This window comes from Candidatus Eremiobacteraceae bacterium, from assembly GCA_035314825.1.
Classification (GTDB): domain Bacteria; phylum Vulcanimicrobiota; class Vulcanimicrobiia; order Eremiobacterales; family Eremiobacteraceae; genus JAFAHD01.
In genome coordinates, this window is record DATFYX010000071.1 from 1 (window position 1) to 57671 (window position 57671).

The following is a 57671-nucleotide window of genomic DNA, read 5'->3' on the forward strand; positions in this document are numbered from 1 at the left end:
CCCCAAACGCTTCATGTTACTCCTTACGCTAAAGTACGTCTACCATACAGCCATTCATAGGCTCTAAGCGATACCCCCATATGACCGTCCTTTTCGAGCCACTGCCGGGCGATTCCGTCGTTTTGCGGGCGCTCGGCAAGCGGTTAGCGCTCGCGGGCACCGTTCTGAACCGAGAGCTCCCAGCGATACCCGTCCGGATCTTGAAACCACAGGCCCATATGCGGCGAGCCCGGCGATGTAGGGCCGATCTCGTTGCCGGGATCTTCCAGTTCTACGCCGTTTTTTTTCAGCATCTCGAGCGCTTCGTGTAGCGCGCGCATACTGTCGAGGTAAAACGACATGTGGTCAATCGTGTCCGGATGTGGTGTGCCTTTGAAGAACCCGATGATAATTGCGTCGTTCGTCAGCGCGATGGCCTCATCGGACCGGAACATTTCGTGCAGATCGAAGTTGTTGGTCCAAAACTGCGCGCTCTTCTCCGGGTCTATGACGGCAAGGCTGAAATGCCAGACCGCGCCAAGTTGTACTTTCACGTCCATACCTCTTCGTAACGCATCAAGTCGCGGCCGGTACGCGCGGATGATGCGAGCTTTCTGCACATTCGTCAGGCCCCGTCATTCCACCATCGACACGGTAGTTCGCCCCGGTTATGAACTTCGCGCGATCCGACACGAGCAGCGCGAGGGCCTCAGCGATGGAATGTACGATTCGATTTTGCAATGACGTAGGGCTTGTGTCCCAAAACAGCCGGGCACGACTCTTTTTTTACGCGGCGTTAACGCCGTGGCACTTCTTATACTTCTTGCCTGAGCCGCACGGACACGGGTCGTTGCGTCCAACCTTGGCTTCAGCCTTGCGCACCGGAGCCGGGCCTCCCGCATCATCCCGGTTGGTGTGCAGCTGATCGAAGCGGCGCGCGGCGCGCGCGTCGAGCGGCACTGAGGGCCGGTTTTGCTGCGCGTGGCCGTTTGGCGCGGGCGCCTCGAACGGCGCGCCATCGGGGTGTGATTCCGTCAGCTGTTGCGTCGGCGGCGCTTGCGGCGGCTGCTGCACGACCAGGTGGAAGTCTTCGCCTTGGCACATCGCGCCGAGGAACTCTTCTTGGATGCTCGCCTTGAGGTCCTCGAACAGGTCAAACGCCTCGCGCTCGTACTCGACCCGTGGATCTTTTTGCCCCCAGCCGCGCAGTCCGATGCCCTGCTTGAGGCTGTCCATCGTGTACAGGTGGTCGATCCACAGACGGTCGATGATCTGCAGCATCGTGCCGCGCTCGAGCGTGCGCAAACCGTCGCGCAGGCCCTTCTCGTCCAATTGCCCCTTGTAGCGCTCGACGAAGCGCTCTTCTTTTTCGGTGTACATCTGGTCGGCCTGAGCCGCCAAGAACTCGACCATCTCATCCTTGGAGAACTTGTCGATCTGCGCGACGTCCACGCGCTTGGCGAAACCCCGCAGCACGGCGTCGAGTTCCTTGATGATCGCTTCGCGATCCCACTCGTGCGGGTGCACGCTGTCCGGGCAGTTGGCCTCGACGATCTGGCGCGCCTTGGCTTCGAACATCGAGGCGAGCGACGGCCGCAGGTCTTGGCCTTCGAGCACCGAGCGGCGCTCCGCGTAGATCACCGTGCGCTGCTTGTTCATGACGTCGTCATATTCAAGCACGTGCTTGCGCGCTTCGTAGTGGTGCGCTTCGACCTTCTTCTGCGCGCGCTCGATGCTCGCGGTGAGGATGCCGGCCTCGATCGGCGTGTCGTCGTCGATCTTGAAACGCTCCATGATGCCCCGGATGCGCTCGCCCCCGAAGATTCGCATCAGCTCGTCGTCGAGCGCGCTGTAGAAGCGCGACGAGCCCATGTCGCCCTGGCGGCCGGAGCGGCCGCGCAGCTGGTTGTCGATGCGCCGCGACTCGTGGCGCTCGGTGCCGATGATGTGCAGCCCGCCAAGGTCGGGCACGCCTTCGCCGAGCTTGATGTCGACGCCGCGCCCGGCCATGTTGGTCGCGATCGTCACCTTACCGTACAAGCCGGCGTCCTTGATGATCTCGGCTTCTTTTTCGTGGTACTTCGCGTTGAGCACATTGTGCTCGATGCCGCGCTTGGAGAGCATGCCCGACAGTCGCTCAGACTTCTCGATCGAGCGCGTGCCGACGAGCACCGGCCGCCCTGCCTCGTGCATCTCGATGATCTCGTTGATCACTGCGCGGTACTTGCCGTCTTCGTGGTTGTAGACGACGTCGTCGAAGTCTTTACGGCGCACGCCGACGTTGGTCGGGATCGAGATGACGTCCAGCCCGTAGATCTCGCGAAACTCGCGCTCCTCGGTCTTGGCAGTGCCAGTCATGCCCGCCAACTTCTTATAGAGGCGGAAATAGTTCTGGAAGGTGATCGTGGCGAGCGTCTGGTCTTCGCTCTTGACCTTGATGCCTTCTTTGGCCTCGATCGCCTGATGGATGCCGTCGGAGTAGCGGCGCCCGTACATCAACCGGCCGGTGAACTCGTCGACGATGATGATCTCGCCATCTTTGACGACGTACTGCTCGTCCTTGCGGAACAGCTCTTTGGCCTTGAGCGCGGCTTGCAGCTGATGGGCCGACTCCAAGTTCGCCGGATCGTAGAGGTTCTGAAGTGCGAGCAGCCGCTCGACTTTGGCCACGCCTTTTTCGGTGATGGGCACGGCGTGCATCTTCTCGTCGACGGTATAGTCTTCGTCCTTCACCAGCTGCGGCATGATCTGGCGCGCGAAACGCTCATACAGATGCGACGGATCGTGATAGCCGGGCCCGAGCACGGCTTCGGGCGATCCGCTGATGATCAAGGGCGTGCGCGCTTCGTCGATGAGGATCGAGTCGACTTCGTCCACGATAGCGTACCACAGCTCGCGCTGGACGCAGTAGTCGATGTGCGGCGCCATGTTGTCGCGCAGATAGTCGAAGCCGGCCTCGTTGTTGGTCACGTAGGTGACGTCACACGCGTACGCTTCGCGGCGTTCGGGCGGCGGCATGAAGTGCTGGATCACGCCGACGGTCAGTCCGAGCGCGCGATAGATCGGTCCCATCCATTCGGCGTCGCGCTTGGCGAGGTAATCGTTGACGGTGACGACGTGGACGCCTTTGCCCATCAGCGCGTTGAGATAGACGGCCAGCGTGGCGACCAGCGTCTTGCCCTCACCGGTGCGCATCTCGGCGACCTTGCCTTCGTGCAGCACCATGCCGCCGATCAGCTGGACGTCGAAGTGGCGCATGTTCAACGTGCGCCGGCCGGCCTCGCGCGCGAGCGCGAACGCCTCGGGCAGCAATTCGTCGAGCGTGGCGCCATTTGCCAAGCGCTCGCGCAGCTCGGGCGTCTTGGCCGCCAGCTGCTCGTCGCTGAGCACGACCAGGTCAGGTTCGAACGCGTTGATGCGGCCCACGTTGCGGCGCAACCGGGCGACTTCGCGGTCGTTTCCGTCGACCCACGACTTTACCGTTGAGAACAGTGACAATGGAGTGCGCTACCTTCGGGACTAGACGGCAGGCGCGGCGTGGCGTTTGTCGAGCTTGCGCGTCTTGACTTTTTGGATCTGATGCTCGAGCCGGTCGCGCACCAGGTCGATCGCTGCGTCGATGCCCTTGCTGCGCTCTTCGGCTTTGACCAGCCGATGCGGCAGATGGAGCGTCACGCCGACGATCCGCAGCTCGCGCTCCGCGCGCAGCGTCACGTGGGCCTCGAGGATGCGGTCGTAGTGGCGTGACAGGCGTTCGAGCTGCCGCTGGACATGCTCTCGAAGCTCACCTGTGACCCGTACGTTCCTGCCTCTGATGTAGATCTTCATCGCCGCCGGCTTCGAGGGTATGGTGTGTCATTTCGCATTTCGGTCAGTGAAAATGAAGTCCTGCCCGCAGCGCGAGCTCGTACAGCGCAAAGCCCGCAGCCGCGAGGGCCGCCACGATGAACGCGATCCGGGCGACGACGTACGGCCGCTGCGGACGCGTCTTGATGATCTGACGCTTCACAAGGACACCGCGACCGGGTCGTTGATCTGGTCGAGCGGCATGCGCTGCTGCAGCTGCGAGAGGGTGACGAACTCGAATCCCGCGCGCCGGTAGGCGGCGACGATCTGCGGCAGGGCGTCGATCGTCGCGGTCGAGCCGTTGTGCAGGAGAAAGACGGCGGGCGAGCGCGCGTGCGTGGTCACATTGTCGACGACGAACTGTGCCGTCACGTGTCTCCAATCGCCCGGATCGACATCCCAGAGCGCGACGGTCTCGCCCTGGCCGCGCGCTGCGCCGACCGTGGCGGCGTTGAAGTTGCCGTGCGGCGGGCGGAAGTACACGATGTGGCCGCCGGTCACCCGCTCGATCTGAGCTGCGCCGTCCGCCACTTCGCGCGACTGCGCATCAAACGCGAGCGTCGCCATTTCAGGGTGGGTCGAGGTGTGGTTGCCGATCTCGGTCCATCCTGCGGCGATGCGCTCCGCAAGCGCAGGCTGCTCGATCGTGTCACGGCCGATCAGGAAGAAGACTGCGGGCACATCCAACCTGTGCAACTGCGCGAGCAATGCCGGGGTCGCCACGGGATAGGGGCCGTCGTCAAACGTCAGCACCGCATACCGCGGCCGCCGCGGTGGCGAGAGCGATTCGCGCACGTCCAGCATCATGCGCTGCGCAATCGCGACGAGCGGCGGGTCGAGCACGGTCGCGCTCGGCATCGCGGGCGGCACGATGACAGGGATCAGTTCGAGTTGGGCGTGATGCGCCCAGCGGCGTAGGCCGATGACCGCGAGCAACACGAGGATGAGGCCCGCGATCGCGAACGCGATGCGGCGTCCTTGAGATTCTCCGGTGGTCACGCTATTGCGCGCGGAAGTCCCGCCCGATGACGATCTCGATGTCGCCGCCGTCGACCGTGCCGGTCGTGACGTCGGCGTCTTTGACCGGGAGGCGTTTCGCGACTTCCCCAGCGACGTTCTTGTCGACGCCGGTGACCCTGGTCTTCGGGTTGTCGAAGCTCGACGCGTTGCCGGTCGAGACGACGTTGAAGCCGCGTTGGCGCAGGTAATCGGCGAGCGCTGATGCTGCCCCGGGTTGGCCCGAGCCGTTGTGCACGATCACGTGCACCGTGGACGGATCGAATTCGTTGCCGAAGCCCGCGACGATATACTTCTGCACGACCGGGCGGCCGTTCGCGGCGTCGTAGAACAGCACGGACTCGCCGTCGGTGAAGCCCTCGAGCACCGGCAGTTGCGCGGTGTGCACCATCGCCGGCGTCTCATCGCGCAGCGCCAACGCGAGGTAGAACAGCTTGTCGTAGCTCAGATCGGTACGCACGTTCGCCTGCACCAGGCCGATGAGCGAGGGAAGCTTGGCGAAGATCGCCGGATCCTTCATGCGCTTGACGAGATCCCCGATGACCTGGCGCTGCCGCCGCATGCGGCCGAAATCGCCTTCGGGGTCGTGGCGGAAGCGGATGTAGCCGACGGTCTGCTCGCCGTTGAGATGCTGCGGGCCCTTCTTCAGATGGATGTGCAGGTGGCCCCAGCTGTCGTCGTAGTCCATGTCTTTCTCGACGTCGACGTCGAGACCGCCGATCGCGTCTACCAAATTCTTGGTCGCGTCGATCTTCAAGACCACGTAGTTGTCGAAGGGTGGGAAATTCAGGTTGTCGACGACCGTCTTCTCCGAGCGCAGCGGGCCCGCGTCGGCGATCGCCTCATTGATCTTGCCGTAACCGCTCTTGGGTATGTGGACCCACAAGTCGCGCGGGATCGAGACGATGCCGACCTGGTGCGAAGCGAGGTCGACGTTGACGGCCAGCATCGTGTCCGAGCGCGAGGAGCTGGTGTACATCTCGTCGCCTTGAGTCCAGTTCTCGTCGACGCCCATCACCAGCACGCGCAGCTTCGGCTTGCCGAAGATCTCAGTCAGATCGGGCTGGGCGAGATTGAGCTCGGCCAGCGCGTTTTGCAGGCCGTGCTTGTGCTTCACGTACACCCCGAAAGATATCGCGCCGGCCACTGCGATAAGAGCGAGCAGACTCCACAAGAACACCCTACCCGGGCGCGCAGGCGGCGGCGCGCTGACGGCCGACGGCGGCTGTTGACTCGGTGGACTGACGAACTGGTCGGACAACGGTGCTCCGGTTTCTTATGCGGGTGAGGGCACGGGACTGAGCTGGCGGGCGACGCGGTCGAAATCGGTGTGGCCGACGATGGTCGCCTCGACGAAGTCTCCTACCGTATGTTCGCCGGACAGGTAGACCAAGCCATCCACGCCCGGGGCCTCGCGCTGCGACCTTCCCACATGCGCGAGCCGCTCGCCGACGAGCCCGCGCAACGGCGACGACGCCGCTACCAGTCGCTTACCCTCGATCAAGACGTCCAAGCGTTCGCCTACCCGGCTCGAGTTGACGCGGGCGCTGATGCGCCGCTGCGTCTCCCGCGCGAGCGCGAGCCGGCGACGCTTGACGCGCTCGGCCACCTGGCCCTCGCGCTCGTACGCATCGGTGCCCTCTTCTCTCGAGTACGGGAAAAACCCGACGCGATCGAGGCGCGCGCTTTCGAGAAACGTGAGAAGATAATGAAAATGCGCTTCGGATTCGCTGGGAAAACCGACGATGAAGGTGCTGCGGATGGTCGCCGCCGGCAGCGCTTCGCGCAGCGCCGCGAACAGTTCGAGATACCGCTGCGGCTGCGGCGGCCGGTGCATCGCCTTGAGGATTTCGGGGTGCGCGTGCTGCAGCGGCATGTCGACGTATGGGACCACCTTCGACGACGCGCGCATGGCGGCGATGATCGCCGGCGTGACCGAAGTCGGATAGAGGTAGAGAATACGGATCCAGCAGATGCCGTCGACGTCTTCGAGCGCCTCGATGAGCCGCGCCAGTCCGTCGCGCAGCCCGATGTCGCGCCCGTAGTCCGACGAGTCTTGCGCCACGAGGATGAGCTCTTTGACGCCGCCCTCCGCGAGGGCACGCGCCTCTTCGACGAGCGACGGAATCGTGCGGCTCTTGCCCACACCGCGAAGCTGCGGGATGATGCAGAACGAGCAGGTGTGATTGCATCCCTCGGAGATCTTGAGATACGCGCTGGCGCGCGGCGTGGTGACGACCCTCGGCAAGAAGCCCAAGCGCTCGACGTAGGCGTCGCGGTCCTCGAGGTGCAACGGCCGCAGCCCCGCTTCCACTTCTGCGATGATCTCGGGGATTTTCGGAAAGGCTCCGGTACCGACGACGGCGTCGATCTCGGGAATCAGTTCGCGCAGTTGGGCGCCGTAGCGCTGTGCAAGACACCCCGCGACTATAAGCCGCTGGCCGTCGCGCTTGGCGGCCGCATATTCGAGGATCGTGTCGGTGGATTCGGCTTTCGCCGGGTCGATGAACGCGCACGTGTTGACGATGACCGCGTCCGCGTCGGCGGCGCGCGCGGTGATCTCCCAACCCTGGCCGGCCAGACGGCCGAGCATCACTTCGCTGTCGATGAGGTTCTTGGCGCAGCCCAGGCTTGCCAGGAACGCACGGCGAGGCACGGCGCGTCGCGGCGCGCCGGCGTCAACGCGTCGCATCAGCGATAGTTCACGAATTGGACGGCAAAGTCGAGCGGCATGGCCTTCACCAGCTCGATCACCTTCTGCAGATCGTCCTTGGACTTGCCGGTCACCCGGAGTTGTTCGTCTTGGATGCGCGTCGTCACTTTAAGTTTGGCTTGTTTGATCGCCTCGGTGAGCTGCTTGGCCCGCTCGGTCGCGATGCCTTGTTCGACCGTGATCGTCTGGCGCAGCGTCCCTTGCGATGCCGGTTCGGGCGTGCCGTACTTGAACGCCTTCAAAGACACGCCCCGTTTGACGCACTTGCCCTGCAAGATGTCCACGACGTTCTTGAGCTTGAGCTCGTCGTCGGCGATGATCGTGATCTTCATCTCACCCAGCTCGATGCTCGACTTCGAATTGCGAAAATCGAAGCGCGTCGCGATCTCGCGCTGCGCTTGGGCCACTGCATCGGCGAGGCTTTGCTTTTCCACCCGTGACACGATGTCGAAGGAGAATTCGCTACTCACGCGGCCCGGTCGTCAGCGTGGGATCCTCGGCCGCGAACTTGCGCTCTTCCACTTGTCCATGCTGTCCCAGCGTGCCGATCGGCTTGCCGTCGATGGTGGCGTTCACGCCGCCGGCGTTGCCTGCGCGCAGCGTGATCTCATGCACGCCGTGGAAATCGCGCACCGTGCCGGCCGGCAGCGTCTCGTAGACCACGCGCTTGCCGTCGACGGTGACCGACAGCCAGCTGTCCTGCGTGAGTTGCAGCTGCAGATTCACACCGGCTTGCTTCGCCCCATTGGCCGCACCCGCGTCGCCGCCGTTGAAGATCGCCTCGTCTTGCGGGGCCGGCGATGGCGATGTGTTGTCTTGCGCTGAGATCTGCGCGCTGTTCTGCGCGCCGCTTTGCGCTTGTTCGCGCGGCGCGGGTCCGAACGTGTAGTAGAGCACCGCGACCACGAGCAGCACCGCGAGCGCGCTCATAGCGCTTAGCAGCCAAGGGTACCATGCGGCTCGAGGCGTTTCCGCGCGTTGCGAGCGGAATGTCAGCGGCTCCGGTTCGATGAGCGCAGACACCTCGGGCGGCTGCTGTTGCTCCTGCGGCACGGATGGTGTCTGCACGGGAATGGCGGCGTCGATCTGATCGGCGATCGCAGCCGGGTCAAGCCCGACGAGCTTGGCGTAGTTGCGGATAAAGCCGCGCGCGTAGCTCGGCGGCCCGAGGCGCCGCCAATCTTCGGACTCGATCGCGTCGATGAACTCCGCGCGCAGGTGCAGCTGCCGGGCTGCTTGCACGGCCGTCATGCCGCGCTGTTCGCGCGCATCGGCTATTTGCTGACCTAAACCGGACATCGCACCCTTCCGGTCGCTAAGCGAGCGGAGTAGGAAAAGGACGAAATGGATGGGGACTGGCCCGTTGCAGAGAATTGGAGAGCAATCGCACCCCTCCCTCTGTGACGTAGATGACGATATCGACGCTTCCGGCATCTGAGCATTACCAAACCTTAACCGGCCGCTGGCCGGCCGGCTTTGCGCTTGCCGCGATGAGCGGCGGGGTGGATAGCGCGGTCGCGACCGCCCTCGCGGTCGGCGGCGGCGCACAGGCCGTCGGCGTGACGATGCGCCTGTGGAGCCCGGGGGCAGGGGAGTTGTCCGAAAAGGTCCGGCAGTGCTGCGGCCCGACCGCCTACGAGGACGCCCGCCGCGCGGCCGCGCGGGCCGGGATCTCCCATTACGTCGTCAATTTCGAGGCTGCTTTCGAAGCGGCCGTGCTGGACTATTTCACCCGCGAATACCTCGAGGGACGAACGCCCAATCCGTGCGTGGCCTGCAACAATCTGGTGAAGTTCGGCGCGCTGCTCGACTTCGCGCGCGCGCTCGGCGCGGCCACCATGATCACCGGCCACTACGTCCGCATCCGTCCGTCCGAAAGCGGCCCGCGCCTGCTGCGCGCGCTGGATCGTTCCAAGGATCAATCCTACATGCTGGCGGGTCTGCGCCCCGAGCAGCTGGGTGCTATCGTCGCTCCGCTGGGCGAGTATACAAAGGAAGCAACTCGCGCGCTGGCACGCGAGTTGGACCTCGGGGTAGGCGACAAGCCGGACTCGATGGATCTGTGCTTCGTGGACAGCGATTACCGCGGTTTCATCCTGCGCCGCTTCCCTGACGCGGCGCGACCCGGGCCGATCATGACGGTCGACGGGCGCACCGTCGGCCGACACGAGGGCTTGCTCGCCTATACGGTCGGACAGCGCAAGGGCATACCGACCGCTGGTCAGGGCGACGGGCCCTGGTACGTCGTGCGCACGCTCGTGGCCGAGAACGCGGTGGTCATCGGACGGCGCGAGGACCTCGCACGCCGCACGATCGTGTGCAGCGCAGCGAACGTGATCGCGCCGGATGCGTTTGCTTCGGGCGGCGCGCGCGGCGTGGCGGTGTGCCGCTACCGCAGCGCACCGGTGGGCGCCACGGCCCATCTGAGCGGCGGCGCCATGGTGGTTGAGCTCGACGAGCCAGTGAGCATCGTGTCCCCTGGCCAGCTGCTCGTGTTGTACGACCCCAGCGACGAAGAAGTGCTCGCCTCGGGCATCATCGAGCCGGACGACACAACCGTAACGGCCGCCGTCTCGTAACTCTATCATCATGATCGTCGGAGCGATGGTTGCGTTCGCGGCGGCGGCCTACGCGTCGCTGCTGCCTTTCGACGGCGCTAGCGGCTGGCTGAACTCGCCGCCGCTGACGCCGGCGACGCTCGCCGGCAAAGTCGTGCTCGTAGACTTTTGGGAATACACGTGCGTCAACTGTCTCAAGACCATCCCATACGAGCGCGCGTGGTACCAGCGTTACGCGAAGTACGGCTTCACCATCGTCGGCGTCCAGACGCCTGAGTTTGCGTTCTCGGGTGAGCCGAGCAATGTCGCTGCCGCCGTCAAGCGGCTTGGCATCACGTGGCCGGTCGCGATCGACGGCCGACACGAGATCTGGGACCGCTATGGCAACGATGCATGGCCGCACGAACTGCTCTACGATCAGCACGGCAAACTCGTCGCCGACCATGAAGGCGAAGGCGACTATCCGGTCATGGAATCGCACATCCAGCAGGCGCTGCGCGCGGAGCATCCGCGCGCGGATTTTCCCGCGCCGATGGATTACCTGGCGCAAGACCGCTACAGCAAACCCGGCGCCGTGTGCTACCGCCACACGCCCGAGATGTACGTCGGCGATTGGCGCGGCGACGGCGTGCTCGGCAACGCACAAGGCTATCCGGCACGCGGCACCGTCACCTATGTCGATTCACCACCGCACGAAGACGGACGTGCCTATCTTGCGGGGCCGTGGTTCCAATCGGGCGAGGCCATGGTCAACGCCCCGGGGGCGCCAGCGCCCTCGCATGTCGCGATCGGCTATCAGGCGATCCAAGTCGTCGCGGTTCTGGCGCCGAACGGACAAGGCCCGATTCCGTTGTTCGTGCTGCAAGACGGCGCGCCGCTGGCTCGGGCAGACGCCGGATCGGACGTCCGTTTCGACGCCGGCGGGCGAGCTTTCGTGCTGGTCGACCAAGCGCGGGAATATGACCTCGTGATGAACAAACACTTCGGCCACCATGACCTCGAACTGCGGCCCGCCCATCCGGGTCTCGGCGTCTATACGTTCGATTTCGAAGCGTGCGAGGTGGGCGCGGACCGCTAGCGCCGGTCTGCTCGCGCTGAGCCTGGCGGCTGCCGGCTGCACGTCCAAGCCGCCGTCGACGTACAAACCGGGCGTCGTGCCCGGCATCAGCCTCGGCCAGCTCGAGGCTTTGCTGGGAAAACCATCGAGCTCGCTGCCGTTCGCGCTGCCCGGCGGCATTCAGGCCGACATCCTCGCATTCCCCTTCGGGCAGGCGGCGCTCAAAGGCGATAAGGTCATCACGGTGACGATCGCGAGCGACCCGTCCTACGTCGGCGCCCATGGCGTGCATCTGGGCATGCCCGAGGACCAATTGTTGAAAGCGCTTCACGGCACCGGCGCGAAGGGGCACCGCGACGCGTATGACGTCATCGTCGGAGACATGGACACGCGCACCAAGGACTACTATGACGAGACCGGTCATGTGATGTACGAGCTTGCAGCTGCGAACGCCAACGATCCGGAGGCGCCTTTCAACGTCGTGAGCGTCAATCTCGCCGATGCGCAGGGATTGCAGTTCCTCGAAGCGGTGACCAACGCGAAAGTCTCTGGTTTGTATACCGGCCAGCATATCGACAACTTCGTGTCCGAGCCGTGGTCCCTATGAGCGACGTGCAGCCCCCCGAAGCCGAAGAGTTCGGCATCAAGCTCCCGCCCAACGCGCGCCTGGCGGGCCTTGTCTTCGATGACGCGGGCGGCACCATGCGCGTCCTGTTCTCCGATGGCGGCGAGCGCGTGGTGAAGCCCGATGACATCATCGCGCTGCACGGCGCGCGCATCCGCCACGAACAAGTCGTCAGCAGCCCGCGCAAGATCAGCGGCGGCCAGGTCTTCGTCGCGGAGACCGTCGCGGGCAGCACCGGGGCCGCGGTGAGCAGCGCGACCGGCGAGCTGATCGCGACCAAAGACGTCATGCACTTCGCGATCGCGCTGCGCGCGGCCGGCGTCGGCGAGCTGTGGTACCTGCTGGCGGATTCGTTCAATTTCCGCAAAGCGCTCGGGCCTGATGCCGGCTATGCGACCGAGATCAACTTACGGGCGCTCGTGCGCCGCCTCGCGGCTTTCGCGCCGCACGCCACGCAGGACGGGTTCTTCGCGGCGGTGCTCGGCGGCACGCAGTTGCCGCCGCCGATCAATTCGCTGATCGAGTTCTTCAAAACCGTAGGCAAGGATCTGATGTGAGCGACGAATCGCGTCAGCGCGAAAGCGGCGAGCTCAGCGTCGAGATGCCGCCGCACGCCCGGCTGGCAAGCGTCGAGATCCGCTCTGACGCCAAGGCGCTTTGCGTCTGGTTCTCCGACGGCGGTGAGCGCGAGATCCCTGCGGATCAGATCGTCGGACTGTGCGGCGCGAGCATCCGCACGGAGATGATCTCGCTGGATGCCGAGCGCCACAGCCTCGGCAGCCTCATCATGGGCGCGACGACGAACCCGCTTGGGCCGGCACGCCGTTTTCGCAATCCCGGTCCGCCGCTGTCGTCAGAAGGAGCGTCGCTGGTCTTCGCGCTGCGCACCGCCGGACCGGGCGAGCTGCTGTACATCATGGCGGATTCGTTCAACTTCCGCCAGTCGCTGGGGCCCGACGCCGGCTACTCGACCGAGATCAATCTGCGCGAATTGGCCCGGCGCGTCGCGGCGCTCGCACCGCACGCCAACCGCGACGACTTCGTCACCGCGGTCATCGGACGGGTGCCGCTGCCGGCGCCGCTTGCCTCGCTGGTGGAATTCTTCAAAGCAAACGCCGCCCTGCGATAGCGGGCGCTTGCGTCAGGCGGTCGCGAGCGCGAAGTCGCGCTTGTTGAAGTACGTGTCGCGCACGACGGGCTTGTAGCCCAGCTGGCGGATCGCGCGCTCCAGTTCCGCCCGATTGGCGGTATTGGTGCTGCCAGCCAGCGTCACGACCTTCTCCTCGAGGATCGTTCCGCCCATGTCGTCGCAGCCGAACATCAACCCGAGCTGCCCGAGCTTGAGTCCTGGCGTGAGCCATGACGACTGCAGGTGCGGCACGTTGTCCAGGTACAGGCGGCTGATCGCGAGCACGCGCAGGTACTCGAGCCCCGTGGCCTCTTTGCCTTTGAGCGGCGTCTTGAACGGCACGTAGTACCATGGAATGAAGGCGGTGAAGCCGCCCATCTCGTCCTGCAGACGGCGGATGACGTCGAGATGCTGGATGCGCTCGGCGTCGGTCTCGACCGAGCCGAACATCATGGTGGCGGTCGTCGGCATGCCGAGGCGCTGGGCGACGCGCATGACCTCGATCCAGCGGTCGTCGTCGATCTTGCGCGCAGAAATGCGTTTGCGCACGCGGTCGACCAGGATCTCCGCGCCGGCGCCCGGCAGCGACTTCAAGCCCGCCGCGCGCAGCATGACCAGCACGTCTTCGATCGACATCTGTTCGCGCTTGGCGATGCCGCAGATCTCGCTGGTCGAGAGCGAGTGGATGTCCGCCCCTGGAAAGCGCTGTCCGACCGCGCGGAACAGATCGACGTAGTACGCGATCGGCAGTTCCGGATTGACGCCGCCCTGGATCATGATCTGAGTGGCGCCTTGATCGACGGCCCAGCGCACGCGCTCAAGCACCTGCTCGCGCGTCATCGTGTAGCCTTCAGCGTGGCCCTCTGGGCGGAAGAACGCGCAGAACGTGCAGTGCACGTCGCAGATGTTCGTGTAGTTGATCGTCGTGTCGATCACGTACGAGACTTCGTCGCCCGGATGCAGCTGGGTGCGCCGGCGGTGGGCTGCCGCGCCGAGATCGTGCAGAGGCGCCTCGCGATAGAGCGCGATGCCTTCGTCGAGCGAGAGGCGGCCGCCGTTCGCGGCGCGCTCGAGCAGGACGTCGACGTCAGACATGGTAGAGCACCTGGCGGGCCGCCGGAGCGCGAAGTTCCATCGATTCGATATCGAGCACGCCGAGCGCGGCCGCCAGCGAGACGAACGTCTTCAGACCGTTCCACGCGTCGTCGTCAAACGAATAGTTCAGCGTCTTATAGTACGATTCGTAAAATCCGGGCGGCCGTGCATGCGACGCCTGCGCCATTCGGACGACTTGCCCCATATGATCCGCACTCCAGCTGAGCGAGCCGCGCAGCGCGCTCAACACCTTCGACACGTCGCGCGGATGCTTCCTGATGAACTCCGCGGGGGCCGCCCACACCGCGTACACCATGTCGGCGCCCGTCATCTCATGCCACAGCAGACCGAGGTCATACACGTGCTCGGGCGGCGCCGTCAGAGAAGCGTCGATCGCAGCATCGCCGATCAGCAAGCATGCGCCGCCTTCTCGATAGTGCGCGAGCGGGTCGTCCGACTCGACGTACTGCACGGCGAAACCGTGCGCGCCACGGCAGATGATATCGAGCAGGGCCCGGCCGGTGGCAGAGTCCTTGGTGACGGCGACGGCAGTGCCGTCGAGCCGACGGATGGGCTGCGCGCTGATGCAGCAGATGCTCACGACCTCGCGCCGCGAGCCGATGCAGACGTCGGGCAGCATCTGCAGCTCGCGCGGGTGCTGCGCATAGAAGAATGAAGAGATCGGGCTGATGTCGAGCGAGCCGTCCAGCAGCGAGCGGTTCAGCTCGGTCGGCACGCCTGCGCGCAGCGTACCCGGGAACGCGAGCGCGCCGGCATCGAAGGCTGCGTAGACCGGCAGATCGTTGGTGTAACTGATGCGCCCGCAGCGCACGAGGCGTTCGTCGGACATCGCTCAGGCAGGCTCGAGCACGCGGTAGAGCAGGTTGCGCCGCGTGGGCTCGAAGCCGGCCTCTTCGATCGCGCGCTTGAGGTCCGACAACGGCGTGCCCTGATCGGTCTTGCTGCCCGCGTCGCGATAGATGCGCTGCTCGTTGTTGACCGGCCCGTCGATGTCGTCCGCGCCGAAGTTCAAGCCGAGCTGGGCCATCTTGATGCCGTAGGATATCCAATACGCCTTGATGTGGTCGATATTGTCGAGCATGAGGCGCGAGACGGCGATGGTGCGCAAATCGTCGACGCCGCCGGTCCAACCGTACTCGTGCAGCTCGTTCTCCTCTGGATGGAACGCGAGCGGCACGAAGCATTTGAAACCGCCGGTCTCGTCTTGCAGCTCGCGCAAGCGCGCGAGATGCTCGACGCGCTCCTCGAGCGTCTCGACGTGGCCGTACAGCATCGTGCAATTCGTCTTCATGCCGATGCGGTGCGCGACGCGATGCACCTCCAGCCACTCTTCGGCCGTCGCCTTGCGCGGGCAGACCAGGTCGCGCACGCGCTTGACGAGGATCTCCGCGCCGCCGCCGTTGAGCGAGGTGACGCCCGCGTCGCGCAGGCGCGTCAGGCCTTCCTCGTAGGAGCACTTCGCGCGCTTGCACATGTAGTCGATCTCAGCTGCGGTGAACAGCGCCAACTGGACCTGCGGGATGCGCTCGTGCATCGCCTCGATGACGGGCAACCAGAATTCGAGGCTGGTCTGCTTGGGGTCGTGGCCGCCGACGATATGCAGCTCGTCGTAATCCGCCGGTTCGGCGCACGCTTTATCGAGGATCTCCTCGGCGGTCCAGCGATACGCGCGCGGATCTTTCTCCCACGCCGCGAACGAGCAGAACTTGCAGTCCGCGTAGCAGACATTGGTCGTGTTGAGATAGCGCTTGAAGACGTAGTACGCGCGCCGCCCGTTCTTGGCGGTCCGGACCTCGTGGGCGAGCTTGCCGACCTCGTGGAACGGCGCACGCGTGAATAGGTACATGCCGTCGGCGCGGTCGAGCGGCTGGTGCGCGCGCACTTTGTCCGCGATCGCACAGAGACGAGTGTCGGGCATCGTGGCGGGCAGTTCGGCGCTGCGCGCGAGGCCGCCTGTGACCGGCGCGCGGGTTACAACAGCGTCTGCGCGCGGTTCCGCGGTGCGAGAATTGTCGCAAGATTTTCCAAGTCCGCATCGCCGACCAAGATGCGGCGCGGCTTGGTCCCTTCCGCCGGCCCGACGACGCGGAATTGCTCGAGTATCTTCATCAGCCGGACCGCGCGCGGGTGTCCGATCTTCAATTCGGCCTGCAGCAATGCGACCGACGCCATCTGGCGCTCCACGATGATCCGCGCGGCGTCGAGCGCGAGCTCGTCAGCCGGTCCGCCGCCGTCGTCTTCAAGCTCTGACGGCGAGATGGCGATGCGGTTGGCCGGGTCGGCCTGCTCGCGCCAGAACTCGCACAAGCGCTCGATCTCCGGACCGGTGACCAGCGCGCCCTGGACGCGCAGCGGCTTGGGCGCGTCGATCGGCAGGAACAGCATGTCGCCTCTGCCCAGCAGGCGTTCGGCGCCTGCCATGTCCAGGATCGTGCGCGAATCGACTTGCGAGGACACCGCGAACGCGATGCGCGACGGGATATTCGCTTTGATCAAACCGGTGATGACGTCGACCGACGGGCGCTGAGTCGCGATGACGAGGTGGATGCCGGTCGCGCGCGCGAGCTGCGCGATGCGGCAGATCGACGTCTCGACGCGCGTCGGCGCGACCAGCATGAGGTCGGCGAGCTCGTCGATCGCCACCACGATGTACGGCAGGCGCTCGGCCGGACGCGCCAGGTTGAACTCTTCGATCTTGCGCACGCCGGCCTGCGCGAAGCGCTCGTAGCGCGCGTCCATCTCCTTGGTGAGCTCGTAGAGCGCGCCCGCGGCCAGCTTCGGATCGGTGATGCAATCGGCGATCAGATGCGGGATGCCGTTGTACTCGGCCAGCTCGACGCGCTTGGGATCGACGAGCAGCATCTGCACCTGGTCGGGCGTGCACGTCGCCAGCAACGAAGCGAGGATCACGTTGAGGCAGACGCTCTTGCCCGCGCCGGTCGCGCCGGCGACGAGCAGATGCGGCATGCGCGTGAGATCGGCGACGATCGGACGGCCCGTGATGTCTTTGCCGAGGCCGAAGTAGAGCGTGCCTTCGCCCTTGGGCACGTGGTCGAGGATCTCGCGGATCGCGACGGTCGAGACGGCGCTGTTGGGCACCTCGATGCCGACCGCGGCTTTGCCGGGGATCGGGGCCTCGATGCGCACGCTGTGCGCGGCGAGCGCGAGCTGGATGTTGTCGGAGAGCGACTTGATGGCGCTGACCTTCACGCCGCGCCCCGGCGTGATCTCGTAACGCGTGACGCTCGGCCCCCGTTCGATGTGCGTCACCTTGCCTGCGATGCCGAACGACGCGAGCGTCTCCTCGAGCAGCATGGCGGCGCTGGCTTCGCTCTGCACGCGCTTCTCGGGAGGATTGAAGAGCGCGAAGTCGGGCAGGCGGTAGCCGCCCTCGGACCGCTGAACGCCTCGGGGTGTCTTCGCGCGCGCTTCGGCCCGGACAGGCGGCGCGGGCTCGGCGGCCTCGAGCGTCTCGCTCGGTGGCGCCTGCGTGTCGACTGCTGACGACTGGACGGCGGCCGGCTCGATCACCACCAGTGGCTCGATGGCGTCAGCCGGCGCGGCCGCTTCTGCGGCGACCTCCGCCGATGGTTCGGTCGGCAGCGGCGCCGGCGCGTCTGGCGTCCGCGCGATTTGGCGTGATTCTTCCTCCAAGCGTCGCTCGTGTGCCGCGTCGTTGGCGTCTTTCGATCTGCGCAGCGCCTCGCGCGTCGTGTCGGCAAGCCCGCTCGCGGCGGTTGCAAGCGACGACCCGACCGAGCCGAGCACGCGCTTGAGCGAGATGCCCGTCGGCGTGACGATGCACGCGACGACGACGAAACCCAGGACGATGTTCGCACCGGCGATGCCGAACAGCGCACTGAGCCCATGCGCGATCGCATCGCCGACCAGACCGCCTGCGCCTGCCATGCCGAAGAAACCGGCAAGGGCAAGGAACGCTCCCGCTGCACACGCGGCGAAGGCCGCCATGATCTTGGGCACGTGGATCTCGAGAAAGATGATCGATGCGATGACCGTGAGCGCGAGCACGGCCAGCCACGCCGCACCCCCGAACCATGCATGCATGGTCGCGTTGGCCAACGCGCCGAAGACGCCGGCGCGCGGAGCGTTGATAAGCGCGATAGCGAGCAGGCCCGCCATCACGTAGAGCGCGACGCCGAGGATCTCGAAGTTCAGGGTGAGGCCCGGAAGCGGGTCCACCCGCCGCGAGCGCGCCGCCTTCGTGCGCTTCATAAGCGTGGTCTTAGCCACCGCACAGGCGTTCGAGAGCCAATCCGGGCCTTCCCCCGGCACACAGCGACTGAAGGCGGCTTACGCGGTCTTCGGGTCGAGCGCGTCTCGCAGCCCGTCCCCCAGCAGATTGAAGCCCAGCACGGTGATCGAGATGGCAAGTCCGGGGAAGAGCAACGCCCAGGGCGCGTTGAGCCAGTAGTCGCGCGCGTCGTTGAGCATCGAGCCCCATTCCGCCGTCGGCGGCTGGATGCCAAGGCCGAGATACGACAACCCCGCCGAATCCAATTCGGCCGTGCCGACGCCGAGCGTCGCCTGCACGACGAGCGGCACGGCGATGTTGGGCAGCAGATAGCGGAACAGCAGCATAGGCGTGCTGTTGCCGACCGCGCGCGCCGCCTCGACATATTCCATCTCTTTGATCTGCAACACCGACGCGCGCGCGATGCGCGCATAGACGGGAATGCCGACGATGCCGACCGCCAGGAAGATCTTGACGACATCGCTGACGCGCTGGTCCAGGACGGCCGAGATCGCGATCGCCAGCAAGATGCTGGGAAACGCCAGCATCACGTCCATGCCGCCCATGAGCACGGTGTCGAGCATCTTGCCCCAGTAGCCGGCGATCAACCCGACAAGCGTGCCGATGGCCAGGCCGATGCCGACGCTGATAAAGCCGATCTCGACCGACAGCCGTGCGCCGTACAGCAGCCGCGTGTAGATGTCGCGGCCGAGCTTATCGGTACCGGCTGGATGAGCGAACGACGGCGGCAGTGTCGTGGCCGCCAGGTTCTGCGCAAGCGGATCGCGGTGCTCCGAGAGCCACGGCGCGAAGATCGCGCAGGCCGCAAGCACGACGATGATCGTCAATCCGATGAGCGCTGAGGGGCTCTTGCGGAAACGCCGCCAGGCGTCTTCGGCCACGCCGACGTGCGGCGTCTCGATCCGGGCCTCGTCGGCCGTGAGGATCGCCTGGGACAACGCCCTCTAGACTTCCATGACGACCGGCACGATCATCGGCCGGCGTTTCGTGCGATCGTAGATGAACTTCTGCAGGCCCTTGTGCACGTGCTCACGGATCGCGGTCCACTCGGTGAGGCCTGCGCGCGCTCCGCTCTCCATGATGTCGACCGCCGCGCGGCGGACTTCCTCGAGCACGCCGTCGCGTTCGCCCGCCTGGCCGAACGTGAAGCCGCGCGACGTGATGTACGGACCGGCAAGCACCTTGCCGTCCGAGCTGTCCACCGAGACGGTCACGACGATCATGCCGTCGACCGATAGATGCTTGCGGTCCCGCAGCACGACCTCGCCGACGTCGCCGACGCCCAATCCGTCGACGTAGACCGGGCCGCCGTAGATCCGTCCGACCTTCTCGGCACCACCGGTCGTATATTGGACGACTTCACCGTTGTCCACGACGAAGATGTGTGAAGCTTCGACGCCGGTCTGCTGCGCGAGGCGCGCGTGCTGCACGAGCATACGGTACTCGCCGTGCACGGGCATGAAGTATTTCGGCTTGGTGAGGTTGAGCATCATGAGCAGCTCTTCTTGGCAGCCGTGGCCCGATACGTGCGCCATGCGCTGGCGGCCGTAGATGACGTCCACGCCCAACTTGAAGAGGTTGTTGATCGTGCGCCCGATGCTGCGTTCGTTGCCGGGGATGGGCGTCGCCGACAGGATCACCGTGTCGCCGCTGACGAGCTTGACGCGACGATGATCGCGAGCGGCCATGCGCACCAACGCCGAGGTCGGTTCGCCTTGGCTGCCGGTCGTGCAGATGACCAATTTGTTCGGCGGATAGTCGTCTATCTCGTGTTCGCGGATCTGCTGGCCGGGCGCGAGCGTCAAGTAGCCGTGTTCGATCGCGATGTTCGAGACGTTGAGCATGCTGCGCCCGACGAAGCACACTTTGCGGTCGTACTTGGCGGCGGCGTCCACGGTCTGTTGGAGGCGCGGCACGTTGGAAGCGAACATGGTGACGATGATGCGCCCGTCGCAGTGCGCGAAGATGTCGTTGAAGGTCTCGCCGACGACGCGCTCCGACGGCGTGTGGCCCGGCGTCTCGGCATTGGTCGAGTCGGAGCACAGCAGCAGCACGCCTTCTTCGCCGTACTGCGCGAGCGTGGCGATATCGGACGGATGGCCGTCGATCGGCGTCTGGTCGAACTTGAAGTCGCCGGTGTGGACGACCGTGCCGACCGGCGTCTGCAGCGCGATCGAACACGACCCGGCGACGCTGTGCGTGATCGAGATGAAATCCGCGGTGAACGATCCGAGATGGATCTCTTCGCCTGGCTCGACGACGTGCAGATCCGCGCGATCCAGCAGCTTGTGCTCTTTGAGCTTGCCGCGCAGCAGCGCGATGGTGACGTCGGTGCCGAACACCGGCACGTTGAGCTGGGCGAGGAAGTAGGCGACACCGCCGATGTGGTCCTCATGCGCGTGGGTCAGCAGCAGGCCGCGCACTTTGGACTTGCGTTCGAGCAAGTACGAGATGTCGTTGATGACGAGATCGACGCCGAGCATCTCTTCTTCTGGGAACTGGACGCCGGCGTCGATGACGACGATGTCGTCGTTAATCTCGTAGACGGACATGTTGCGGCCGATCTCGCCGCAGCCGCCCAGCGGAACGACCCGCAGATACGGGCCGGTGGGGGTCTTGGTTACGCCTTCTTCGCCTTGGCGCGGCGAGAGCGCGAAATATTCATGTTGCATGCCTTATCAGAGTTAAGGCGCGAGCGGCGCGAGGCCTGCAGTGACGGGCCTGCGCGCCCCGTTTGCCGCGACTTGTATCCTAAGGCGTCGCGCTCCATGTCACCGAGCTCGGTCTCCCGCGTGACGGGCTCAGCAGTTCAATCCGGCGCGACGCGCCTGGTTCGAGCGGCTCAAGTGCGACGCTGACCCGTAGCACCTCGCCATCGCTCGTTCGCAGGCGCGCGGTGAGCACCCGTGACACCTGCGCCTTCGACGCGTTGCGCACGGTCGCGCGGATGATCGGACTGCCCAAGAAATCCAACGTCACCGTCGTCGGCCCGACGAGCACCCCGCCGCCGACGTCCACCGCTGACGCGTCGGCGAACAACGGCGTTTCGGTGTGCGACTTGGCGAGGAACGCGAAGAGCATCGCTTGGCGCCGTTCGAGCATCTTGATGCGCGCCAGCCGGATGACTCGGCGCCGCAAGGCGCGCTCCTGCGCGACGGATGGACCGATCGAGAACGCCGCCAGCGGCGGCGGACGATGCGGTTTCTTCCTATAGATAGCGGGCGGCTGTGCAGCCAGCGCGCCCGCGGCCACGAGTGCGACGATGAACATGCCCTGCTCATCCCCCACCTGCCGCGCGTCGTCAAGACTCGGCGCCGCCCCCTCAAATGCTCCACCGAAGCGGGCAAGCGCGACGTTTAGGTCACGCCGCGGGATGTGCTGCGTCCGGTTGGCGAAATCGCTCCGCCAGGACAGGCACGGAGCGGACAAATGACGCAATTATGGATGTCGGCGCCTAAGACGACGCCCGAAGGGGAGACGCACGTGAGCACTCGGATATTCGTTTCTGCCGCCGCGGGCTTCGCGGCCATCGCGGCCGCCGCCGCGACGGCGCAGGCGGCGCTTCCGCCAGACGGCACCTACGATTATTCGCTGCGCCAGGGCGACTCGGTCATCGCCACCAGCACGGTGACGGTGAGGCGCTCGGGCAGCGTCACCAGCATCCGCGAGACCCAGACGGTCAATCAAACCGCCGTGGGCACGGTGCAGCTCACCGCCGACCTGACCGTCATCGCGGACTCGCTGACGCCGCTGTCGTTTGACGGCTCGACCATGTCGTCGGGCAAGACGCAAGAGGTCAAATTCGCGTACTCCGGCGGCAGCGGTTATTTCATCCAGAATGGCGAGCGCTTGAGCGTGCCCGTCAAGATGATCTTTGGAACGCAGGCGATGATCGTGCAGGACCAATCGCTTGTGCTCAGCTTCCTCACCCTGCCGGCCGTGCTGCAAGCGACCAAGGCGAACAGTCTCACGGTGGCGGTGCCGACTGCCTCGCGCATCTTCGCAATCACGGTCGACCCGGCGCCGCAGAACAAACCGTCGGGCCTGCCGGCGGCCGATGTGGCGGTCGCCATAGCTTCCCCGATCGCATATTCGGTCTGGTTCGATCCGAATACGGGCGTCGTCGACGAGATCGACGTGCCCTCGCAATCGCTCGTCATCAGTTTGACCAAACATCCTTGAACATGTCTAAGGAGGGGCAATGAGCAGCGCACCGGAGACGATCGCACAACCGCCTGCAGAGCAAGCCAATGGCTTCGTGACGTACCTGAAGGTCCTGTACGCGCCGGGCGAAGCGTTCGCCACGCTGGCCCGGGTGCCGACATGGGGTTGGGCTGCGGTCATCGGCATCATCTTGACGGTGCTGGGCACCATCATCGTCATGCCGGCGACGCTGCACTTCATCCACATCACCCAGGAGGCGCAGCTCGCGCAGATGAGCGCCGACAAAGCCGCGACCGCGCGCGAAGCGATGTCGAAGATCCCGGAGGCGGTCTATTCCGTGTCCGGCGTCGTCGGCGCCGTGATCGGACCGTGGATCTACTGGCTGGTCGGTGCGCTGATCTATATGATCGGCGCTGCGCTGGGCGGCGGTGAAGCGCGCTTCAAGAGCGCCTGGGTCATAGCGGTCAATCTGTACATCATCCCCGCCCTCGGCACCATCGTGGCGGGCGTCATCGTCATGCTGCGCGGCGTGGAGAACGTCAACTCATCCGCCGATCTGTACGGACTGCCGTCGCTCGCCATGTTCGTGCACGGCTCGCCCAAGCTCGCGGGGTTCTTGTATGGGTTCAACGTCGTCAGCATCTGGTTCTTCATCGTCGCCGTGATCGCGCTGGAGCAGGTCATGAAGATGGGTCGCGTTCCCGCCATCATCACGGTCGCCGTCATCGCGCTGCTCGGGGCCGGTGTGTTGGCACTCACAGCGAAATGACCGCACGCGCGCTGTTCGCTGCCGCCGCACTCGCGGCGTGGGCTGGTCCAGCTCTCGCTGCGCCGGCGCCGGCACCTGCGCCGTCCGGCTCGCCGACGCAGCCGATGACGCTGGCGCAAGCCGTCGACTTCGGCTTGGCGCACAACTCCTCAGTGCTCAAAGCCGTCGCGTCGGCCGCCGAGGCAGGCGCAACCTTGGCTACCGCGCGAGCCCTTACGCTGCCGACCGTCGCCGGCGAGCTGCAGAATCAGATGGACAAGAGCACCGGCCTTGGCCAATACGCGGTGATCGGCGTGGCGCCGGCGCCCAACTTCTCGCAGAACACCGCGGCGGTCACCGGCACCTTCAACGGCATCAACCTCACGAACATCTACCAAGCGCGCGCTGACAAACAAGCGTACGACCAAGCCAACGAGCAGCTCTATCTGGCCCGCGAGCAGTCGATCTCGGACACCGAAACCTCGTTCTACAAACTCGTGCAGGACCGCCAGCTCACCGAGGTCGCGGACGAGAACGTCAACTACAACCGTGCGCTGACCCAGATCGCCGAAGCCAACTACAAAGCCGGCAAGGTCGCGGGTCTGGACGAGCTCAAGGCCCAAGTCGCATACACCACCGCGCTTGAGCAGCTCGCGTCCGCCAGCGCGGACGAAGAGGATGCGCGCGAGAATCTCGCCCAGCTCATCAACGCGCCGATCGGCCAGCAGTTCGCGCTGCCGCAGGCGCCGCCCGAGCCGCCTCTCCCGAATCTCGACCAAAAAGTGCTCGACCAGGTCGCGCTGGCGAACCGCCCGGAGATCGCGGTCGCGCAAGCGCAACTCACCAGCGCCGTGATCGCGAACTACCAAGTCGACGCGCCCAATCGCCCGAATCTCGCGCTCAACGGGGCGTGGGGCAACCAAGTGTCTCCCACCAACAACGCGCAGTTCTACAACCAATGCGTCAGCGAAGGTTTTCCGCCGTCGTCGTGCGGACCGGGCGGTTCGCATTTCTACGAGATCTCGATCGTCTCGCAATGGACCTTGCCGTTGATCGACTACGGCACCGTCCATGCCGGTCACGCGAGCGCGCACCGGCAGATCGACGCGCAGACCACCAACCTGCTCAGCGCCAAGCAGCAGGCGATCATCGACGTCGACCAGGCCGTGCGCCGGATACTCGTCGAGCGCCAGAACCTGACGTTGGCCACGAGCAACGTCGGAGTCGCGCGCCAAGCAGCGTTGATCTCTGCCGTGCAATACAAGGTAGGCCTCGCGACGCAGACCGATGTGGCCGCTGCGCAGCAGTCATACTTGACGGCGGCGCGCGATCTGCTCACGGCGCAAGTGGAATACGTGCTCGGCATCGTGCGCTTGAAGCTCGCGACCGGCACGCTGACAGGGGCGGTATGAAGAAGATCTGGGCCAACACGCGCTGGCGCATCGCCATCATCGTGGCGGCGGTGCTGCTGATCATCGGCATCGGAGTCGCCGGACGGCACGGACCCGAGGCCGTCGAGACCACGACGGTCGTGATGAAGCCGACGACGCTGACGGTGAAGCTACCGGAGAACGGCGTGCTCTCGCGACCGCAGACGACCACCATCTCCGCCGCCTCGACCGGCAATATCCAGCAGATCGGCGTGCGCGAGGGTCAACGCGTGCGCAAAGGCGACCTGCTCATGAAGCTCGACGACCGGGAGATCGCCAGCACGGTCGCCGCCGATCAAGCTTCCGTCGCCCAAGCGCAGGCCACGCTCTCTGGCGCGCAAGCCAGGCTGGAAGCCGACATCAACGCCAAGAGCGAAGGGCAGATCTCGGGCGGCCTTGGCGCTTCATCGATCGGTCTGTCCGGCGCGTCGCAGTTGGTCCAGGCTCAGCAAACGCTGACCTCGGCGAAGCTGAGCCTGCAGACCGCGAAGGAGACGTACGACGCCGACCAAGAGCTGTACAAGATCAACGGCTTGCCGCGCCAGCAGCTCGACAAGGACAAGGCCGCCTACGATGAGGCGGTGGCCAACCAGCAGGCGGCGCAGCGGCAGTACGATCTGCTCAAGGTCCAGCTGCGCGAGACCGGCGGTCAGCTCGATTCGCAGATCTCGGCCGACCGCATCTCGCTGGCCAGCGCGCAGGCTCAGGTCGCGTCGGCCCAGGCGACGCTGGCTCTGCACTCGTCCAATCTCTCAGACACCGAGGTGCGCGCTCCGTTCGACGGCGTCATCCAGCAATTGGGCAGCGCGCCCACCACGGGTTCGACGGCGCCGCTCGCCGTCGGCGACGCGATCACGCCCGGCGAAGTGCTTTTCACCATCGCCGGCGCGGGGCCGATGGTCGTCAAGGCGCAAGTCGACGAACAGGACATCATCAACGTGAAAGTCGGCCAGCACGCGATCGTCACCGGCGAAGATTTCCCGGGCCACTCGCTGCCCGGCGCGGTCACGAACATCGCGGCGGTCGTGCTGCAAGTCAATCAAGCGGGCAACAGCGCGAAGAACGTCGAGACGACGATTTCGCTGGATCGCGATTATGCGTTCCTGCGCGCCGGCATGTCGTGCGATGTCGACATCATCACCGGCAAGGCCGACGGGGCGCTGGTCGCCCCGCTGGCCGCGATCCTTGACGACGGCGGCAAGCACTACGTGTTCGTCGTGAAAGACGGCAAAGCCGGCAAGGTCGAGGTCAGCAAGGGCCTTGCAAGCGACACGGACGTGGTGATCACCAAGGGGCTCAAGAGCGGCGACGCCGTCGCGACGACCAACGTCAAGCTGCTCAAGGATGGCGCCAAGGTGAAGGCGACGCCGGCCGCGTCGCCGTCGCCGAGCGCATCGCCGGGCTCGTGAAGCTCTGGGAGTTCTTCGGTGCGGCGTTCGAGACGCTGTGGGCCAACCGCGCGCGCTCGATCCTCACGATGATCGGCATCGTCATCGGCACCGCGGCGGTCATCGCGATCTTCGCGCTCGGACAAAGCGCCTCGTCTGCGATGGGTGTGACCTTGGGGATGTTCGGCGATCAAGGCATCATCATTCTTCCCGATACCGGCGCGCGCCGTCTCAAGACCGTGCAGCTGCAATGGCAGGACGTCGCGATCGTGCGAGATGCCTGCTCCCGCTGCCTCAAAGTGTTCCCGTTCTACGATGAGTTCGTCACGATCCGCTCCGGCCACACCAACGACGCCTACGAGCTGCAGTCCGACACCGACTACATCGTCGACAAGCTGCCCATGGCGGAAGGGCGGCGCTTCACCAGCGACGACATCGATGGCGCCCGTCAGGTGGCCGATCTCTTCATGCCGGCCAAACAGCGGCTGTTCGGCGACGGACCGGCGGTCGGAAAATACGTGCGCGTCGCGGAGCGACGGTTCTTGGTCGTCGGCGTGTACGCGCCGATCAGCGCCGGCATCCTCAGCGGCGCGGCCGGCAGCGACTACACGATCAACATCCCGTACACCGCATACCACCATCTGGCGAACTCGCAGATCACGTACCTTCAAGTCTACCCCAAACCGGGGGAATCCTCGGGCGCCGTCATCGATGACGTCGTGGGCATCCTCAAACGCGTGCACGGCTCGCGCGCCGCGTTCGAAGGCCAAGATTTCTCGCAGCAGGCGTCGATATTCCTCAGCGTTATCGCCTACGTCGCGATCGGCATCTCGGCCATCGGCTTCATCGCATTGGTCGTCGGCGGCATCGGCGTCATGAACATCATGCTCGTGTCGGTCATCGAGCGCACGCGCGAGATCGGTATCCGCAAGGCGATCGGCGCCTCGCGCCGCGACATCATGTGGCAGTTCCTCGCTGAGGCGATCGCCATCACGCTGATCGGCGGACTCATCGGCACCCTCGTCGGCGTCGCGGTGGCGCTGGCGGCGAACTCGTACATCGCGGGCGGCTTCGCAGGCCACGCCGGCTCGATCAACTGGTTCCCGATCCTGACGGCATCGGTCGGTTTCTCGGTGCTCATCGGTATCTTCTTCGGCACCTACCCCGCGGCGCGCGCGGCCGGCCTCTCGCCGATCGAATGCCTGCGCCATGAGTAAGATCGCCGAGTTCATCGGTCAAGCGCTCGACGTGCTGTGGCACAACCCGATGCGCTCGCTGCTCACCATGCTCGGACTCATCATCGGCGTCGGCTCGGTGATCGCGATCCTGGCGGTGGGCGACTCGACCACCAAGACGGTGCTCAACATCCTGTCGCCGTACTCGCTCGCGTCAGCGATCGTCTTCCCGAAGCAGCAGCAGCCCGACCCGCTGCTGGCCCAGATCCGCTACGACGACGCGCTGCGCTTGAAGCGCGAGCTGACCGACGCCAAGGACGTGCTGCCGGTCATGCTGCTGCCGATGGAGACGCGCGTCAACCATCAGGACAAGACGATCCGCGTGGTGACGGCCGGCGCGGGCCAAGGGACCGACACGACACCGCTTGCGGAAGGGCGCCTTTTCGACGATCAGGATCTTTCCGCGCATCGCCGGGTGGCGATCCTATCGGCGCAGGCCCGTCACGAGCTGCTGGGCGACGAGGGCAGCGCGATCGGGCAGCTCATACGCCTCAACGGCAGCGATTTCGAGGTGGTCGGCGTTCAAGCCCCGCCGGTCGGAGGGGGGCTGCTCAGCACTGGCCAGGCCGGGCTGATCACCGTGACGATTCCCTACACGCTGATCCCGCAGCTCGGCTACACCTATGTCTTCGGGCTCACCATCGTCGCCCCGGACAGCTCGCAGCTCACGCACGTGGCGGACGAGGCGATCGCCGCGCTCAAGCGGATCCACGGTGAGCGCGCGCAGTACGAAGAGCGCGACATCAAGCAGCTCAACGACGGCATCCAACGGGTGTTCGGCATCCTCACAGGCGTCATCGGCGTGGTCGCGGGCATCTCGCTGATCGTGGGCGGAGTCGGCATCATGAACATCATGTTGGTGTCGGTCACCGAGCGCACGCGCGAGATCGGCATCCGCAAGGCTATCGGCGCGACGCGCGGCGACATCATCTTGCAATTCTTCGTCGAGGCGCTGCTGTTGTGCCTCATCGGAGGGCTGATCGGCATGCTCATCGGGGTGGGCCTGGCCGAACTCGTCATCCACGTGTGGGTCAAGCAGCTCACGCCGAACCTCGTGTCGTTCGCATGGGGTCCTATCATCGCGGTGTCGATCCTGTTCTCGGCCGGCGTGGGCGTGCTCTTCGGCACGTACCCGGCTGTGCGCGCATCGTACCTCAACCCGATCGAGGCGCTGCGCTATGAGTGAACCGGTCGTGCTGATGGAGCAGGTCTCAAAGATCTATCATATCGGCGACATCGAGGTTCCTGCGCTGCGCGGCGTCTCGTTCACGATCGAGCCGGGCGAGTACGTCGCCATCATGGGTCCATCCGGCTCGGGCAAGTCCACCTTGATGAACCTCATCGGCTGCCTGGACAAGCCGACGACCGGCGTGTACCGTCTCGACGGCGTCGACGTCGCCGCACAGAGCGATCAAGAGCTCGCCGCCGTCCGTTTGAAGAAACTGGGTTTCGTCTTCCAGGGCTTCAATCTGCTCGCGCGCACGTCAGCGGTGCGCAATGTCGCGTTACCACTCTTCTATGTGGGCGACAAAGACCGCGAAGCTAAAGCGATGGAGGTGCTCGAGAAGGTCGGTCTTGCCGATCGCGCCTATCACCGGCCCAACGAGCTCTCAGGCGGCCAGCAGCAACGGGTGGCGATCGCGCGCGCGCTCGTCAACAACCCTGCGCTCGTCCTCGCCGACGAGCCGACCGGCAACCTCGATTCGGTCACCGCCGGGGGCATCATGGCGCTCTTCGCCCAGCTCAACGACGAGGGACACACGATCATCATGGTGACGCATGACGAGGACATCGCCAGGTACGCGAAACGCATCATCCGCCTGCGCGACGGCTTGGTGATCGAGGACGAGGCGGTCGCGAACCGGACGCTGGCGACGGTCGAGTAAACTCGACGGTCGAATAAATTCGACCGCTACGGCGCTTTAGTAGGCGATCACCAGGGCTTGGTGCACGTAGTCTTTACGCGGCAGCTCGCGCACGATGAAATCCGCCACGTCGGCGCGCGACACGCGCCAGCCGCCTTTCGGGGCCTCGCCGATCGCCAGCCGGTAGGCGCCGGTGCGCGGCCCGTCGCGCATGATCGGCGGGCGCACGATCGTCCAGTCGAGACCGCTCTTGAAGATCGCCATCTCCTGGCGCTCTTTGTCCTCGTAGACCTCGCGCAGAAATAACGGTCGGACCACCTTATCGAAGAGGAAGCCGCCTTCGATGTCGGTCGCGGCGGTGATCACGATCAAGCGCTGCACTGCGTGGCGCTTCATCGCGTCTATGATGCGCGCGATGGATTCCGAGCAGACGGGATCGCGCTGGCCCGGCCCTGGCCCGACAGCAGAGACCACCGCCTCCTGACCGGCGACTGCGGCGTCCACTGCGCCGGCATCCAACACGTCGCCGACGACTACCCGCAACTTGGGGTGGTCGGGAGCCTCCGGAAAGCGCTCCCGGACAAAGGCGGTCACTGAGTGGCCTTTCTCAAGCGCCAGCTCGACCACCAGCCGGCCCGTCCTGCCTGACGCGCCGAAAACGACTACGTTCATAGTTTCACCGATGCGGGTGCGCGACTGTTCGCTACGTCTCCTTGACCGGTTAGCACTCTCAATGCTATAGTGCTAATGCCCCAAACATAGGATTTTCGGACCACGATATGGGACATTCAAAACCCCAGAATCGTCCCAGGAACATCCATCGGAATTTTAGGTAAAGTAATGCATGGGCGGTCCCATGCGCAGGCGCGGTGACCCGCCATTTTTTCGCATTTTCGGCCTAGCGCAGGGCTAGGTTCAGGAGTAAGAACGACGTAAAATGAGTTCCCCCACACGCAACGCGCTGGTCGTCGGCCTGGTCGGCGTTCTCGTCGGAGCCGCCCTTGTGACGAACTGGCAGAGCCTCGTCGCGCGCCATCAAACGACGGCGATCGAGCCCGTTCCAACCGTCGCATACGCGGCACCCATGCATTCCGACGATCTCGAGCAGCGCATCATCGAGGCGGTCAAGCGCGCCGAACCATCGGTCGTCCTGATCCGCTCGACGCTGCACGGCCAGCAGATCGACCCCTTCAGCCAGTTCTTCGGCGACCAAGGGCAGGGCGGCGGCGCGCCGGGCGAGCCGTTCATCGCGCACGCCTCCGGCAGCGGCTTCATCATCCGCAAGGACGGTGACACCGCGTACGTCGCCACCAACGCGCACGTCGTGTACAGCGCGGACAAGATCGAAGTGCTGCTCGCCAACGGCCGCAAAGTGCAGGCCGAAAAGGTCGGCTCGGATATCCGCTCCGATCTCGCGGTGCTGAAAATCACCGGCTCCAATCTGCCGCCGGCGCTGCCGCTGGGCGACGCCAACGCGCTGCAGCAAGGCCAGTTCGTGCTGGCGATCGGCGAGCCCGAATCGTTCCAGAACTCGGTGAGCTTAGGCATCGTCTCGGCGCTGCATCGCACTGACATCACGGCGGGCGGCGACGGCACGTTCAACATCCCGTCGATCAAGTACAGCGACCTGTTGCAGACCACGGCGCCCATCAACCCCGGCAACTCGGGCGGGCCGCTGGTCACGATCTCGGGTCAAGTCGTCGGTATCGCGGCCGTCGTCGATCCGCGCGCGCAGAACATCGGTTTCGCGATCCCGATCAACACGGCACAGCCGATCTTGGCGCAGCTCGAGACGCACAAGACGATCAGCCACCCGTACATCGGCATCGTGATGACCTCGATGAACGATCGCATCAGCAACTACCTCGGCTATACCGGCGGAAGCGGCGTCGTGGTCACGAATGTGGTCAGCGGCAGTCCGGCCGATAAGGTCGGTCTGGCGCAAGGCGATGTGATCGTCGAGCTCAACCACGAAAAGGTGAAGGATCCGTCGGACGTCGCCAACGCGGTGGCCAAGCTCAAGACCGGCGATAAGGTCTCGCTGCTGGTCTGGCGCAAGGGTTCGCTGACGCCGTTCGACATCACGCTGGCCGATATGCCCGAGCAGCTCCCGCAGAGCTAACACATCATCATAAGGAAGCAAGAGGAACTCAATGGCTAAAGTCGTCGGCATCGACCTCGGCACCACCAACTCGGTGGTGGCCGTCATGGAAGGTTCGAAGCCCACGGTGATCCCCAATGCTGAAGGCAGCTACCTGACGCCGTCCGTGGTCGCGTTCACCAAGAACGGCGAGCGGCTCGTCGGCCAGCTGGCCAAACGCCAGGCGATCACCAACCCCGAGCGCACGATCTCCTCGATCAAGCGCTACATGGGTACCGATCACAAGACCGACATCGACGGCAAAGCGTACACGCCGCAAGAGATCTCGGCGATGATCCTGCAAAAGCTGGCCACCGACGCGAGCACGTATCTCGGCGAGAAGGTGACCCAAGCCGTCATCACCGTCCCCGCGTACTTCAACGACGCGCAACGCCAGGCGACCAAGGACTCCGGGCGCATCGCGGGCCTTGAGGTGCTGCGCATCATCAACGAGCCGACCGCGGCCGCGCTCGCCTATGGCCTGGACAAGAAGGGCAACGAGACGATCTTGGTCTGGGACCTCGGCGGCGGCACGTTCGACGTCTCCGTCTTGGAAGTCGGCGACGGCGTGTTCGAAGTCAAATCCACCAATGGCGACACGCACCTGGGCGGCGACGACTATGACAAGCGCATCGTCGACTGGCTCATCGCCGAGTTCAAGAAGGACCAGGGCATCGATCTTTCCGGCGACCGGCAGGCCGTGCAACGCTTGACCGACGCCGCCGAGAAGGCGAAGGTCGAGCTGTCGACGCTGCAGCAGACGAGCATCAATCTGCCGTTCGTCACGGCCGACCAGAGCGGTCCCAAGCACCTCGACTACACGCTCACGCGCGCGAAGTTCGAGCAGCTCACGTCTGACCTCACCGAGCGCACGAAAGCGCCGTTCGAGAACGCGCTGCGCGACGCCAAGCTGACCGTCGATCAGCTCAACGAAGTGATCCTGGTGGGCGGCGCGACGCGCATGCCCAAGATCCAAGAGCTGGTCAAAGAGCTGACCAACAAGGATCCGCACCAAGGCGTCAATCCGGATGAGGTCGTCGCCATCGGCGCGGCCATCCAGGCGGGCGTGCTGTCGGGCGAGGTCCGCGACGTCGTGCTGCTCGACGTGACCCCGCTCTCGCTGGGTCTTGAGACACTCGGCGGCGTGATGACCAAGCTCATCGATCGCAACACGACGATCCCGACGCGCAAGTCGCAGACGTTCACCACGGCCGAGGACGGCCAGACGTCGGTCGACATCCACGTGCTCCAAGGCGAGCGCGAGATGGCGGGCGACAACAAGACGATGGGCAAGTTCCGGCTCGAGGGTATCCCGCCGGCGCCGCGCGGCGTGCCGCAGGTCGAAGTGACCTTCGACATCGACGCCAACGGCATCACGCACGTCAACGCGAAGGATCTCGGCACGGGCAAGGAACAGCGCATCACCATCACCGCGTCGAGCAACCTGAGCAAGGACGACGTCGATCGCATGGTGCGCGACGCCACGGCGCACGCCGAAGAGGACAAGCGCAAGAAGGAAGAGGTCGAGACGCGCAACCGCGCGGACAACCTCGCCTATGCGACGGAGAAGATGCTCAAAGAGGTCGGCGACAAAGCCTCCGACTCCGACAAGGCCGACGTCCAAAAGGCCCTCGACAACGTGCGCTCGCTGCTCAAGTCGGGCTCGTCCGACGATCTCAAGCGCGCGACCGAACAGCTCGAAGCCGCCTCGATGAAGCTCGGCCAGGCCATCTATCAGAAGACGGCCCAGGCACCTGGTGGCGACGGGGCGGGCCCGACCGGCAACGGTTCGAGCGGTCCTGGTCCGGACGCGGGGCCGACGGCCGGTGCATCCGCCGGCGCGCCAGATAGCGCGCAAGGCGACGTCATCGACGCCGAGTTCAAGGAGCACTAAGAGCGACGCATGCCTGAGCTCAACCCGACCGACGAGTTCGATTCGCTCTCGAGCGGGCCGCTGCCGGGCGTCGATCCGGCCGCGGCCGACGGGCGCGCGGACGGCGAGGCGCGGGCGCAAAGCTCGCTTTCCGATCAACTCGAACAAGCGCGTGCGCAAATAGAGGAGCTACGCAGCCTCTACATGCGCGCGCTGGCCGATTTCGATAACTACCGCAAACGCGCCGAGCGCGACATCCGGGACCTGTCCGAACGCGGACGGCGCGATCTGCTCAAACGGATCTTGCCCGTGTTGGACAACCTGGCGCGCGCGGAAGAGTACCGCGCCGCCGGAACGCCGGCAGACAAGATCGTCGACGGCGTGGTGCAGACCTCTAAGCAGATGCTGTCGGCGCTGGCGGCCGAAAAGGTCCGCCCGATCGACGTGATCGGCAAGCCGTTTGATCCTGCGGTGGCCGAGGCCGTCGCGACGCAGCCCGCCGCGGACGGCGTCGCGGACAACACCGTGGTGGCCGAGGCTGCGAAAGGCTATTATATCGGCGACGAGGTCCTGCGCCCGGCACAAGTCGTCGTCGCCAAGAGAGACATGTAGTCCCGGGCTCTCGAGCCCGGGACCGTCTATTCATGCCGCTACAATACAAAGACTATTACGAGATCCTCGGGGTTCCCAAGACCGCCACGACCAAAGAGATCAAAGCGGCCTATCGCAAGCTGGCCCGCAAGTGGCACCCGGACGTCAACCCGACCAAGAAAAAAGAGTCCGAGGAGAAGTTCAAGGAGATCTCCGAGGCCAACGAGGTCCTGAGCGACCCCGACAAGCGCAAGCGGTACGACACGCTCGGCCCGAACTGGCAGCAGCAGGCGCAGGACTACGGGTACGCAGGCCAGGGCTATCAGCCCGGCGGCGACGGCGTGCATTACGAATTCCACGATATCGGCGCCGAGGGCGAGGGCGGCGACTTCTCCGACTTCTTCCGCACCTTCTTCAGCGACTTCAGCCCGCGCGGCGGCGGCTCTTCGTCTCGCACGTCGTCGCGCGCGTCCTCGCGCCGCGGCATTCGCGGCAACGATGCCGAGTACGGCATCGAGCTGACCCTGCGCGACGCGTACGGCGGCGGCGCGCGTCAGCTCACCGTCCAAACCCAAGCCCGCTGTCCGCGCTGCAACGGCACGGGGACGCTCAACGGCAAGCTGTGCCATGAATGCCGCGGCACGGGCACGATCAACGTCACCAAGACGCTCGACGTCACCATTCCGCGCGGGGTGCGCGACGGACAACGCATCAGGCTCGCGGGGCAAGGCGGCCTCGGATTCGGCGGCGGGCCGAACGGCGATCTCTACTTGGTCGTGCACATCGCGCACGACCCGATCTTCGAACGTCGCGGCGACGATCTGTACGAGGAGCATCCGGTCAGCGTCTATAGCCTCGTGCTCGGCGGCGAGACGACCGTGCCCACGATAGGCGGCAAGATCGACATGAAGGTTCCGGCCCTTTCGCAGAACGGCCGCGTCTTGCGCATCCCCGGCAAGGGAATGCCGAAGCTGGGCGCCGGCGGCAACGGTGATCTGTACGTGAAGCTCATGGCGGAGCTGCCCGCCAAACCCACCGAGAAGGAACGCGAGCTTTGGCAGCAGCTCGCAGAGATGGCCAAGGCACGCTGATGGAGACAGGTGTGAACGCCGAGCTCTACGCGATCACCGCGGTCGTCGCGCAGTTCGAAGTCGCGCCCGAGACGCTCATCAGGTACGAACGCGCGGGGCTGCTGCGGCCGCTGCTCGTGAACGAGGTGCGCTTCTACTCAGAAGCCGACGTCGACCGGCTCAACACCATCCGCCGCATGACCGACATCATGGGCATCAATCTCGCGGGCGTGGACGTCGTGCTGCGCCTGCTCGAGGAGATCCGGCTGCTCCAGCGCCAGCTCGAATAGCATCCGTCATCGGCGGATCGTCGTAGCGCTTCTACCGCTGAAGTGCGCCATGCGGTTCAGTTCGACGGGACGATGAATTCGACCACGGCCTGGTCCAGCGGCACATGGATCGCATTCGCCAGTTGGATCTTCACTTTGTGCGGGCCGGGCGTAAAGCCATTGATGACGATCGGCTCGTTGCTCCCATCCAACCAATGCCATGAAGCGTCATCAACGGTGACGTGGAGGTGACCGATTCGCGGAGAAACCTGGAGCGCGGCAGGGCCATACACCGGCACGATGTGCACATTCTCTGCGTAGTATTGGATAACGACCCGGCCGCCCTTGAGAGATTCTGCCAGCGGCGGATCGACGTAGATCTTGGCCGGCGCTTCGTCTTTGACCGGCTGTACGGCGGCGGCGCCGCGCACTTCTCGAACGCTCAACATGGCGGCTATAATCCTTTCGCGGTCGCGATGAAGGTCAGTCGAATTATGCTACGCCTCTATCCGCCGACGCGCAAGGGCACGCGTGTTCGCATCACGAGTCGCTTGAAAGAAATTGCAAATATCTAGTACTTATTGAGTCGCAGGTGTTCCGTATTGTGAAAAGAGAAAAACGCGACAGGTTTTCGATGCCAGCGCTGAAATACGCGACTTTCTGTGGATACTCGCAAGGCACCACGTTCCGAAAGGGGCGCACCATGGATGGGGACTTCAACCTCGACCGCCGCGGATTCTTTGGCACAGCTGCGATGACGATCGTTGCCGCCGAGCTCGGCATGCTCAAGCCCGCGAGCGCGCAGCCAGGCAGCGCTGTCGCTGCAGCTTCGGCAGGTGACGGAGGGGATCAAACCTTGCACCTCACGCCGTCTGCTCCAAAGAACACGTCGTTCGCGTCGATGAAGCAAGTCAACGCGGGCGTTTTGAACATCGGCTACGCAGACGTCGGCCCGGCCAACGGTCAGCCGGTGATCCTGCTGCACGGCTGGCCGTTCGACATCCACGCCTACGTCGATGTCGCGCCGCTGCTGGCTCGGGCCGGCTATCGCGTGATCGTTCCGTTCCAGCGCGGCTACGGCTCGACGACATTCCTTTCGGCCGACACATTCCGCACCGCGCAGCAATCGGTCTGCGGCGAAGACGTCGTCAACCTGATGGACGCCCTCAACATCAAGCAGGCGATCCTCGGCGGGTTCGACATCGGATCGCGGACGGCGGCCGTCGTCGCGATCCTTTGGCCCGAGCGTGTCAAGGCGCTCGTGCTCGTGAGCGGCTACTTGATCGCCAACGTCCCAGCGAACAAGCAGCCGGCACCGCCGAGGGCCGAATATGCCTTTTGGTATCAGTGGTATTTTTCGACGCAACGCGGCGTGCTCGGCTATACGCAGTACACCTACGATTTCAACAAGCTCGTCTGGTCGCTCCAGTCGCCGAAATGGCAGTTCACCGATGCGACCTATGACAACACAGCAGCGTCGTTCAAGAATCCCGATCATGTCGCGATGGTGATCCACAATTACCGCTGGCGGATCGGCCTCGCGCCGGGCGATCCGAAATACGAGAGCTACGAGAACACATTGTACGCTGGTCCACCCATCACTCAACCCACGATCACGATCGCGAGCGATTTCGATGGCGCGAATGCTCCTGGCACCGCGTACCGGAGCAAGTTCACCGGCAAGTACTCGCACCAGATCCTCAACGGCATCGGTCACGACGTGCCGCAGGAGGCGCCGCAAGCGTTTTCGGACGCGATCGTCACGGTGGCCGGCTATTAAAGAGACTCATTGCGTCGGCTGCGCGTGCCAGAGCGTGATGCCCTGTGCGCCGAAACCGATGTAGTCGTAGGTGTGCGGCGACGTCCACAGTGCGATGCCGGGACGAGTGCTGATGAAGTAGCCGACCAAGGCGTCGGGCGCACGTGCCAGCATCTTGGCGTACGTGTGTCCGTGCTCGTCAGTCACCATGATCTGCGGCGTACCGTGCACCATCTGCAGCTCGGCATCGCGGATCGAGCTCTTGCGGAAATGCACGCGCAGCGGATGCGTACGATCGTTCCAGAAATACCAGAAGCGGATGAGATTGCATGCGGCGTGACCGTAGTCCAACCGCAGTATGCCGGCCGGTAGCTTGGTGCCGTTGAGCTCGGCGTCCCCGATCGGCAGGTCTGCGAAACGAATGCCGGTCAGCGACGCGATGTCGACGGCCGCGTTCGGACAGCTGCGCAGCCGCCATGACAGCCAGTTCACGGCCTCGTTGAAATTGCTGACCGGGATGACGCGGACGCCGGGCGTATCACGGATATCGTCGTAGTTCTGCATCGGCACGAGGAAAATCGTCGCGCCTTTGCGTTTGGCGGCGATGATCTTCTGCCGCGCGCCGACGATCGGCAACACGTTGCCGTCGTCGTCGATCACGCCGGTGCCGGCGACGCCTTCGCCGTGCGTGAGATCCGCATGCGTGAGCGTGCGATAGATCTGCAGCGCGAACATGAGACCGCTCGACCCGCCGCTTTGATACCACGGCAGCGTATAGGTCACGCCGATCGGGAGCTGGCCGATCTTCTCGAATTCGCCCAGCCTGATGCCGAATCGCGCGCGGCCGTCGATCGGCGCCGTCGTGCACCGCAACCGGAGCGCTTTGCCGCCGCGCACGACGTGGATATCAAAGGGCGATCCCAGCGGTTTCGCCTGCGCCGCGAGCGCGAGCGTGCCGGCCGCATCGATCGGCTCGCCATCCACGCTTACGAGTTGATCTCCCGGTTTGAAGCACTGAGGCTCATGTCGCTGTGGCGAGAGCGCGCCCACCGTGAAGACGTGTTTGAATTCGAAGGGCAGGCCGGCCGCGCGCGCCGCGACGATCTCCGCGCTGTGCTTGCCTTCTTCTTGCGACACGTAGCTGGAACGGATGACGTCGAAATCGCTCATGGTGGGCGGCGCCAGCAGCGCACGCGGAACCACCTCGACGCCGGGCAAGAGCTTCGCGGCGATCACCGTCGCCGGACGCCCTGGCAATGGGATGATGGTCGTGTCGTACATCGTGCCCGGCGGCGGGCTTGCGCCGGCGACGTGCACCACGCGGTTGAGGTCTTCCGCCGCCCACGGGCCGATCACGTAATACGGGAGCGGCCAGAATCCGAGGATGCCGGCGACAAGCGCGATCGGCACGGCTCGAACGAGGAAGCGCGCCAGCTTCTTGCGACGTTCGTCGTCCACACCACGCGGTTTTGCGCCGCGCGGAAGGCGACCTTCACGCGGCCCAGAACTTGACCTGACCCGCTTTCACCGGAGGCTCACGCACCCATGCTGGCACCCGAACGCAGCGCCGAAATGCTCGAAGCCGAGCAGATGATCCTCGACACCGTGCGCAAGCTCGTCAAAGAGAAGGTCGAGCCGCGCGCCGCCGAGATCGACGCCAAAGGCGAATATCCCAAAGATCTGCGCGATCTGTTCGCCAAGAACGACCTGCTCGGCGTCGCATTGCCCGAGGAATACGGCGGTTTGGGCAGTTTCCTCACCTATGTGAAGGTCGTGGAAGAGATCTCCAAGGCCTGCGCTTCGTCGGGGCTGATCGTCGCCGTGCAGGAGCTGGGCGCGCTGCCGATCATGATCGCCGGCAATGACGCTCAGAAGAAGAAATACCTTCCCAAGCTGGCCACCGGCGAGTGGATGACGTCGTACGCGCTGACCGAGCCGACTTCGGGCTCGGATGCGGCCAACATGCGCTCCACCGCGGTGCGCGACGGCGACCATTACGTGCTCAACGGCACGAAGGTGTTCATCACCAACGTCGCAGTGGCGGACATCTGCATCTATTTCGCGATGACGAACAAGGAGCTCGGTCCCAAAGGCGCTTCTGCGTTCATCTGCCACACCGACGATCCCGGCTTCAAGCTCGGCAAGGTCGAGCACAAGATGGGCATCCGCGGCTCACCGACCAATGAGGTGGTCTTGGAGAACTGCCGCATCCCCGCCGATCGGCTGCTCGGCGAAGAGGGCCAAGGCTTCGGCATCGCGATGAAGACGCTCGACAAGTCCCGGCCGGGCGTCGCGGCGCAGGCGCTGGGTCTGGCGCAAGGCGCGCTTGATTTCGCCGCCAAGTACTTGAAGGAACGCGTCGCGTTCGGGAAACCGCTGTCCAAGCAGCAAGGCCTGCAGTGGATGGTGGCCGACATGGAGCTCGAGACGCAAGCCGCGCGCTTGCTGCTGTACGAAGCCGCGCGCAAGTGCGACGAAGGCGCGCCTGACGTCACCCACTGGGGCGCGCTGTGCAAGCTCAAGTGCGGCGATGTCGCGATGAGTGTGACGACCGACGCCGTTCAGTTGCTCGGCGGCTACGGCTATATGACCGAATACCCGGTCGAGCGCATGATGCGCGATGCCAAGATCACGCAGATCTACGAAGGCACGCAGCAGATCCAGCGTATCGTGATCTCGCGAGCATTGCTGGGCAAGTAGCAACTTTTTGGCTGAGCGCGTTCAAGAGAACGCGCTACTACAAGGGGTCGTGATCAATGGCGATCGCCCATAACTTAGGTTTTCCCCGCATCGGCCACAAGCGGGAGCTCAAACGGGCGCTCGAGCATTTCTGGTCGGGCCAAGCCGATGCCACCGCGCTGGCGGAGACCGCGTGGCTGCTGCGCAAGCGGCACTGGGAGCTGCAGCGCGACGCGGGTCTCGACCTGATCCCCGCCGGCGACTTCTCGCTGTACGACCATATGCTGGACACGGCGGCGATGTTGGGCGCGGTACCCGAGCGCTACGGCTGGCACGGTGGCGATGTCGACCTCGCCACCTACTTCGCGATGGCGCGCGGCACGAACACCCAACCCGCGATGGAGATGACCAAGTGGTTCGACACCAACTATCATTATATCGTTCCCGAATTCACGCCGCGCTCTGCGTTTGCGCTCTCGAGCACGAAGCTCATCGATGAGACAAAAGAGGCGCTCGCGCTCGGCATCGTCGCCAAGCCGGTGCTCGTGGGGCCCTTCACATTCTGGCGGCTAGGGAAATGGCGCGCGGAGAACGATCGAGTAAACTCGACCGCTCCAGGGGCCGCACATCTTGCGCCGCTCGAACTCATCGATCAGATGATCCCCGTCTACGCACAGGTGCTCGGGCAGCTCAAGCGCCTCGGCGTCACATGGGTTCAGATGGACGAGCCGGCGCTTGCGCTCGATCTCCGGCCGGAGTGGTTGAAGGCCGTGCGCCACGCCTATGCGACGCTCGTCGCCGAAGGCGCGCCCAATCTGCTGCTCACGACATATTTCGACGCGGTCGACGATGTGGCGGCCGAGCTGCTCGATCTGCCGGTCGGCGGCTTGCACCTCGACCTTGTGCGCGCGCCAAAGCAGCTCGCGGCGTTCGCCAAAGCATATCCCAAGGACAAGACGCTGTCCCTTGGCGTCATCGACGGCCGCAACGTGTGGCGCGCGGATCTCGACGCCGCGCTCAAGCTGGTCCAGCCGCTGGCGGATATGGGCGACCGGCTCTGGGTAGCCCCATCATGCAGCCTCTTGCACACGCCGATCGACCTCGATCAGGAGACCAAGCTCGACGCCGAGCTCAAGTCTTGGCTGGCCTTCTCAGCGCAGAAGCTGGGTGAAGTGGTGGCGCTCAAACGGGCGCTCGGCCCGCAGGCCGCAGAGGTCGCAGAGATCTTTACGGGAGCTCGCGGCGCGCGCCAGAGCCGGGCGACCTCCGCGCGCATCCACGATCCCGCCGTCGAGCGCCGCGAAGCCGCGCTGGGAGACCGCGATACGCGCCGCGCGTCGGCATTTCCGACACGGCGGCTCGCGCAACGAGCGCGGCTGGACCTGCCGATGTTCCCGACGACGACCATCGGCAGCTTCCCGCAGACCAGCGCCATCCGCGAGGCGCGCGCGAAGTTCAAGAAAGGCGAGATCGACGCGGCCGAATACGACCGCCGGATCAATTCCGAGATCGCGCACGCGGTGAGCGAACAAGAGAATATCGGACTCGACGTGCTCGTGCACGGTGAGGCCGAGCGCAACGATATGGTCGAGTATTTCGGCGAGCAGCTCAACGGCTTCGCATTCACGCAACACGGCTGGGTGCAGAGCTACGGCTCGCGCTACGTCAAACCGCCGATCATCTTCGGCGACGTCTCGCGGCCGCATCCGATGACCGTGGCCTGGAGCTCGTACGCCCAATCGTTGACGGTCAAACCGATGAAGGGCATGCTGACGGGTCCGGTCACGATCTTGCAGTGGTCGTTCGTGCGCGACGACCAGCCGCGCTCCGACACCGCGCTGCAGATCGCCCTGGCGATCCGCGACGAGGTCGTCGACCTCGAGCGCGCAGGCATCAAGGTCATCCAGATCGACGAGCCGGCTATTCGCGAAGGATTGCCGCTCAAGCGCGCGCAGTGGGCCGCATATCTGCGCTGGGCTGTCAAGGCGTTCCGTGTGGCGTCGGCCGGCGTGCGCGACGAGACGCAGATCCACACGCACATGTGCTACTCGGAGTTCAACGACATCATCGACTCCATCGCCGCGATGGATGCCGACGTGATCACCATCGAGTCGTCGCGTTCCGACATGGAGATCCTCGAGGCGTTCCGCGATTTCAAGTACCCGAACGAGATCGGCCCCGGCGTGTACGACATCCACTCACCGCGCGTGCCCAGCGCCGACGAGATGACGTCGCTGCTCGAGAAGGCGGCAGCCGTCGTGCCCGCCGATCAGCTCTGGGTCAATCCGGACTGCGGCTTGAAGACCCGGCGCTGGGAAGAGGTGGTGCCGGCGCTGACCCGCATGGTCGAAGCCGCCCAGCGCTTGCGCATGAGGTTCTCAGTCAAGGTGTGATGTTAAGCGTGCGTGGCCAGCTGAGGTGCGAGGTGCACTCCGCTTAGATCGAGACCGCGGGCCTCTGCGATCTTCAGGAAGACGGCGAAGTCGTGTGCGTCGCCTGAGAGCAGCTCTGCTCCGACGACCTTGCCGTCGCTGTCAACGTCTATGTTGACTTCACCGGCCGCGAACTCTTGAGTCGCCGCCACGAGCGAATCCGAGAATCGGAAGTACATCGGATCACCGACGACGCCGCTCCATTCAATCGCCTTGAGCGTTTGTGTCATGGGACCACCTCGGTTGCGGTTACCGTCCGCACGTAATAGATGTCCGGTGATTTGTGCCAGAACGTGACGCGTATCCTGCGGGTACCGATGACCTTGTACCTGTTGCGGCGCCCTTCCCGGGCTGGCAACTCCACGTCAGGAAATCTCAGGGCTTCGAGGACCTCGGCCTCGGATACCTCGCGTTGGCCCATGCGCTTGCGCGCGTGCGGATGATATACGATTTCCACGTGAGATCATGATATTTCTCACACGTGTGCCGCTATTTTCCGATTCGTAAACGATTTGCGATGTCTAGAAGGCGCGGTCGATGGCATCGAGCGAGGCGGGGTTCTCGAGCGCCGATAAGTCGCCCAGATCACCGAGCTTGAGATAGCGGGCGCGCGCCACGCGGCGCATCATCTTGCCGTTGCGCGTGTGCGGCAAGTCGTCGACGAACTTCACCGCCTTGGGCGCAAGCGCTTTGCCGAGATCCTCGACCACGCGTCCGTTGAGCTCGGCGCGCAGCCCCTCGCTTTCGGTGATGTTCGGCCGCAGCACGACCAGGCACACGACCGTCTCGCCCTTCAGCTCGTCCGGCACGGAGACTGCTGCCACTTCCCGTACACCTTTGTGCGCCACGATCGCGCTCTCGTACTCAGCCGGCCCGACGCGCTTGCCCGCTACGTTGATCGTGTCATCCGAGCGGCCGTGGATGTACCAAAAACCGTCGGCATCCACGCTTGCCCAATCGCCGTGCACCCATACGTCCGGGAAGCGCGACCAGTACGTCTTCAGGTAGCGCTCATCGTCGCGCCAAAAGCCTTGCGTCATCCCGGGCCATGGCTGACGGATGACCAGTTCGCCGACCTCGGATGGCGCACTGACGAGCGATCGGCCCTCGGCATCCACGACATCGGCGTCCATTCCGAACACCGGACCGTGAAACGCGCACGGCACAAGTGCGCGCACTGGGTAGCAGCCGAGGATTCCCCCGCTGATCTCGGTGCCGCCCGAATAGTTGATGATGGGTAGGCGACCGCCGCCGACGTGCTCGGAGAACCATCGATAAGGCTGCGGATTCCACGCTTCGCCAGATGATGCCAAGATCCGCAGCGACGACATATCGTGCTTGCGCGGCCACTCGTCGCCGTGCGACATCAAAGAACGGATCGCCGTCGGCGCGATCCCCAGATGCGTGACGCGATGGCGTGCCACAACCTCCCACAACCGATCCGGCGCCGGATAGTCGGGCGTGCCCTCGTACAGCATGATGCTCGCGCCCAACCCGAGCGCCCCGAGCACCAAGAACGGGCCCATCATCCAACCCATGTCGGTGAACCATAGCATGCGGTCGCCGACCTTCACGTCGAAGCACAGGTATTGATCGATCTGGACCTTGACCGGGAATCCCGCATGGCCGTGCACGGCGCCCTTCGGCCTGCCCGTGGAGCCGGACGTGTAGAGCAGCAAGTACGGGTCGTCCGAAGCGGTGTGCTCGGCTTCGATGAACGGCGTCTCGGCGGCGACCGTGTCGGCCCAATCGAGATCGCGGCCCTTCGTCCACCCGACCTTCGCGCCGGTGCGGGCGAACACCAAGACGCGCTTCACGCTCGGAACTTCGGCGAGCGCAGCGTCCGCCACAGCTTTCATGTCCACGGGTTTGCCGCGGCGCGAAACTCCGTCGGCTGTGAGCAGCACTTTGGCTTGCGCGTCCGCGAGCCGCGTGGCGAGCGCCTGAGCCCCATACCCGGAAAACGCCGGAACGGCAATAGCGCCGATGCGCCCGATCGCGAGCAGCGCGATGGCGGTCTCGGGCAACAACGGCATGAAGATGCCGACGGTATCGCCGCGCACCACACCCATGCGACGCAGCGCGCCGGCGAGCCGGCACACCTGCGCGAGCAGCTCGTCGAACGTGAAGCGGCGCACGGCGCCGTCCTCGCCCTCCCACGCCAGCGCGAGCTCGTTGCCTCGCCCCGCACGCACCCAACGGTCGAGGCAGTTGAACGACGCATTGTATCGTCCGCCCACGAACCAGCGCGCGAACGGCTTGCCCCGCGAGATGTCGAGGGTTTGGGTGTAGCGCGAGAACCAGGCGAGGTCCAGCTCGGAGACCAGCTCGTGATAGAAGCGCGAGATGTCCGTGCGCGCGTACGCCCACAGCTCTTCGAGCGTCGCGCAACCCACGCGCTTCATGAAGCGCGTGAGGTTGGCATTATTGACGAATTCGGGCGTCGGGGTCCAGACGGCGTCGTTCACGGTCGAATGGGTTCGACCGGTGCGGACCGGCCCGCCTTCACGGTCGAATAAATTCGACCGCTACATCACTGGCCGGTCTTGCCAGGGTCTCCGCCGGCCGTCGTGCCGGGAGCAGCGGGCGGGTTGTTGCCGGCCGCGATCTGATCGCGGATGAACGACAGCGCGCGCTGCAGTTGCGCGTCGTTGAGCACATTTCCGATGTCGGCCGGCTTGACGTCGGCGACCTCGATGTCGGGTTTGATGCCGATCGTGTTGATGTCTTTGCCCGACGGCGTCAGATAGCGCGCCGTCGTGATCTTGATGGCGCTGCCATCCGGCAACGGATAGATCGTCTGCACTTCGCCCTTGCCGTAGGTCTTGGTGCCGATCAGCACGCCCGCGCCGTCGTCTTGCACGGCCCCCGCGGCGATCTCCGATGCGCTTGCCGTGTAGCCGTTGACCAGGACCACGAGCGGATGCGCTTGGACGGCCGTCGCTTCGGCGTTGATGGTCGTGAACGGCTTTTGCCGTCCGTCGATCGAGACGATCGGGCCGTCGGGGATGAACTTCGATGCGACGTCGACCGCGGCGTTGAGGTAGCCGCCGCCATTGTAGCGCAAGTCGAGGACGTAGCCTTTGACGCCGGCCTTTTGGAAGTCATCGAGCGCGCGCGTCAGCTCTTCGCCGGTGGTCGCGCCGAAAACGAGCAAGCGCACGTAGCCGACGTTGTTCTCGAGCATGCGCGCCAGTACGCTCGGTTCGTGGATGAACTCGCGCGTGATGTCCATGGTGAGATTCGCGGTTTGACCCTTGCGCTGCACCACCAACTCCACCGAGGTGCCCGGCTTGCCGCGGATCAGTTTGCTGTCATCGCCGACCGAAAGCCCTGTCGTCGGCTTGCCGTCGATGGTGAGCACGATGTCGCCCGGCATCAGTCCGGCCTTGTCCGCCGGTCCGCCGGAGATCACTTGCGTGACCAGCAGCGATTTCGTGTCCGGGTCCGTGTCGATGACGATGCCGATGCCGGGGAAGCCGCTGCCTTCGAGGTTCTGGTTGAGCGACTTGTATTCGTCCGGCGTCATGAACACGGTCCAATGGTCGTGCAGCGAATCGAGGATGCCCGCGATCGCGCCGTAGGCGATGTCCTTCTCGCCGACGGTCTTGCCGTAGTCGCGGTCGGCCGTCTGAAGCTCCTGGTTGAGCTCCGAGATGTCGGCGCTCTTGCTGCCGAGGGTGTGCAACGCCGGCAACTTGCTCGCGTCGCCGCCCTTGCTCTTGACCGTCTTCTTGATGCCGGCGACCGCACCGTCGAGCAGCGTCTGGTCGTCGACCGCCTTGAAGAACTCGGCGCCGGCGCGCAGGAAGCTATAATCGAGCATCGAGCGATTGAGGTCGTCGCCGCCGGTCGCGGCGGCAAGCGTGGCGCTCGGGCCGCTGCCCAGCAGCAGCACGCCGGCGAGGGCGGCGGCCGCAAACATCGTGAGCCGGTGGGTCGGGTGCATCTGTGTCATCTTCATCCTATGGATTCTTCGCGCTCAGAGCGATCTGTTTGTGCACATACTCGAGCGCGGCTTTGAGCTGCACGTCCTTGGAATCGAGTCCGACGATCTTCGGGTCCATCGGCACGGTGATGTTCGGGTCGATGCCGCGCTTGTTGATGTCGCGGCCGTTGGGCGTGACGTAGCGCGCGGTCGTGATCTTGACCGCGCTGGAACCGGGCAGATCATAGATCGTCTGCACGACGCCCTTGCCGTAGGTGCGCACGCCGAGCAGCACGCCGACGCGGGCGTCCTGGATCGCACCGGCGGTGATCTCCGACGCGCTGGCGGTGTACTGATTGACGAGCACGACCAGCGGGTGCGGGGGCACCGCGTCCTGGTATGCGTCTTCGGTCTCCACTTGGCCGGCGCGGTCGATCGTCGAGACGATGGGGCCGTCAGCGATGAACTTAGACGAGACCTGGACGGCTGCGTCGAGCAAGCCGCCGCCGTTGTTGCGCAGGTCGAAGACGATGGCTTTGGCGCCTTGCTTGAACACGGCGTTCAACGCTGCCGTGACCTCTTGCTCCGAGGTATCGCCGAAATCGTAGAGCTGGATGTAGCCGACGTCCTTGCCGATCATGCGGTACGAGACCGACGGCACGTGGATCTGCTCGCGCACCACGACGTAGGTCTTGTCGGGAGCGCCTTTGCGCGCGACCAGCAGCTTCACCGCGGTACCGACCTTGCCGCGGATCAGGTTCATCACCGAATCAAGGTCCATCGGCTTGGTCAGGTGGCCGTCCACGCTGATGATGGTGTCGAACGGTTTGAGCCCGGCGTGCGATGCCGGCGTGCCCTCGATCGGGTTGAGGACCTCGATGTCCTTGGTCTTGGGATCCTTGCCGATATAGATGCCGATACCGCCGAAGTCGCCGCCGCGGATCAGCTCGTTCAAGCTTTGGATCTCGCGCGGGCTTAAGAACACGGTGTACGGATCGTTCAGCGAATCGAGCATGCCCGAAACCGCCGCAAACGTCATGTCATCCACGCTGGCTGCGCTCGAATACGAATCCATCGCATCGGTGAGCATCTTGTTGGCGGCCGCCGTGTCGTCTGCGAGCACGTTGTCGGCGGTCGGCAGCGCGATCACCGCGTTGACATGTTTTTGTTCGAGGAACTTCACAAGGCCGGTGCGCTCGCCTTTGAGCAGCCCTTGATCGTCGATCGGCTTGTAGAAGTGCTCGTGGACCTTCTCCATGGAGATATCGAGGATGCTCAGGTCTTTGCCGCGGTCATCCGCGCTTGCGAGCTGGCCCCCGACCGAAAAATCGCCGCGAGCATCGCCGACATGGAACGCCAGGACCCGCGGATCGAGCGCGTTGGTCCGCTTGAGGTGGGCACGCTCGTACGCAAGCGTGAGGCCGGCGGCGGCCACGATGGCCAGCACGACGGCGATGGCGCGGCGATAGGCAGGCACGAGGCTAAGGGGTCCTTTCGGAGAGCGGCCTGCGGGACAGCCGCCAGACCATGTGACGAGACACTCTCATATCCTATATACGACGTTTTTCCCTGCGGAAAGTTGCATAGAAGGCGATGAGAATTCAGAAACGGCCGGATAAATCCGGCCGCTACAGGCGCGTCATGGGATTGACGGGCACGCCGTTGACGCGGATCTCGAAGTGCAGATGCGGACCGGTCGCGTATCCGGTGGCGCCGACCCGCGCGATCGCTTGACCGCGCGCGACGTAGAGCCCCTGCGACACCAGGATCGCCGAACAGTGCGCATACAGCGTCGACAAGCCGCCGCCGTGATCGATGATGACGGTATTGCCGTAGCCGCCGTACCAACCGACGAAGAGCACGACGCCGTCGTCCGACGCGACGATCGGCGCGCCGTAGGGGGCGCCGATGTCGATGCCGGTATGCATGCGGTAACCACCCAAGATCGGGTGCCAGCGCATGCCGAACGGCGAGACGACCGGCCCTTGCGCCGGCCAGATGAATCGACCTGAGCCGATCGGCTCGTTCGGCGGCGTTTGCCCGGCGGCGATAGCCGCCGCGCGTCGTGCCTGCTGCGCGGCGAGCCGCGCGCGCGCCGCAGCGGCCGCCTCTTCGCGCTGGCGTTCGACGATCAGCTGCTGAAGCTCGGCCTCTTGGGCCGCGGTGAGATCTTCGAGCTGTTGCACGTGCTGTTGGATGACGTTTTGCTGGAGCGTCGCGGCGTAGAGCAGCTCGCGGCGGCGATCCGCCAAGCTTGAGAGCTGCCCGCGCTTGCGCTCGCGGTCGTCGCGCTGCGCATTCAAGTCGGCTTGCGTGCTTTCCAGATCGGCGACGATCGTCTGATAGCGATGCTGCTCCGTGTTGACGCGCGCGATCAGCTCGGTATCGGAACGAACGATGAAGCGCAAGAAGTCGAGCCGCTCGACGAAGTCCTCGAACGAGGTGGCGTCGAGCAGCACGTCAAGGTACGAGGTCGAGCCCTGTTCGTAGATGTCGACCATGCGCCGGTCGAGCGCGTCCGTGTGACGCTTGAGGCTGGCTTGGATGTCGGCCAGCTGCATGCGGCGCACCGCGAGGCGGCGCTCGGTCACGTCGATCGCCGACGAGAGATCGCCGATCTCGCCCGTAACGCGAAAGATCGCGTCGTTGGTCTCGTGCAGCTGGGTGGAGATGTTCTGCACCTTGAAGTGCGCTTGGTGCAGCTGGCCGCGCGCCTGTTCCAGCTGCTGCTTGGTCTGCTCGATCTTCTGCTGGCTCTGTTTGATCTTGAGATTGATCGGGACGGGTGTCGGCGTCGGATGCGCGACTCGCGCCATCGCGGGCGACTGCGCCGCGCCCGCGCCGGCAATCGCGATCAGAATCGCCGCCGCCCGCAGCGTGGCGCGCATCAAGCCGGGCGCAGGTACCGGCTCACCGAGAGCCAGCTGGCCAGCATGCCGACGAACGCGCCGACGAGCAGCAGTTCGAGCGCCAGATTCCCCACCGGCACGGCCGCGAGGTTCAAGGGCAAGAAGGGCAAGTCGAGCGCGAGCTTGGGGGCGAGGGTCTGGTATGCAGGCCACAGCACCAGCAGCCCGAGCAGCCCGCCGGCCAGTCCGGTAAGCAGGCCTTCGAACACGAACGGCCAGCGGATCGTCCAATTCGTGGCGCCGACGAGCTGCATGATCGTGATCTCGCGCTGCCGCGCGAAGACCGTAAGCCGGATCGTGTTATAGATGATAAGCGCGGTGGCGACGAACAGCAGCGCGATCACACCCAAGCCGATGAGACCGAGCACGCGGCGCAATCCCAGCAGCCGCTCGGTCACCTTGCTGCCGTAATTGACAAACGCGACGGTCGGCTTGGCTTGCAGCTCCGTCGCCACCGCGGGCGCGTCCGCCGGATCGGCGGTGTGCACGATGAACGAATTGGGCAGCGGATTGACGTTGATCAACCCGAGGTTGACCTGGCCGGCCAGCCGCTTGCGCAGCGTCTCGAGCGCCTCTTGCTTGCTGACGAAGCGCACGTTGTCGACGCGCGGATCGGCGCGCAGCTGGCGCATCATGGTGTCGATCTCGGCGGGCGACGTCTCGTCTTTGAGGTAGACGGCCACGTCGACGCGGTTGACGACATTGGCCATGAGGAGGTTGAATGACGCGCGCCCGAACAGGAACACGCCGAGCACCACGACCGATATCGCGACCGTGCCGATCGAGGTGAGCGTCATCGCCGCATTGCGGGTGAAGTTCTGGGCGACCTCGGCCCAGAAGAACTGCGTCCTACCCCAGTCCAACGTGATACCGGCCTCGCTCCTCATCGTGCGCGATGCGGCCGTGGACCAAGCGCACCACGCGCCGGCGCATGCGGTCGACGCTCGCCTGGTTGTGCGTCGCGACGATGACGGTCGTGCCCTTGGCGTTGATGCGCGCGAGCAGCGCCATGATCTCGGCGGACGTCTCCGGATCGAGGTTGCCGGTCGGCTCGTCGCACAGCATGATGAGCGGGTTGTTCACCAGCGAGCGCGCGATCGCGGTGCGTTGCTGTTCGCCGCCTGACAACTCGTGCGGGAACATCCTGCTCTTGTGCGCGACGCCGACGAGCTCGAGCGCGCGCGGCACGCGGCGCATGACGTCGCGCGAGCTCGCGCCGGTCACTTGCAGCGCATAGGCGACGTTCTCCCAGACGGTCTTACCGCGAAGCAGTTTGAAATCTTGGAAGACGACGCCGACCTTGCGGCGCAAGAGCGGGACCTGGCCGTGCGGCAGCGTGGAGAGGCGCCAATCGTCGACGACGACATCGCCGGCGCTCGGCTGCGCCTCGCGATAGATGCACTTGAGCACGCTCGATTTGCCCTGGCCGGTGCTGCCGACGAGGAACAGGAACTCGCCCCGCGCGACGTTCAGGTTGACGTTCGAGAGCGCGTGGACGCCGTTTGGGTAGACGAGGCTGACGTCCTCAAAGACAATCATGCCCAGCCGTGTTCACTCTGGGCGCGCGTGTATCGCATGCTGAAACACCGGATTCGATGGGGCCGCCAAGCGGCCCTATCGGCGGGAAAGACGGGGCTGCATCCGAACCGTATCGCGCGATGGATTTCGATCTTACGCCCGATCAGTTGGACGTCCAAAAGCTGTGCCGCGAATTCGCGGACGGCGAAGTCGCGCCGCATGCTGCGCGCTGGGATGAAAAGGCGGAATTCCCGCTTGAATGCGTGCGCAAGATGGCGCACTTGGGGCTGCTCGGGCTGCCGATCCCTGAGAAATACGGGGGAGCCGGCGCCGACACGGTCTCGTACGCGCTGGCGGTGATGGAGATCGGCCGTGCGGACGCCTCGGTCGGCATCACGATGGCCGCCCACGTCTCGCTCGGCACCGCGCCGTTCCTGATGTTCGGCAGCGAGGCGCAAAAGCAGCGCTATATCCCGCCGCTGGCGCGCGGCGAGCAGTTGTGGGCCTTCGGCCTCACCGAGCCGCAAGCCGGCTCGGATGCGGGCGCGACGGCGACGACCGCGCGCCTGGATGGCAGCGATTGGGTCATCAACGGCACGAAAGCATTCATCACCAACGCGGGGACGCCCATCAGCGGGGGCGTCACGATCACCGCGGTCACCGGGGTTGGGGCGAACGGCAAGGCAGAGATCAGCAACATCGTCGTGCCGCAGGACACGCCGGGGTACCAGCGTGCGCAGCCCTATAAGAAGATGGGCTGGCGGGCATCGGATACGCGCGAGCTATCGTTTGCGAACGCCCGCGTGCCGGAGGAAAACCTGCTGGGCGTGCGCGGGCGGGGTTTTCACCAGTTCCTCGACGTGCTCGACGGCGGGCGCATCAGCGTCGGTGCGCTCTCTGTCGGACTGGCGCAAGCCTGCTACGACGCGAGCGCAAGGTACGCGAAAGAACGCATGCAGTTCGGCTCGCCGATCTCCAAATTCCAGGCGGTGCAGTTCCAGCTCGTCGACATGGCGGTCGAGATCGAACTCGCGCGCACGGCGGTGCTCAAAGCGGCGTGGCTCAAGGACCGTGGACGCGACTTCGCCATGGCGGCCGCTATGGCCAAGCTGAACTCGGGCGAAGTATCGCGCCGCTGCGCCAATGCCGCCGTCCAGATCCACGGCGGGTACGGCTTCATGGAAGAGTATCCGGTCGCGCGCTACTGGCGCGACTGCAAGATCAACGAGATCGGCGAAGGGACCAACGAGGTCCAACGCATGGTGATCGGCCGGCTGCTAGGATTCTAGCGCTACTGGCATTGATACAGGAACGTCGTGGGCGTCATGCCCATGACTCGGCGCATGCAGCGCGCCATGTGGCTTTGATCGGCGAAACCCGCCTGCAGCGCGACCTCGCTCAGCTTGAGCATGCCGCGCGATAGCAGCTTCGCGGCGTAATCGACGCGACGCTGGATGACGTATTGATGGACGGGTGACCCGATGCTGCGCTTGAAGAGCGCCTTGAAATGCGATGCGCTCACTCCCGCGACGCGTGCCAGCTCAACGAGCGAGAGGTCCGCGCTGATGTGTTCGTCGACGTAGTCGACGACGATGCGCAGTTGCCGACGCGTGAGGCCGTGTCTTGGCATGCCGGCAAGGGTGCGCGCGTGGCGCCGTAGCAGTCCGACGGCCAACGCCGTGCCGAGTCCGTCCGCGTAGAGTCGATCGTCCGGCTCGCCCGCCTCCAGTGTCGCCGCCAGCGCCCAACCGATATGCTCCAAGCGTGGATCTCGGATCTCGAGCCCGGGCGCGAACTGGATCCGGTCGGCGTCAAGGCCCATCGATTCAGCCGTGTCACGCATCAGCGATGGGCTGATCCGAATGGCCAAGACCGTCGCCGGGCCTTCGTCTTCCCACGAAGCCGCGTAGCCGAGCGGCACGAAATCGATGTCGCCAGACGACTGCAGCCGGCGCTTGATGGGGCTGTCGCAGCGACAAGTCGCGACAACGGGGCTGCCGACGTGCATGCTGACATGGTGAAACGGGGCGCCGGGAACCTCGCAGAACCCGCCCGACGTGTCGTAAAGCGCAGCATCAAAACCGGTCCACGAACGCCCGTGGCTCGACGCGCGCAGCGCGAATTGCATCTCGCTGCCGCCGCCGGCCCTGACCCACTGGCGTTCCATGCTGTTTTTTTTGCCGCGCAGCGTGGGCGGACCTGGGCGCAGGCGCCCGTCAGTTCGTACTATTGGATGTCCGAACGTGCGCGACCCTGAAAACCAACCGTGATAGTGTGGGACATGCGGACGTGCACCAGCCCGTGGGGCACGCCCGCTCTTCTTCTAGCGCGTGGTGTCGACGGTGATCCCGAAACCGCTCAGCGGCGTAGTGGCATCGAAGAAGATGCGCCGGTTCGGCCACACGTTCTGGTTCCCGCTTGCGGTCGTCGCGTTGGGGAAGACGAAAACATCCGAATCGTAGACGAAGAGAATATCCCGGCCGACGTCATACGCAAGGCCCTTGGGCTGCACGAAGTTGGTGAGCGTCTGCGAGTGGGTGGTGGAGCCGTTGAAAGTGCTCGCGGTCTTGATGACGCTGATCTGCGGCGGCGAGACCTCCGTGACGAACAAGATGTCGGAGGCCGAATTGTAGGCAAGCCCGGTGCCGTTGCCAAGGCCCAGCCCGCTGATGGCGGTGGACTGGCTCTGCGCGATGGTCGTGCCGCCCGAGAGCGCGGCTGCCGCCGTGCCAAAACCTGGGAACTTCGCGACGACGGTGCCGTTATCGGCGACGAACAAGATGTCACGCACGCCGTCGTACAGCATCTCTTGCGGCCGCGGCGTGCCAGGCGCGGTCGCATCGGTGATGTTGAGGGTGACAAAACCGGCCGGTAGCGACGCTCCGGTCATGCTCGGCGCGTTCGCGTACACGTCCACCGTGTTGCCCGTGTTGTGCGCGACGATCAGCAGGTGGTGCACAGCGTCATAGACGGCCGCGCCTTCCAGATTGTTCGTATCGGCGTTGGTGACGGTGAACGTCGGCAGCGTGTTATTGCGGGTGGTGGCGAGCGTCCAGATGTCAATCGAGTTGTTGGTGGTGTTGGGGACGCTCTGATTCGGATACCACAGCGTATCGCTGAGCGGATCGTAGACCACGTCCGGGTTGGCGACGTCGCTGGTGGGCAGGATCACGCTCGCGACCAGACCGCTGTTGGCGGCCGATGCGCCCATGTAGGAGCGAACGGTTTTCGACGTGGCGTCCTGTACCCAGACCGTGTCCGGTGCGATCGAGCCGCTCGGGACCGGCGTCGGGGTGGCGGTCGAGGACGTGGTGCTGTTGGAGCATCCGGCGCCAAGGGCGACCGCCAGTGTGACGGCCACGAGCACAGCATAACCAACGCGCACGTTCATGAAGCGGAAGATCCTCTCAATAACGGTGGAATGGCCTTGGCTTCGCTCGCCGCAGCGGCACGCCCTTTGAAAAATCATAGGGCCGCCGGCGTTGACTGCCGGCGGCCCCACGGTCGTAGGGTCCAGTTCGTGCGACTTACATCTTGAACTGGACGTTGAAGGTGGCGTTGAACGGAACGACGGTACCGTTGCTTCCGTTATCGCCGGTCGCGTTCACGAAGTAGGGATACTTGAACTGCGGCTGGATCGTATCCCCAGGATTGTAGAAGTTGCCCACTGGCGGGAAGAATCCACTGCTGTTGCCATAGAGGCACCAGTGGTTGTCGTTCAACGTCCAGGGCTCTTTAGACCCGCCGCTGCAGAGGTTGACGATGTTCGCCAGGTTGAGCTGGTATGACACCCGAGGCGTTGCGGCATACGAGATGCCCATGTGCAAGCTGTACTGGTTCGGTTCAGTGAATGCACCGGGTTGATCGAAGTTGCCGGTGTACGGATTCGGAATCACGAGCGAACCACCGCAGGTCGTCGCGTCGGCCGCGTTGCCGCTGCCGCCGTACGGGTAGCGCGGGTCGCCGGTGACCGGCGTCGCGAGTCCTACCTTGCTGCACGAGCTCGGATCGAAGCCGTACGTCGTCTCGGGTGCGCCGTACTTCTGCCCGCCGTGGAACTGGAAGGACGGGATGAACGCCCACTTGTCCTTCTTGTACTGGACGATGAGCGTCACGACTTCCGGCACGACGTATCCAACCGATGAGAGCTGTACGCCCACCGGAACGATGTCGTACGGCGCATACTGCGCAGTCGAGCTGAGCAGCGGTCGCGACGGGGCGTTGAAGTACGGGTTGGCGATGCCGTTCCCATCGGTCGCGAGCGCGTTGACGCCGCCGTCCGTGCCGCACAAGCTTGTGGGGCTCGACGTCGGCACCGCACCGACGCACGCCGCGGTGAACGAGTTGTAGTGTTGGATGTCGAGGTTATCTTGCGCCAACACGGACTGGCCGTTGGGCAGCGGGTTGTACGTGATGTAGCTGTGCGTGTACGTCCACGCCAGCTGGCTGGCCCAGCCGTTGTTGTTGAAGTTGCCCATGTTGGTCAAGAACTCGAACCCGAGATTCGTCTCGTTGCCGACGTTCAAGCCGGAGACGAACGCCTGGGTCGGAGCGATGTAGATCTGCTGGACCTGGTTGTTCGTCTTGCGCAAGAACGGCGTCAGGACGAACGACGTCTGCGTGTTCGCGAACTGGTGCTCCCACGAGAGGTCGTAGTTGTACGAGATCGACGGGCTTACGACGTGGTTAGGCGACGTGAACCCGTATTTGTAGAACAGCGAACCGAGGAGATGTTCAGGCAAGTCCTGGTCCAAGCTGTTGTACTGCTGGAACGCCGCGTTGGCCGGCTCCGAATAGCGGCCAGCGGAGAAGCGCAGCACGTCGTTCGTGCTGAACGTATACGTTCCGCCGAACCGGGGCTCGACTTCGTTGTACGTGATCTGGCCGCCATTGGCGGTCGAGTCGGTCAGCGTCGCCGCGCTGTAGCCTGCACCCAGGGCCGAGCAGGGGGTCCCCGCCTGGAATCCCATCGTCGTCTCGTCGATGGGATTGCCGCCGTTGACGAGCGGGTTGACGCACGCCACCGCGTTCCAAGCATTGAACCAGTACGCACGCGTTCCCGTGCCCGTCGGCGTGTAGACGAACGTATAGATGTCATCCCGCACGCCGATGTTGAAGTTCAGACGATCGTTCGGTTTCCACGTATCTTGTGCCGAGACACCCCAAAAGCGCGGCGTCACGGTGTTGAACGTGGCGTACGGACCGGTCTCGGTCACATACCACGCGCAGCCGCCAGGGCACCCGGCGGCGGGTACTGCCGGTATGCCGACGCCCGCGCCGAAGAAGTTGCCCATCGCTCCCATGCAGTTGGCGCCGCACGTGAAGTTGCCGAACGCGAGGTAGTTGCCGCTCAGCGCGCCGCTTCTGCTCGCCTTGAGGCAAGAGTCAGGCACGCCGGGGTTGGCTATGTTGTAGCAGATGCCGCTGGTCGGATTCGTCGCGCTGACGAGCTGCGCCGCATCGCCGCGGGCACCGGACAGCGTGTTGAACATCTGCGTGTTGTTGTCGCGCACCGTGCTCGCCGTCGAGTACGTGCCTTCGATGTTGAGCAGGTTCTTGGGCGAGAGCTGATTGACGTAGTTGATCGACGCGCCGCGCGTGTGCGTCCACAGCTCGTAGTCAGGGGCGAGGCCGAAGTCCAGATTATACGCCCCTTGCGGATCTTGGATGAACCACCAGGAGTAGAGGCTGTATCCGTAGATGCGCAGATACGACGATGTGCCGATGTTGTGCTGGTATTGGAGCTTGAAGATCTCCTGGCCGTTGCTGTACCCCTCGTAACTATTGCCCGGGATGTTCGTACCGGAGAACGAGGAGTTCAAGAAGGCGTTTCCTTCGTTCGGATAGGCGTAGGGCACCACTTGATTGGCGACGCCAGGGTTCGCAGCAGTGAATAGGCCGCCGACCGGCCCGGTATACTGCGCTCCCGAGTAGTAGAAGGGTTGGCCCGGGCCCTCGATGCTGCCGGGGTTGTTCGCGAAGAAGCTTGGGCCGCCCCAGTCGTTAGGTGAGTTGTAGAAATTGGTGTACAACTGGAAGGTGTCATACAGCAGCTGGATGTCGTCTTTACCGGTGTCGCCCTTGTGCGGGATGCCGAAGTGGAAGTTGAAGACGTTTTCGCGATCTTCGATGTTCTTCGGCGTGAGGATGTTGACCGGACCGAGGTAATAGCCGCCCGGTCCGACGGGGACGCCGAGAATCGAGTTGGCGGCGTTGGCGTAGCAGAGCACGTAGTTCGACGCATTCGCGGACCCGCACTTGTGGCCGTCGCTCGCCATGTCGTACACCAGACCGTAGGTCGAGTTCTGGCTGACGCCGTTGTGGGTGTCATAGAAGTCCGGATTTTGGTTGATGATGCCCACACCGACGTAGTACGAGAAGTTGCGGTTGGGCGTCGCACCGCCGAATTCGATGCTCGCTTTGTTGTACAGGCTGGGGCCGCCGATTCCGAGATCGATGTTGCCGTATCCCGGATAGGTGCCGCTCTTGATGACCTGGTTGATATAGCCCGCCAGGCCCTGGCCCTCAGCCGAGGCCGGTGCAGCGCCCGTATAGAGCTGCAGCTCTTGCTGGCCGATGGCGGAGAGATTGGTCGACGGGTAGTTGTCGAACGACCGGTTCACCGGCACGCCGTCGAACTCGTAGCCGACCTGGTCGTAGTCGCCGCCACGGATGTTGACGGTCTGGAACCAGCCGCTGTTGCCGGGCGGAACGTATGCACCGGGAAGCGCCGCGATGGCGGAGTAGCCTTGGTTGGCGCCGCCGCCGCCGCCGAGCACCGCGGTGCGCGCCTGCGCGGCCGAGTTGACCGAGTAGACGTTGGCAGTCGTGCCGGGCTTGATGAGGTCGGATGACGCACGCGATGTGACCGTCGCTAGAGTCTTGATCGACGGCTTCACGACGAGCGTGAGGGTTTGCACTTGGTCCGCCAGCACGGTGACGCCGCGCTGCACGAACGTCTCGATGACGCCTTCTTTGGCCACCGTCACGGCGTACGTGTCGGGGACCAGCGAGACGAAACCGAAGTGACCACCATTGTCGGTCGTTGTGCTTGAGGTCTGGCTGGCCGAAGACGCGGTCACCTTCGCTTGCGCGACCGGTGCGTGCGTCTGCTCGGTCAGAACCGTGCCGTCTAACCCTCCGGTAACGCCTGCCAGTGCCCATGTTCCCTGGACGAGCAATACCAAGAGAGTTAAGAAGGCAATTCTCAGCAAACCTTTCATGGTTTTACAGGTTCCTTCTTAAGAGAAGCGAGTGTTGCAGATCCGCGCGCCGATTCGGACGGTGACCCATCTTTTCAGCCGCTCGAATACTGCAAAACAGACTACACCACGAGCGGTATAGGCCTGCATGTCCCACA

50 protein-coding genes are annotated in these 57671 nt (G+C 64.7%); 21 read left to right on the plus strand and 29 right to left on the minus strand.

Annotation, left to right across the window (positions count from 1 at the left end):
* Nucleotides 1-143 precede the first annotated feature (143 nt).
* From VKF82_09605 to VKF82_09645, 9 genes are all read right to left on the minus strand, one after another.
* Nucleotides 144-533, minus strand: coding sequence for a VOC family protein (locus VKF82_09605; GenBank protein ID HME82318.1), 390 nt, complete (start codon nt 531-533; stop codon nt 144-146).
* Between the two features lie 232 nt (nt 534-765).
* On the minus strand, nt 766-3477 hold the full coding sequence (secA, locus tag VKF82_09610) for a preprotein translocase subunit SecA (GenBank protein HME82319.1): 2712 nt from the start codon (nt 3475-3477) through the stop codon (nt 766-768).
* 21 nt (nt 3478-3498) lie between these two features.
* Nucleotides 3499-3807, minus strand: coding sequence for a ribosome-associated translation inhibitor RaiA (gene raiA, locus VKF82_09615; GenBank protein ID HME82320.1), 309 nt, complete (start codon nt 3805-3807; stop codon nt 3499-3501).
* 43 nt (nt 3808-3850) lie between these two features.
* Nucleotides 3851-3988 (minus strand): hypothetical protein, encoded by a 138-nt coding sequence (locus VKF82_09620; GenBank protein ID HME82321.1) that lies wholly within the window; start codon nt 3986-3988, stop codon nt 3851-3853.
* Nucleotides 3985-4824 carry a polysaccharide deacetylase family protein gene (locus VKF82_09625; protein HME82322.1) on the minus strand — a complete coding sequence of 280 codons (840 nt, stop codon included), beginning with the start codon at nt 4822-4824 and terminating at the stop codon, nt 3985-3987. The genes VKF82_09620 and VKF82_09625 overlap by 4 nt, the downstream gene beginning before the upstream one ends.
* 1 nt (nt 4825) lies before the next feature.
* Entirely contained in the window at nt 4826-6103 is a 1278-nt protein-coding gene (locus tag VKF82_09630) for an LCP family protein (protein ID HME82323.1), read from the minus strand.
* A 15-nt stretch (nt 6104-6118) separates the two neighbouring features.
* Complete coding sequence (gene rimO / locus VKF82_09635) at nt 6119-7534, minus strand: 30S ribosomal protein S12 methylthiotransferase RimO (protein ID HME82324.1); 1416 nt, start codon at nt 7532-7534, stop codon at nt 6119-6121.
* Nucleotides 7534-8025, minus strand: coding sequence for a YajQ family cyclic di-GMP-binding protein (locus tag VKF82_09640; protein ID HME82325.1), 492 nt, complete (start codon nt 8023-8025; stop codon nt 7534-7536). The genes rimO and VKF82_09640 overlap by 1 nt, the downstream gene beginning before the upstream one ends.
* The gene (locus tag VKF82_09645; protein HME82326.1) at nt 8018-8854 is read right to left on the minus strand and encodes a helix-turn-helix domain-containing protein; all 837 of its coding nucleotides are present in this window, start codon (nt 8852-8854) and stop codon (nt 8018-8020) included. Before VKF82_09645 ends, VKF82_09640 begins: the two co-directional genes overlap by 8 nt.
* 191 nt (nt 8855-9045) lie before the next feature.
* On the opposite strand from VKF82_09645, the gene mnmA reads away from it, so the two are divergent.
* The 5 genes from mnmA (at nt 9046) to VKF82_09670 (ending at nt 12924) form a co-directional block, all read left to right on the plus strand.
* Nucleotides 9046-10134 (plus strand): tRNA 2-thiouridine(34) synthase MnmA, encoded by a 1089-nt coding sequence (gene mnmA, locus VKF82_09650; protein ID HME82327.1) that lies wholly within the window; start codon nt 9046-9048, stop codon nt 10132-10134.
* A gap of 10 nt (nt 10135-10144) precedes the next feature.
* The gene (locus tag VKF82_09655; GenBank protein HME82328.1) at nt 10145-11191 is read left to right on the plus strand and encodes a redoxin family protein; all 1047 of its coding nucleotides are present in this window, start codon (nt 10145-10147) and stop codon (nt 11189-11191) included.
* 76 nt (nt 11192-11267) lie between these two features.
* Nucleotides 11268-11777, plus strand: coding sequence for a hypothetical protein (locus VKF82_09660; protein HME82329.1), 510 nt, complete (start codon nt 11268-11270; stop codon nt 11775-11777).
* Nucleotides 11774-12352 carry a hypothetical protein gene (locus VKF82_09665; GenBank protein HME82330.1) on the plus strand — a complete coding sequence of 193 codons (579 nt, stop codon included), beginning with the start codon at nt 11774-11776 and terminating at the stop codon, nt 12350-12352. The genes VKF82_09660 and VKF82_09665 overlap by 4 nt, the downstream gene beginning before the upstream one ends.
* Nucleotides 12349-12924, plus strand: a complete 576-nt coding sequence (locus VKF82_09670) for a hypothetical protein (protein HME82331.1) — start codon at nt 12349-12351, stop codon at nt 12922-12924. Before VKF82_09665 ends, VKF82_09670 begins: the two co-directional genes overlap by 4 nt.
* Before the next feature lie 12 nt (nt 12925-12936).
* Here VKF82_09670 and mqnC read toward each other — a convergent pair whose 3' ends face one another.
* The 7 genes from mqnC to VKF82_09705 form a co-directional block, all read right to left on the minus strand.
* Nucleotides 12937-14019 carry a cyclic dehypoxanthinyl futalosine synthase gene (gene mqnC, locus VKF82_09675; GenBank protein HME82332.1) on the minus strand — a complete coding sequence of 361 codons (1083 nt, stop codon included), beginning with the start codon at nt 14017-14019 and terminating at the stop codon, nt 12937-12939.
* Nucleotides 14012-14869 (minus strand): menaquinone biosynthesis protein, encoded by an 858-nt coding sequence (locus VKF82_09680; protein HME82333.1) that lies wholly within the window; start codon nt 14867-14869, stop codon nt 14012-14014. Before VKF82_09680 ends, mqnC begins: the two co-directional genes overlap by 8 nt.
* 3 nt (nt 14870-14872) lie before the next feature.
* A complete protein-coding gene (locus VKF82_09685) occupies nt 14873-15958 on the minus strand; it encodes a CofH family radical SAM protein (GenBank protein ID HME82334.1) in 1086 nt (361 codons plus the stop codon).
* Nucleotides 15959-16011: 53 nt separating this feature from the next.
* Nucleotides 16012-18291, minus strand: coding sequence for a DNA translocase FtsK 4TM domain-containing protein (locus VKF82_09690; protein ID HME82335.1), 2280 nt, complete (start codon nt 18289-18291; stop codon nt 16012-16014).
* Between the two features lie 60 nt (nt 18292-18351).
* Complete coding sequence (locus VKF82_09695) at nt 18352-19251, minus strand: ABC transporter permease (GenBank protein ID HME82336.1); 900 nt, start codon at nt 19249-19251, stop codon at nt 18352-18354.
* A gap of 6 nt (nt 19252-19257) precedes the next feature.
* A complete protein-coding gene (locus VKF82_09700; protein ID HME82337.1) occupies nt 19258-20985 on the minus strand; it encodes a ribonuclease J in 1728 nt (575 codons plus the stop codon).
* Nucleotides 20986-21064: 79 nt separating this feature from the next.
* Nucleotides 21065-21601, minus strand: coding sequence for a hypothetical protein (locus tag VKF82_09705; protein ID HME82338.1), 537 nt, complete (start codon nt 21599-21601; stop codon nt 21065-21067).
* Between the two features lie 195 nt (nt 21602-21796).
* On the opposite strand from VKF82_09705, the gene VKF82_09710 reads away from it, so the two are divergent.
* From VKF82_09710 to VKF82_09740, 7 genes are read left to right on the plus strand one after another with little or no spacing between them, the layout of a single operon-like run.
* Nucleotides 21797-22495, plus strand: coding sequence for a hypothetical protein (locus tag VKF82_09710; protein ID HME82339.1), 699 nt, complete (start codon nt 21797-21799; stop codon nt 22493-22495).
* A gap of 19 nt (nt 22496-22514) precedes the next feature.
* Nucleotides 22515-23246, plus strand: coding sequence for a YIP1 family protein (locus tag VKF82_09715; GenBank protein ID HME82340.1), 732 nt, complete (start codon nt 22515-22517; stop codon nt 23244-23246).
* Nucleotides 23243-24637: a TolC family protein gene (locus tag VKF82_09720; protein HME82341.1), complete on the plus strand. Its 1395-nt coding sequence runs from the start codon at nt 23243-23245 to the stop codon at nt 24635-24637. Before VKF82_09715 ends, VKF82_09720 begins: the two co-directional genes overlap by 4 nt.
* Complete coding sequence (locus VKF82_09725) at nt 24634-26064, plus strand: efflux RND transporter periplasmic adaptor subunit (GenBank protein ID HME82342.1); 1431 nt, start codon at nt 24634-24636, stop codon at nt 26062-26064. The genes VKF82_09720 and VKF82_09725 overlap by 4 nt, the downstream gene beginning before the upstream one ends.
* On the plus strand, nt 26061-27260 hold the full coding sequence (locus VKF82_09730) for an ABC transporter permease (GenBank protein HME82343.1): 1200 nt from the start codon (nt 26061-26063) through the stop codon (nt 27258-27260). The genes VKF82_09725 and VKF82_09730 overlap by 4 nt, the downstream gene beginning before the upstream one ends.
* A complete protein-coding gene (locus tag VKF82_09735) occupies nt 27253-28464 on the plus strand; it encodes an ABC transporter permease (GenBank protein HME82344.1) in 1212 nt (403 codons plus the stop codon). The genes VKF82_09730 and VKF82_09735 overlap by 8 nt, the downstream gene beginning before the upstream one ends.
* On the plus strand, nt 28457-29164 hold the full coding sequence (locus VKF82_09740; protein ID HME82345.1) for an ABC transporter ATP-binding protein: 708 nt from the start codon (nt 28457-28459) through the stop codon (nt 29162-29164). The genes VKF82_09735 and VKF82_09740 overlap by 8 nt, the downstream gene beginning before the upstream one ends.
* Before the next feature lie 36 nt (nt 29165-29200).
* Here the strand turns inward: VKF82_09740 and VKF82_09745 are convergent, their stop codons facing one another.
* A complete protein-coding gene (locus tag VKF82_09745; GenBank protein HME82346.1) occupies nt 29201-29815 on the minus strand; it encodes an SDR family oxidoreductase in 615 nt (204 codons plus the stop codon).
* A gap of 265 nt (nt 29816-30080) precedes the next feature.
* On the opposite strand from VKF82_09745, the gene VKF82_09750 reads away from it, so the two are divergent.
* The 5 genes from VKF82_09750 to VKF82_09770 are packed head-to-tail and all read left to right on the plus strand — an operon-like array spanning nt 30081 to nt 35107.
* A complete protein-coding gene (locus VKF82_09750) occupies nt 30081-31265 on the plus strand; it encodes a trypsin-like peptidase domain-containing protein (protein HME82347.1) in 1185 nt (394 codons plus the stop codon).
* 31 nt (nt 31266-31296) lie between these two features.
* The gene (gene dnaK / locus VKF82_09755; GenBank protein HME82348.1) at nt 31297-33177 is read left to right on the plus strand and encodes a molecular chaperone DnaK; all 1881 of its coding nucleotides are present in this window, start codon (nt 31297-31299) and stop codon (nt 33175-33177) included.
* A gap of 9 nt (nt 33178-33186) precedes the next feature.
* Nucleotides 33187-33768 (plus strand): nucleotide exchange factor GrpE, encoded by a 582-nt coding sequence (locus VKF82_09760; protein ID HME82349.1) that lies wholly within the window; start codon nt 33187-33189, stop codon nt 33766-33768.
* 32 nt (nt 33769-33800) lie between these two features.
* Nucleotides 33801-34838 carry a J domain-containing protein gene (locus VKF82_09765; GenBank protein ID HME82350.1) on the plus strand — a complete coding sequence of 346 codons (1038 nt, stop codon included), beginning with the start codon at nt 33801-33803 and terminating at the stop codon, nt 34836-34838.
* Complete coding sequence (locus VKF82_09770) at nt 34838-35107, plus strand: MerR family transcriptional regulator (protein ID HME82351.1); 270 nt, start codon at nt 34838-34840, stop codon at nt 35105-35107. Before VKF82_09765 ends, VKF82_09770 begins: the two co-directional genes overlap by 1 nt.
* Before the next feature lie 56 nt (nt 35108-35163).
* On the opposite strand, the gene VKF82_09775 is transcribed toward VKF82_09770, so the two are convergent.
* Nucleotides 35164-35535: a DUF6130 family protein gene (locus VKF82_09775; GenBank protein ID HME82352.1), complete on the minus strand. Its 372-nt coding sequence runs from the start codon at nt 35533-35535 to the stop codon at nt 35164-35166.
* Between the two features lie 254 nt (nt 35536-35789).
* Between VKF82_09775 and VKF82_09780 the strand changes: the two genes are divergently transcribed.
* The gene (locus VKF82_09780; GenBank protein HME82353.1) at nt 35790-36866 is read left to right on the plus strand and encodes an alpha/beta hydrolase; all 1077 of its coding nucleotides are present in this window, start codon (nt 35790-35792) and stop codon (nt 36864-36866) included.
* A 6-nt stretch (nt 36867-36872) separates the two neighbouring features.
* Here VKF82_09780 and VKF82_09785 read toward each other — a convergent pair whose 3' ends face one another.
* A complete protein-coding gene (locus tag VKF82_09785; GenBank protein HME82354.1) occupies nt 36873-38303 on the minus strand; it encodes a S16 family serine protease in 1431 nt (476 codons plus the stop codon).
* Between the two features lie 87 nt (nt 38304-38390).
* On the opposite strand from VKF82_09785, the gene VKF82_09790 reads away from it, so the two are divergent.
* Nucleotides 38391-39545, plus strand: coding sequence for an acyl-CoA dehydrogenase family protein (locus VKF82_09790; protein ID HME82355.1), 1155 nt, complete (start codon nt 38391-38393; stop codon nt 39543-39545).
* A 56-nt stretch (nt 39546-39601) separates the two neighbouring features.
* The gene (metE, locus tag VKF82_09795; GenBank protein HME82356.1) at nt 39602-41917 is read left to right on the plus strand and encodes a 5-methyltetrahydropteroyltriglutamate--homocysteine S-methyltransferase; all 2316 of its coding nucleotides are present in this window, start codon (nt 39602-39604) and stop codon (nt 41915-41917) included.
* Between the two features lie 2 nt (nt 41918-41919).
* Here the strand turns inward: metE and VKF82_09800 are convergent, their stop codons facing one another.
* From VKF82_09800 to ftsE, 7 genes are all read right to left on the minus strand, one after another.
* The gene (locus VKF82_09800) at nt 41920-42186 is read right to left on the minus strand and encodes a DUF2283 domain-containing protein (GenBank protein HME82357.1); all 267 of its coding nucleotides are present in this window, start codon (nt 42184-42186) and stop codon (nt 41920-41922) included.
* A 291-nt stretch (nt 42187-42477) separates the two neighbouring features.
* A complete protein-coding gene (locus VKF82_09805; protein ID HME82358.1) occupies nt 42478-44424 on the minus strand; it encodes an AMP-binding protein in 1947 nt (648 codons plus the stop codon).
* Nucleotides 44425-44489: 65 nt separating this feature from the next.
* Nucleotides 44490-45920 (minus strand): S41 family peptidase, encoded by a 1431-nt coding sequence (locus VKF82_09810; protein HME82359.1) that lies wholly within the window; start codon nt 45918-45920, stop codon nt 44490-44492.
* A gap of 1 nt (nt 45921) precedes the next feature.
* Nucleotides 45922-47361 (minus strand): S41 family peptidase, encoded by a 1440-nt coding sequence (locus tag VKF82_09815; protein HME82360.1) that lies wholly within the window; start codon nt 47359-47361, stop codon nt 45922-45924.
* Between the two features lie 151 nt (nt 47362-47512).
* Nucleotides 47513-48772, minus strand: coding sequence for a peptidoglycan DD-metalloendopeptidase family protein (locus VKF82_09820; protein HME82361.1), 1260 nt, complete (start codon nt 48770-48772; stop codon nt 47513-47515).
* Entirely contained in the window at nt 48772-49656 is an 885-nt protein-coding gene (gene ftsX, locus VKF82_09825; GenBank protein HME82362.1) for a permease-like cell division protein FtsX, read from the minus strand. The genes VKF82_09820 and ftsX overlap by 1 nt, the downstream gene beginning before the upstream one ends.
* Complete coding sequence (ftsE, locus tag VKF82_09830; protein HME82363.1) at nt 49643-50332, minus strand: cell division ATP-binding protein FtsE; 690 nt, start codon at nt 50330-50332, stop codon at nt 49643-49645. The genes ftsX and ftsE overlap by 14 nt, the downstream gene beginning before the upstream one ends.
* Before the next feature lie 119 nt (nt 50333-50451).
* Between ftsE and VKF82_09835 the strand changes: the two genes are divergently transcribed.
* Complete coding sequence (locus VKF82_09835) at nt 50452-51600, plus strand: acyl-CoA dehydrogenase family protein (protein HME82364.1); 1149 nt, start codon at nt 50452-50454, stop codon at nt 51598-51600.
* Between the two features lie 2 nt (nt 51601-51602).
* On the opposite strand, the gene VKF82_09840 is transcribed toward VKF82_09835, so the two are convergent.
* The 3 genes from VKF82_09840 to VKF82_09850 all read right to left on the minus strand — a co-directional run bounded on the left by VKF82_09840 (nt 51603) and on the right by VKF82_09850 (nt 57534).
* On the minus strand, nt 51603-52478 hold the full coding sequence (locus VKF82_09840; protein ID HME82365.1) for a helix-turn-helix domain-containing protein: 876 nt from the start codon (nt 52476-52478) through the stop codon (nt 51603-51605).
* A gap of 156 nt (nt 52479-52634) precedes the next feature.
* Entirely contained in the window at nt 52635-53702 is a 1068-nt protein-coding gene (locus VKF82_09845; GenBank protein ID HME82366.1) for a hypothetical protein, read from the minus strand.
* A 136-nt stretch (nt 53703-53838) separates the two neighbouring features.
* The gene (locus VKF82_09850) at nt 53839-57534 is read right to left on the minus strand and encodes a carboxypeptidase regulatory-like domain-containing protein (protein ID HME82367.1); all 3696 of its coding nucleotides are present in this window, start codon (nt 57532-57534) and stop codon (nt 53839-53841) included.
* Between the last annotated feature and the right edge of the window lie 137 nt (nt 57535-57671).

Excerpts from the sequence above, each read along its gene's own strand:
- raiA (HME82320.1), bottom strand. The coding sequence starts at position 3,807 with ATGAAGATCTACATCAGAGGCAGGAACGTACGGGTCACAGGTGAGCTT.
- rimO (HME82324.1), bottom strand. The coding sequence starts at position 7,534 with ATGCGACGCGTTGACGCCGGCGCGCCGCGACGCGCCGTGCCTCGCCGT.
- VKF82_09645 (HME82326.1), bottom strand. The coding sequence starts at position 8,854 with ATGTCCGGTTTAGGTCAGCAAATAGCCGATGCGCGCGAACAGCGCGGC.
- mnmA (HME82327.1), top strand. The coding sequence starts at position 9,046 with ATGAGCGGCGGGGTGGATAGCGCGGTCGCGACCGCCCTCGCGGTCGGC.
- VKF82_09655 (HME82328.1), top strand. The coding sequence starts at position 10,145 with ATGATCGTCGGAGCGATGGTTGCGTTCGCGGCGGCGGCCTACGCGTCG.
- VKF82_09665 (HME82330.1), top strand. The coding sequence starts at position 11,774 with ATGAGCGACGTGCAGCCCCCCGAAGCCGAAGAGTTCGGCATCAAGCTC.
- mqnC (HME82332.1), bottom strand. The coding sequence starts at position 14,019 with ATGTCTGACGTCGACGTCCTGCTCGAGCGCGCCGCGAACGGCGGCCGC.
- VKF82_09680 (HME82333.1), bottom strand. The coding sequence starts at position 14,869 with ATGTCCGACGAACGCCTCGTGCGCTGCGGGCGCATCAGTTACACCAAC.
- VKF82_09685 (HME82334.1), bottom strand. The coding sequence starts at position 15,958 with ATGCCCGACACTCGTCTCTGTGCGATCGCGGACAAAGTGCGCGCGCAC.
- VKF82_09700 (HME82337.1), bottom strand. The coding sequence starts at position 20,985 with ATGCAACATGAATATTTCGCGCTCTCGCCGCGCCAAGGCGAAGAAGGC.
- VKF82_09715 (HME82340.1), top strand. The coding sequence starts at position 22,515 with ATGAGCAGCGCACCGGAGACGATCGCACAACCGCCTGCAGAGCAAGCC.
- VKF82_09720 (HME82341.1), top strand. The coding sequence starts at position 23,243 with ATGACCGCACGCGCGCTGTTCGCTGCCGCCGCACTCGCGGCGTGGGCT.
- VKF82_09725 (HME82342.1), top strand. The coding sequence starts at position 24,634 with ATGAAGAAGATCTGGGCCAACACGCGCTGGCGCATCGCCATCATCGTG.
- VKF82_09735 (HME82344.1), top strand. The coding sequence starts at position 27,253 with ATGAGTAAGATCGCCGAGTTCATCGGTCAAGCGCTCGACGTGCTGTGG.
- VKF82_09740 (HME82345.1), top strand. The coding sequence starts at position 28,457 with ATGAGTGAACCGGTCGTGCTGATGGAGCAGGTCTCAAAGATCTATCAT.
- VKF82_09745 (HME82346.1), bottom strand. The coding sequence starts at position 29,815 with ATGAACGTAGTCGTTTTCGGCGCGTCAGGCAGGACGGGCCGGCTGGTG.
- VKF82_09750 (HME82347.1), top strand. The coding sequence starts at position 30,081 with ATGAGTTCCCCCACACGCAACGCGCTGGTCGTCGGCCTGGTCGGCGTT.
- dnaK (HME82348.1), top strand. The coding sequence starts at position 31,297 with ATGGCTAAAGTCGTCGGCATCGACCTCGGCACCACCAACTCGGTGGTG.
- VKF82_09760 (HME82349.1), top strand. The coding sequence starts at position 33,187 with ATGCCTGAGCTCAACCCGACCGACGAGTTCGATTCGCTCTCGAGCGGG.
- VKF82_09765 (HME82350.1), top strand. The coding sequence starts at position 33,801 with ATGCCGCTACAATACAAAGACTATTACGAGATCCTCGGGGTTCCCAAG.
- VKF82_09770 (HME82351.1), top strand. The coding sequence starts at position 34,838 with ATGGAGACAGGTGTGAACGCCGAGCTCTACGCGATCACCGCGGTCGTC.
- VKF82_09775 (HME82352.1), bottom strand. The coding sequence starts at position 35,535 with ATGTTGAGCGTTCGAGAAGTGCGCGGCGCCGCCGCCGTACAGCCGGTC.
- VKF82_09780 (HME82353.1), top strand. The coding sequence starts at position 35,790 with ATGGATGGGGACTTCAACCTCGACCGCCGCGGATTCTTTGGCACAGCT.
- VKF82_09790 (HME82355.1), top strand. The coding sequence starts at position 38,391 with ATGCTGGCACCCGAACGCAGCGCCGAAATGCTCGAAGCCGAGCAGATG.
- metE (HME82356.1), top strand. The coding sequence starts at position 39,602 with ATGGCGATCGCCCATAACTTAGGTTTTCCCCGCATCGGCCACAAGCGG.
- VKF82_09800 (HME82357.1), bottom strand. The coding sequence starts at position 42,186 with ATGACACAAACGCTCAAGGCGATTGAATGGAGCGGCGTCGTCGGTGAT.
- VKF82_09810 (HME82359.1), bottom strand. The coding sequence starts at position 45,920 with ATGAAGATGACACAGATGCACCCGACCCACCGGCTCACGATGTTTGCG.
- VKF82_09820 (HME82361.1), bottom strand. The coding sequence starts at position 48,772 with ATGCGCGCCACGCTGCGGGCGGCGGCGATTCTGATCGCGATTGCCGGC.
- ftsE (HME82363.1), bottom strand. The coding sequence starts at position 50,332 with ATGATTGTCTTTGAGGACGTCAGCCTCGTCTACCCAAACGGCGTCCAC.
- VKF82_09835 (HME82364.1), top strand. The coding sequence starts at position 50,452 with ATGGATTTCGATCTTACGCCCGATCAGTTGGACGTCCAAAAGCTGTGC.
- VKF82_09840 (HME82365.1), bottom strand. The coding sequence starts at position 52,478 with ATGGAACGCCAGTGGGTCAGGGCCGGCGGCGGCAGCGAGATGCAATTC.
- VKF82_09845 (HME82366.1), bottom strand. The coding sequence starts at position 53,702 with ATGAACGTGCGCGTTGGTTATGCTGTGCTCGTGGCCGTCACACTGGCG.
- VKF82_09850 (HME82367.1), bottom strand. The coding sequence starts at position 57,534 with ATGAAAGGTTTGCTGAGAATTGCCTTCTTAACTCTCTTGGTATTGCTC.